The 57,671-nt window shown below is 44.6% G+C and carries 46 protein-coding genes and 1 tRNA gene (1 of these 47 cut by a window edge); 21 read left to right on the top strand and 26 right to left on the bottom strand.

Annotation, left to right across the window (positions count from 1 at the left end; genetic code table 11):
- Nucleotides 1-503, top strand: the 3' portion of a protein-coding gene (locus tag ACN0W5_RS09320; RefSeq protein WP_417453863.1) for a Fe2+-dependent dioxygenase. It extends 169 nt beyond the left edge of the window; only the last 503 of its 672 coding nucleotides appear in the window; its start codon lies beyond the left edge, outside the window; the stop codon is at nt 501-503.
- A gap of 79 nt (nt 504-582) precedes the next feature.
- Here the strand turns inward: ACN0W5_RS09320 and ACN0W5_RS09325 are convergent, their stop codons facing one another.
- The 3 genes from ACN0W5_RS09325 to ACN0W5_RS09335 all read right to left on the bottom strand — a co-directional run bounded on the left by ACN0W5_RS09325 (nt 583) and on the right by ACN0W5_RS09335 (nt 1,969).
- Nucleotides 583-822 carry a YdcH family protein gene (locus ACN0W5_RS09325; protein ID WP_299376066.1) on the bottom strand — a complete coding sequence of 80 codons (240 nt, stop codon included), beginning with the start codon at nt 820-822 and terminating at the stop codon, nt 583-585.
- Between the two features lie 137 nt (nt 823-959).
- The gene (locus tag ACN0W5_RS09330) at nt 960-1,442 is read right to left on the bottom strand and encodes a PAS domain-containing protein (protein ID WP_417453864.1); all 483 of its coding nucleotides are present in this window, start codon (nt 1,440-1,442) and stop codon (nt 960-962) included.
- A 62-nt stretch (nt 1,443-1,504) separates the two neighbouring features.
- Nucleotides 1,505-1,969 carry a DUF2269 family protein gene (locus ACN0W5_RS09335; RefSeq protein ID WP_417453865.1) on the bottom strand — a complete coding sequence of 155 codons (465 nt, stop codon included), beginning with the start codon at nt 1,967-1,969 and terminating at the stop codon, nt 1,505-1,507.
- Between the two features lie 154 nt (nt 1,970-2,123).
- Between ACN0W5_RS09335 and ACN0W5_RS09340 the strand changes: the two genes are divergently transcribed.
- The 3 genes from ACN0W5_RS09340 to ACN0W5_RS09350 are packed head-to-tail and all read left to right on the top strand — an operon-like array spanning nt 2,124 to nt 4,314.
- The gene (locus ACN0W5_RS09340) at nt 2,124-2,750 is read left to right on the top strand and encodes a DUF4166 domain-containing protein (RefSeq protein ID WP_417453866.1); all 627 of its coding nucleotides are present in this window, start codon (nt 2,124-2,126) and stop codon (nt 2,748-2,750) included.
- A complete protein-coding gene (locus ACN0W5_RS09345; protein WP_417453867.1) occupies nt 2,738-3,856 on the top strand; it encodes a saccharopine dehydrogenase NADP-binding domain-containing protein in 1,119 nt (372 codons plus the stop codon). Before ACN0W5_RS09340 ends, ACN0W5_RS09345 begins: the two co-directional genes overlap by 13 nt.
- 5 nt (nt 3,857-3,861) lie before the next feature.
- Nucleotides 3,862-4,314, top strand: a complete 453-nt coding sequence (locus tag ACN0W5_RS09350) for a GNAT family N-acetyltransferase (protein ID WP_417453868.1) — start codon at nt 3,862-3,864, stop codon at nt 4,312-4,314.
- Here the strand turns inward: ACN0W5_RS09350 and ACN0W5_RS09355 are convergent.
- The gene (locus tag ACN0W5_RS09355; protein WP_417453869.1) at nt 4,311-5,222 is read right to left on the bottom strand and encodes a LysR family transcriptional regulator; all 912 of its coding nucleotides are present in this window, start codon (nt 5,220-5,222) and stop codon (nt 4,311-4,313) included. The genes ACN0W5_RS09350 and ACN0W5_RS09355 overlap by 4 nt on opposite strands.
- Nucleotides 5,223-5,335: 113 nt before the next feature.
- Here ACN0W5_RS09355 and ACN0W5_RS09360 point away from each other — a divergent pair, with 113 nt between their 5' ends.
- From ACN0W5_RS09360 to ACN0W5_RS09375, 4 genes are read left to right on the top strand one after another with little or no spacing between them, the layout of a single operon-like run.
- A complete protein-coding gene (locus ACN0W5_RS09360; protein WP_417453870.1) occupies nt 5,336-5,737 on the top strand; it encodes a hypothetical protein in 402 nt (133 codons plus the stop codon).
- A gap of 2 nt (nt 5,738-5,739) precedes the next feature.
- A complete protein-coding gene (locus tag ACN0W5_RS09365) occupies nt 5,740-6,843 on the top strand; it encodes an alkene reductase (RefSeq protein WP_417453871.1) in 1,104 nt (367 codons plus the stop codon).
- A complete protein-coding gene (locus ACN0W5_RS09370) occupies nt 6,840-7,238 on the top strand; it encodes a cupin domain-containing protein (protein WP_417453872.1) in 399 nt (132 codons plus the stop codon). The genes ACN0W5_RS09365 and ACN0W5_RS09370 overlap by 4 nt, the downstream gene beginning before the upstream one ends.
- Before the next feature lie 19 nt (nt 7,239-7,257).
- Nucleotides 7,258-8,268 carry a zinc-binding alcohol dehydrogenase family protein gene (locus ACN0W5_RS09375; RefSeq protein ID WP_417453873.1) on the top strand — a complete coding sequence of 337 codons (1,011 nt, stop codon included), beginning with the start codon at nt 7,258-7,260 and terminating at the stop codon, nt 8,266-8,268.
- Between the two features lie 123 nt (nt 8,269-8,391).
- Here ACN0W5_RS09375 and ACN0W5_RS09380 read toward each other — a convergent pair whose 3' ends face one another.
- On the bottom strand, nt 8,392-8,625 hold the full coding sequence (locus ACN0W5_RS09380; RefSeq protein WP_417453874.1) for a helix-turn-helix transcriptional regulator: 234 nt from the start codon (nt 8,623-8,625) through the stop codon (nt 8,392-8,394).
- Between the two features lies 1 nt (nt 8,626).
- Nucleotides 8,627-9,076 (bottom strand): hypothetical protein, encoded by a 450-nt coding sequence (locus ACN0W5_RS09385; protein WP_417453875.1) that lies wholly within the window; start codon nt 9,074-9,076, stop codon nt 8,627-8,629.
- A 209-nt stretch (nt 9,077-9,285) separates the two neighbouring features.
- Between ACN0W5_RS09385 and ACN0W5_RS09390 the strand changes: the two genes are divergently transcribed.
- The 3 genes from ACN0W5_RS09390 to ACN0W5_RS09400 all read left to right on the top strand — a co-directional run bounded on the left by ACN0W5_RS09390 (nt 9,286) and on the right by ACN0W5_RS09400 (nt 11,212).
- On the top strand, nt 9,286-9,939 hold the full coding sequence (locus ACN0W5_RS09390; protein ID WP_417453876.1) for a class I SAM-dependent methyltransferase: 654 nt from the start codon (nt 9,286-9,288) through the stop codon (nt 9,937-9,939).
- Between the two features lie 122 nt (nt 9,940-10,061).
- Nucleotides 10,062-10,703 carry a class I SAM-dependent methyltransferase gene (locus ACN0W5_RS09395; protein WP_417453877.1) on the top strand — a complete coding sequence of 214 codons (642 nt, stop codon included), beginning with the start codon at nt 10,062-10,064 and terminating at the stop codon, nt 10,701-10,703.
- Nucleotides 10,704-10,798: 95 nt separating this feature from the next.
- Complete coding sequence (locus tag ACN0W5_RS09400; protein WP_417453878.1) at nt 10,799-11,212, top strand: hypothetical protein; 414 nt, start codon at nt 10,799-10,801, stop codon at nt 11,210-11,212.
- Between the two features lie 406 nt (nt 11,213-11,618).
- Here ACN0W5_RS09400 and ACN0W5_RS09405 read toward each other — a convergent pair whose 3' ends face one another.
- The 8 genes from ACN0W5_RS09405 to ACN0W5_RS09440 all read right to left on the bottom strand — a co-directional run bounded on the left by ACN0W5_RS09405 (nt 11,619) and on the right by ACN0W5_RS09440 (nt 29,177).
- On the bottom strand, nt 11,619-12,947 hold the full coding sequence (locus ACN0W5_RS09405; RefSeq protein WP_417453879.1) for an HlyD family type I secretion periplasmic adaptor subunit: 1,329 nt from the start codon (nt 12,945-12,947) through the stop codon (nt 11,619-11,621).
- A complete protein-coding gene (locus ACN0W5_RS09410) occupies nt 12,948-14,750 on the bottom strand; it encodes a type I secretion system permease/ATPase (protein WP_417453880.1) in 1,803 nt (600 codons plus the stop codon). It lies immediately after the preceding gene.
- 6 nt (nt 14,751-14,756) lie between these two features.
- Nucleotides 14,757-24,476 carry a calcium-binding protein gene (locus ACN0W5_RS09415; RefSeq protein ID WP_417453881.1) on the bottom strand — a complete coding sequence of 3,240 codons (9,720 nt, stop codon included), beginning with the start codon at nt 24,474-24,476 and terminating at the stop codon, nt 14,757-14,759.
- An 11-nt stretch (nt 24,477-24,487) separates the two neighbouring features.
- Nucleotides 24,488-25,765 carry a hypothetical protein gene (locus ACN0W5_RS09420; RefSeq protein ID WP_417453882.1) on the bottom strand — a complete coding sequence of 426 codons (1,278 nt, stop codon included), beginning with the start codon at nt 25,763-25,765 and terminating at the stop codon, nt 24,488-24,490.
- 137 nt (nt 25,766-25,902) lie between these two features.
- Nucleotides 25,903-26,502: a hypothetical protein gene (locus tag ACN0W5_RS09425; RefSeq protein WP_417453883.1), complete on the bottom strand. Its 600-nt coding sequence runs from the start codon at nt 26,500-26,502 to the stop codon at nt 25,903-25,905.
- Nucleotides 26,503-26,614: 112 nt separating this feature from the next.
- Complete coding sequence (locus ACN0W5_RS09430) at nt 26,615-27,169, bottom strand: toxin-activating lysine-acyltransferase (RefSeq protein WP_417453884.1); 555 nt, start codon at nt 27,167-27,169, stop codon at nt 26,615-26,617.
- A 613-nt stretch (nt 27,170-27,782) separates the two neighbouring features.
- Nucleotides 27,783-27,917: a hypothetical protein gene (locus ACN0W5_RS09435; protein WP_417453885.1), complete on the bottom strand. Its 135-nt coding sequence runs from the start codon at nt 27,915-27,917 to the stop codon at nt 27,783-27,785.
- Between the two features lie 444 nt (nt 27,918-28,361).
- A complete protein-coding gene (locus ACN0W5_RS09440) occupies nt 28,362-29,177 on the bottom strand; it encodes a hypothetical protein (RefSeq protein WP_417453886.1) in 816 nt (271 codons plus the stop codon).
- A 763-nt stretch (nt 29,178-29,940) separates the two neighbouring features.
- On the opposite strand from ACN0W5_RS09440, the gene ACN0W5_RS09445 reads away from it, so the two are divergent.
- The 3 genes from ACN0W5_RS09445 to ACN0W5_RS09455 are packed head-to-tail and all read left to right on the top strand — an operon-like array spanning nt 29,941 to nt 35,722.
- The gene (locus ACN0W5_RS09445) at nt 29,941-34,809 is read left to right on the top strand and encodes a DEAD/DEAH box helicase (protein WP_417453887.1); all 4,869 of its coding nucleotides are present in this window, start codon (nt 29,941-29,943) and stop codon (nt 34,807-34,809) included.
- A complete protein-coding gene (locus ACN0W5_RS09450; protein ID WP_417453888.1) occupies nt 34,806-35,327 on the top strand; it encodes a hypothetical protein in 522 nt (173 codons plus the stop codon). The genes ACN0W5_RS09445 and ACN0W5_RS09450 overlap by 4 nt, the downstream gene beginning before the upstream one ends.
- 8 nt (nt 35,328-35,335) lie before the next feature.
- Complete coding sequence (locus ACN0W5_RS09455) at nt 35,336-35,722, top strand: hypothetical protein (protein WP_417453889.1); 387 nt, start codon at nt 35,336-35,338, stop codon at nt 35,720-35,722.
- Between the two features lie 108 nt (nt 35,723-35,830).
- On the opposite strand, the gene ACN0W5_RS09460 is transcribed toward ACN0W5_RS09455, so the two are convergent.
- From ACN0W5_RS09460 to ACN0W5_RS09505, 10 genes are all read right to left on the bottom strand, one after another.
- Entirely contained in the window at nt 35,831-36,487 is a 657-nt protein-coding gene (locus tag ACN0W5_RS09460; protein ID WP_417453890.1) for a recombinase family protein, read from the bottom strand.
- Between the two features lie 147 nt (nt 36,488-36,634).
- Nucleotides 36,635-37,732, bottom strand: a complete 1,098-nt coding sequence (locus ACN0W5_RS09465; RefSeq protein WP_417453891.1) for a hypothetical protein — start codon at nt 37,730-37,732, stop codon at nt 36,635-36,637.
- A 315-nt stretch (nt 37,733-38,047) separates the two neighbouring features.
- Nucleotides 38,048-39,064 (bottom strand): hypothetical protein, encoded by a 1,017-nt coding sequence (locus ACN0W5_RS09470; protein WP_417453892.1) that lies wholly within the window; start codon nt 39,062-39,064, stop codon nt 38,048-38,050.
- A 177-nt stretch (nt 39,065-39,241) separates the two neighbouring features.
- The gene (locus tag ACN0W5_RS09475) at nt 39,242-40,942 is read right to left on the bottom strand and encodes a DUF6538 domain-containing protein (RefSeq protein WP_417453893.1); all 1,701 of its coding nucleotides are present in this window, start codon (nt 40,940-40,942) and stop codon (nt 39,242-39,244) included.
- A gap of 100 nt (nt 40,943-41,042) precedes the next feature.
- A tRNA-Ile gene (locus tag ACN0W5_RS09480) sits at nt 41,043-41,119 on the bottom strand.
- Between the two features lie 184 nt (nt 41,120-41,303).
- The gene (locus ACN0W5_RS09485) at nt 41,304-42,218 is read right to left on the bottom strand and encodes an MBL fold metallo-hydrolase (RefSeq protein ID WP_417453894.1); all 915 of its coding nucleotides are present in this window, start codon (nt 42,216-42,218) and stop codon (nt 41,304-41,306) included.
- Between the two features lie 167 nt (nt 42,219-42,385).
- A complete protein-coding gene (locus ACN0W5_RS09490; RefSeq protein ID WP_417453895.1) occupies nt 42,386-42,868 on the bottom strand; it encodes an ASCH domain-containing protein in 483 nt (160 codons plus the stop codon).
- A 32-nt stretch (nt 42,869-42,900) separates the two neighbouring features.
- Nucleotides 42,901-44,919 (bottom strand): RNA polymerase sigma factor RpoD, encoded by a 2,019-nt coding sequence (rpoD, locus tag ACN0W5_RS09495; RefSeq protein ID WP_417453896.1) that lies wholly within the window; start codon nt 44,917-44,919, stop codon nt 42,901-42,903.
- A gap of 76 nt (nt 44,920-44,995) precedes the next feature.
- Nucleotides 44,996-46,984 (bottom strand): DNA primase, encoded by a 1,989-nt coding sequence (dnaG, locus tag ACN0W5_RS09500; RefSeq protein ID WP_417453897.1) that lies wholly within the window; start codon nt 46,982-46,984, stop codon nt 44,996-44,998.
- Between the two features lie 128 nt (nt 46,985-47,112).
- The gene (locus ACN0W5_RS09505; protein WP_417454032.1) at nt 47,113-47,565 is read right to left on the bottom strand and encodes a GatB/YqeY domain-containing protein; all 453 of its coding nucleotides are present in this window, start codon (nt 47,563-47,565) and stop codon (nt 47,113-47,115) included.
- Nucleotides 47,566-47,777: 212 nt separating this feature from the next.
- Here ACN0W5_RS09505 and carA point away from each other — a divergent pair, with 212 nt between their 5' ends.
- The 4 genes from carA (at nt 47,778) to ACN0W5_RS09525 (ending at nt 53,556) form a co-directional block, all read left to right on the top strand.
- Complete coding sequence (gene carA / locus ACN0W5_RS09510; RefSeq protein ID WP_299380914.1) at nt 47,778-48,983, top strand: glutamine-hydrolyzing carbamoyl-phosphate synthase small subunit; 1,206 nt, start codon at nt 47,778-47,780, stop codon at nt 48,981-48,983.
- Between the two features lie 114 nt (nt 48,984-49,097).
- Nucleotides 49,098-52,358: a carbamoyl-phosphate synthase large subunit gene (gene carB, locus ACN0W5_RS09515; RefSeq protein ID WP_417453898.1), complete on the top strand. Its 3,261-nt coding sequence runs from the start codon at nt 49,098-49,100 to the stop codon at nt 52,356-52,358.
- A 78-nt stretch (nt 52,359-52,436) separates the two neighbouring features.
- Nucleotides 52,437-52,913: a transcription elongation factor GreA gene (gene greA, locus ACN0W5_RS09520; protein ID WP_299380907.1), complete on the top strand. Its 477-nt coding sequence runs from the start codon at nt 52,437-52,439 to the stop codon at nt 52,911-52,913.
- Between the two features lie 79 nt (nt 52,914-52,992).
- The gene (locus tag ACN0W5_RS09525) at nt 52,993-53,556 is read left to right on the top strand and encodes a histidine phosphatase family protein (RefSeq protein ID WP_417453899.1); all 564 of its coding nucleotides are present in this window, start codon (nt 52,993-52,995) and stop codon (nt 53,554-53,556) included.
- Nucleotides 53,557-53,563: 7 nt separating this feature from the next.
- On the opposite strand, the gene ACN0W5_RS09530 is transcribed toward ACN0W5_RS09525, so the two are convergent.
- Nucleotides 53,564-54,214 carry a lysozyme inhibitor LprI family protein gene (locus ACN0W5_RS09530; RefSeq protein WP_417453900.1) on the bottom strand — a complete coding sequence of 217 codons (651 nt, stop codon included), beginning with the start codon at nt 54,212-54,214 and terminating at the stop codon, nt 53,564-53,566.
- 25 nt (nt 54,215-54,239) lie between these two features.
- Nucleotides 54,240-56,339, bottom strand: a complete 2,100-nt coding sequence (locus ACN0W5_RS09535) for a S9 family peptidase (protein ID WP_417453901.1) — start codon at nt 56,337-56,339, stop codon at nt 54,240-54,242.
- A gap of 125 nt (nt 56,340-56,464) precedes the next feature.
- On the opposite strand from ACN0W5_RS09535, the gene ACN0W5_RS09540 reads away from it, so the two are divergent.
- The 3 genes from ACN0W5_RS09540 to ACN0W5_RS09550 all read left to right on the top strand — a co-directional run bounded on the left by ACN0W5_RS09540 (nt 56,465) and on the right by ACN0W5_RS09550 (nt 57,654).
- Nucleotides 56,465-56,641, top strand: coding sequence for a DUF4169 family protein (locus tag ACN0W5_RS09540; RefSeq protein WP_417453902.1), 177 nt, complete (start codon nt 56,465-56,467; stop codon nt 56,639-56,641).
- 203 nt (nt 56,642-56,844) lie between these two features.
- A complete protein-coding gene (locus ACN0W5_RS09545; protein WP_417453903.1) occupies nt 56,845-57,267 on the top strand; it encodes a MerR family transcriptional regulator in 423 nt (140 codons plus the stop codon).
- A gap of 3 nt (nt 57,268-57,270) precedes the next feature.
- A complete protein-coding gene (locus ACN0W5_RS09550) occupies nt 57,271-57,654 on the top strand; it encodes a carboxymuconolactone decarboxylase family protein (protein ID WP_417453904.1) in 384 nt (127 codons plus the stop codon).
- Nucleotides 57,655-57,671 lie beyond the last annotated feature (17 nt).

The following is a 57,671-nucleotide window of genomic DNA, read 5'->3' on the forward strand; positions in this document are numbered from 1 at the left end:
CAGCCATTCTAACCAATGCACTACAACGTAATACCATTTTTGCCCGGGCAACACTTCTACGGCGAATGCGTCCTCTTCTGTTCAGTCGCTATGAGCCTGGTATGGAATATGGCAACCATGTTGACGATGCTATTATGGGTTCTGACAGGGGATTTCGCACTGATATATCTTTTACAGTTTTCCTGAATGATCCAGGTAGTTACGAAGGCGGAGAACTGGTGCTGGACAGCTCTGTCGGTGAACAAAAATTCAAGCTGCCTGCTGGTTCAGCAGTCGTATACCCTTCGACCACATTGCACAGGGTTTCACCCGTTACCAAAGGCGTCAGACAAGTTGCCGTCAGCTGGGTGCAAAGTCTGGTCAGGTCCGCAGACAAACGCGAAATAATCTATGATATCGACCAAACCCGGCGAACGCTTTTTGAGCAAAACGGGAAAAGTAGAGAATTTGACCTCTTGACTAAAACCCACGCCAACTTGTTACGGCTTTGGTCTGAACCATAAATAGCGTATTTACCCCACATAAAAAAAGGCTGCCCGCAAAAGGCAGCCAAAGTTTGTCTTGGGGAATTTAACAAGTAAATTAAACAGCTAATAGCGAGTAGATCGTATCCTTAAGCGCCAAACGTTCCTTTTTGATCTCATGAATGTGATCATCACTTAACGTCTCAACCTCACTTTCGTGCCGATGGATCATCTTGTTAATTCGGTGATAATCCTCAGCAAGTTTCGCAAAATGCGCATCAGACTGCTTCTTGGTGTGAATGCGGTCTTTAAGCTCTGGAAATTCCTCTGCGAGTTCATGCGGTGTGTGCTGTGACATTCCCACTCCCTTGTTGCTTTCATCTACAGGCATGACAATATAACGAATGAGATATTCAGGCTTTGACGTAGGTCAAATGACGATATTTTTCTGTTTCTTTGGGGCTTTATATTTCAAAGGAAAAGGACAGTTAAAATTTAACCAAAATCGTCTTCATCTGGCGCCCTAAGGGCAATTCCACCAAGCAACATATCCACCTCATCTCCATCGCGAGACAAAGGAAGAACGAGACTTTCAACATCCTTGATACCAGGTAAATCACCGACATAAGGCAAAATCGTCCGAACCGGTTCTCTTTCTTGGATCACCCGCTCGTATAAAGAGAACATTCGGCTCGGTGGATTTTGAGTAGGAATTTCACTGATCCGCTTGCCTGTGTAGCTCCCCATAGTGATTTCGTCGATCAAGGTTCCGACAAGGCGATATTCAAAATCAAGTGGATTTCTATGAACATCAATCAATTCGCAATATGGCAATAGTGATGGAATCGCCAACGGATCCACATCAGTTCGGGCAGGTAGCTCTTTAATCCTTGGCAACGATTTCCAGTAATCAAATAACTTAATTAAGTGAGGTGCTTCTATACTTAAGCTGTTATCTAAGTCCGGTGTGTTTGACACTTAATTCCTTTCCTTCGAATAAAAAGCAGCCCCTTATCTTCAGAAGTATAGCACATCCTTGTTTAATTTGGTTTGAAAACCATCAAATAGAAAACAATTACAATCATAGGGAATGCCAAAGACCCCAGAAAAATCCACCAGCGGTCAAATACCCAATATTTCGCAGATACATCTGTGTTGGCATCCAATGCTAGCTTGATCAAATTACGCATCCGAATTTGGATATATACAACCGGAAGCCAGCAAAAACCCGCGCACAAATAAAGAATAATACCCCATAAAACCCAAGCATTACTCAGATCATAGCCCGTGGTAACAAGAAGTCCAATTCCAGAAAGAAGCTGTATAATCACAGAAGGCGTTGTAAACAGCCAATCGGCAACAACGACATGACGCACAGCAAAATACATCGCCGATAAATTTTTGCTACGGTTAGCCATAAACATATAAAATGCACTGCCAATCCCTGTACCAAAGAGGATTGTCGAGCTTAAGATATGTATCCATTTCAGGAGTTCATAATCCATTCGTTTATTGACCTTATCTCGCCACAACTCTCAACATCAATGCGCATAAGCATTTGAAGTATTAGTTTGTTTTTGACTTGTCCAGCAAACAAAATCCAGCCTAAAGTAATTTAACTTTCAATTCCCTTTCCAACACCATAGTTCGGAGTAAGATGTGCCTGCCGGTGACCCTATATTTAAATCTGTCTTCGGCAAAGATTGGGACAATCTTCCGCCCGTGATGAAAAAACATTACGCCGTACGATCAAATAGTCATGATCGTGTTGTGGTCAAAGGAAGACTGGATATAAAAATATCACCAATGGTTAGCCTTATGGCACGGATCAGCGGCATGCTTCTCGCCTACTCTGGCAAAAATATCCCCGTTACCGTTGTTTTTAGAAGTGATCATAAAGGCAGTTCTTCAACATCTAATACACCCTTTTATTTTGATCGCACCTTTCACTTTCCAGACCGTGGCGATATTACCTTTCGCTCGCGTATGGAGCAGATTGAAAACAACATTTTGGTAGAATTCATGCGCTTTGGCATTGGTTGGAAACTCGCGTATGAGTGGGATGGCAAAAAGGTTATCCTGCGCCACAAAGGCTATGTCTGGCAGATCTTTGGGAAATTACTTCCCCTGCCGTTCTCATGGATAATGGGCAAAGGCTATGCCGAAGAAACCCCACTTTCTGATGACACTTTCTCTATGTGGACCCATGCCAAACACTCCCTCTTCGGCCCAACCTTTGGGTATGCAGGTGATTTTAAAGTCACGGAAGTCAAATGCCCCAAATAAAGGTACCTCCCAAAGCACAGCGAACAGTTCTTATACTTGGCGGGTATGGTAACTTTGGCAAGCGCATTGCCTCGGCCCTAACCCGAGACAACATCCCGGTTATTATCGCGGGCAGAAATGCAGAAAAAGCCAACGACTTTGCAAGTCAGCTTCCGCCAAAACTAACACAAACAGCATGCTTTGATGTAAATAAGGGTCTAGCCGCTGAATTGAATCGCCTTAATCCAACTGTTGTCATCAATACCTGTGGCCCCTTCCAGAACAGTAACTATGATGTTGCTGAAACCTGTATCGAGGCGTCTGTTCCCTACATTGATCTTGCTGATGGGCGGGATTTTGTTGTGGGCATCAAAGCCTTGGATGACAAAGCTAAATCAGCTGAAATTCCAGTTATTTCAGGCGCTTCAACCGTCCCCGGATTGTCATCTGCCGTACTGGATAGACACAAAGATCTCTTTTCTGAAATTGATCAGATGATTTATGGCATTTCCCCCGGACAAGGAGCCGAGCGTGGTCTGGCCACAACACAGGGAATACTCAGTTATCTGGGCAAGAAGCTTTCCCCTACGCAGGGATCATCAGCTTCACGTTATGGATGGCAGGATATTTATCGCCAGGAATTTCCTTTGCTCGGAAAACGCTGGATGGCGAATTGTGACATTCCCGATCTCGATCTTTTGCCTTCCCGCTATAACATCAAGTCTCTGCAGTTTTCTGCCGGCATGGAACTTAGCTTGATACACCTTGGCTTATGGGGCCTATCGTGGTTTATCCGTTGGGGCCTGCCTCTAGAACTTGAAAAACATGCTAGCTCTTTGCTCAAGCTCAGTAACTGGTTCAACATCTTTGGCACCAGTGACGGTGGCATGCACATCATCCTCAATGGTAAAGATAACAACGGTCAAGTGCTGACAAAAAAATGGTTCATTATCGGGCTGGACGGCGACGGGCCACAAATCCCAACAATTCCGGCCATTATCCTTGCGAAAAAGATTATTCGTGATGAAAATGTCCCATCTGGTGCCATGCCCTGTGTTGGCTTGGTTAACCTGAACGAATACCTAAAAGAATTAGCGCCCTTTCATATCCGTATCTTTGAAGATTAAGCTTGATGAACCTTGTACCTGCCCGCCGCAAAGACCTCCCAATTTTACCTTCGATTGCTCTAAGGTCAAAAAGCCATTGGGACTACCCTCAGGATTTCTTAGATAAATGTAAGATCTTTTTCGAAGAAGAGTTCACAGAAGAATACCTGAAAGAATCCCACACATTTCTTATCAAGCAAGACGAGGAAGTCATTGGTATGGGCAGCCTGCGATGGAAAGAAGTCCCGATGATTGATAATTTCTGGCTGTTACCAGAGAATATCGGGAAAGGTTATGGCAAACAGGCTTTTGGTCTTCTTTTGACAGAGGCCCGAAACCTTGGTTGGCCGAACCTTACTGCAATTGCAGATATCTATGCCGAAGGTTTTTACAAAGCTATGGGGGCCAAACGGGTAGGCGAAGTCCCTTCGGAAGTACAGGACAAAATGCTGCCCAAAATGTTTCTTGATCTCAGTTAACCGACAGCCGGTAATGTTACCTGATTATGTGTGAACCAATGCGCGAGATGGTCGATTAAAAGGCGAACACGGCGGGGTTGAGTTGCGCCGTCGGGGTAAACAATCTGAAGTCCTGCCGGAACAGCTGCAAACTCCTCCAAAACAGGCACCAAAGTACCTGATTTGAGGTCATCCTGAATATCCCAGATAGATTTCAACGCGAGCCCGTGTCCGGCACGACACCAGATTCTGACCAAATGGCCATCGTTCACCGTACGATTACCACGGACAAAATACTTCTTTTCCCGCCCCTCCACGAAAAAGCGCCATGCGTGATCAACCTGATTGCCAAATCTCATTAAGATACAGTTGTGATGGATCAAATCTTCCGGATGGCCGGGAGTACCATTCTCTTTCAGATAATCAGGCGATGCACAAACAACGCGCCTGTTATCCCCCAGCTTTTTGATACGGAGTGAACTGTCAGCTAAAACCCCAAGGCGTATCGCAAAATCAAGTCCTTGCCCTACAACATCAACATATCCATCGGTCAGAGTCAGGTTAATACTGATTTCAGGATGCTGTTCCATAAAGCTGTCCAGCAAAGGAACAATCCGGTTATATCCCAGATCAATCGGGGCACTGATATGGATCGTTCCCGAAATCTTTTCCACGCCAAGCTTGATGCGGGATTGAACCTCGTCAGCTTCGGCCAATATCCGTCGGGCACCAGATACCAGTTCACGCCCCTCGTCCGTTAGACTGATTGAGCGTGTCGTTCGGGTCAGAAGGCTTGCCCCATAGTAAGCTTCCAGCGCAGCAAGGCGTTCTGAAACACTTGCCGGAGACAGGCCAAGTTCACGCCCGGCAGCCGCCATCCCGCCCTTTTCCACAATACGCAAAAACAGCGTCAGATTATCCAGATCCATAATGTCGGGACCTTTGCATTGTTCGGAATTTCCAAAATATCATTTCGAATTTTGCGCAATTATCAGACGACATAGCAAGTGCTATTTGATAATCACGAAAGGAAAAGTCCCTTATGCAACTTGATCATGTAACCATACGTACCCGGAATCTTGCGGTCACACGTGACTTCTTTCTCAGTGTTTTTGATTTGGAAGAGCGTGAACGTCCCCAGACCATTAAACGCATTCCCGGTCACTGGCTCTATTCAAATGATCGCCCAATCGTTCATCTGATCGGGTCCCAAGGTCACGGTATCGACTGTGCTGCAGAAGCTTTTGATCATGTTGCCTTCCGATTACACGGCTACCAAGAATTCAGGGAGAAACTTCGCAAGCTAGGTATCCGTTACAGCTGTATGGATCTTCCTGAAATTGAAGAACGACGGCTTTTCTTTCGCACGCCCTGTGGCCCCCTTCTAGAAGCAGTATTCGCCGTTTCTGCCCACGACTCTATTGATGACGAACAAGGAATATAAACATGACCAGCGCTCTCTTCCAGCCGCTCTCTCTTGGCCCGGCAATTCTGCCAAACCGAATTGCCATGTCGCCCATGACCCGTGCCCGGACAACACAACCCGGCAACATTCCCAACGCACGCATGGCGGAATATTACGCACAAAGAGCATCCGCAGGATTGATTATCAGTGAAGCGACCCAGATTTCTCAACAGGGTCAGGGGTATTCCTTCACCCCCGGTATTTTCTCTGATGACCATATAGATGGCTGGAAACTTGTGACCAATGCCGTTCACAAAAAAGATGGACGTATATTCCTGCAGCTATGGCACGTCGGACGTATGAGCCACGAAAGCTTTCATGCCGACGGTAAGCCAGTCGCCCCTTCGGCCTTATCTCCTGATGCTCAGGTCTGGGTTGTTGATCCGGCAACTGGCGAGGGCAGCATGGTTGATTGCCCGATCCCCCGTGCACTGGGAAAACACGAGATCAAAGCCATCGTCAACGACTTCCGGCAAGCAGCAGCCAACGCAATTTCTGCGGGTTTCGACGGCGTTGAAATTCACGGTGCCAATGGCTATTTGATTGACCAATTCCTACGCCGCTCATCAAACCAACGTAGCGATGAATATGGTGGTCCACAGGAAAATCGCATTCGCTTTCTGGTCGAAGTCGCCGAAGCTATCGCGGATGAAATAGGCGCAGACCGGACAGGCATCCGCTTGTCCCCCTACATCACCCAGCGCAATATGGCTGACGACGAAATCATTGATGTCATTCTGAAATCCGCCCAAGAACTGAATCGTATCGGCCTAACCTATATCCATCTGTCCGAAGCAGATTGGGATGATGCACCACAGGTACCAGATCGGTTCCGCCACCAGTTGCGCGCGCTCTATGCCGGTAAGATTATCGTTGCTGGAAAATACACCAAAGAGCGCGGCGAACAGATTATTTCTGATGGATTGGCAGATATCATCGCTTATGGCCGTCCCTTCATTGCCAATCCGGATTTGCCGCATCGTTTTGCCAACAACCTCCCTCTCGCGGACTTTGACGGCGGCACACTCTTTGGCGGCACAGAAAAAGGCTATAGCGATTACCCCGCTTGGAAAGAGGCATCATGACCTTATCCCCAGAAGAAACTCTGGCGGGTTGGCAAAATGGTAACATCGGTACCGAACGCGTTCTCACCACCGATGATATGACAGTTTGGCATCTACAGTTAGATCCCGGGGTCACCATTGCGCCACATCGCCACGATCGTCCTTATTTCTGGACGGTTTTGACCGATGGCAAAGGCTTATCCCGTTTTGATGATGGTCGGGAAGTTGCCATTACCTACAAAGCCGGAGATACCCAGTATTTTCCTAACCTCACAGCTGAAACCGGATTTGTGCACGATCTGACCAATAACGGAGACACGCCACTGGTTTTTGTCACTGTCGAGTTTCATTCAGCATTTGATACCAACCTAAATCTCAATACGACCGTACCCCACAGTACGATCAAGAACACCTAACTTACAAAGGAAACGCAAAATGAAAGCTGTTGCTTTAACCCATTACCTCCCCATTGAAGATCCCAATTCATTCTTTGATACGGAACTTGAAAAACCAACACCAACGGGCAAGGATATCCTTGTTGCGGTCAAGGCTGTCGCCGTTAATCCGGTTGATACCAAAGTCCGCGCCCCCAAGGACACAGTCGAAGAAACCCCGCGTGTCATTGGCTATGACGCCAGTGGTGTCGTTGAATCCGTAGGAGATGACGTCAGTCTGTTCAAGGTCGGTGACGAGGTTTATTACGCCGGAGATATCACCAGATCAGGCACCAATGCTGAATTTCAACTGGTTGATGAACGCATTGTCGGGCACAAACCTAAATCTCTGTCTCATGCCCAAGCTGCCGCCCTGCCCCTAACCACGATCACTGCCTACGAAGCGTTCTTTGATCGCCTTTCACTTGATCCCAACGGCGCAAACAAAGACGAGAGCATTCTCATCATTGGTGCCGGGGGTGGTGTTGGTTCCATCGGTATCCAGCTTGCCAAGCGTGCAGGTCTGAAAGTGATCGCAACAGCCTCTCGCCCGGAAACCACATCGTGGGTCAAGGAACTTGGGGCTGATCACGTCGTTAATCACCGTGAAGATATGGTTCAACAGGTTCGCGCCCTTGGTATGGAACACGTAGATTACATTGCCATCTTCAACGATATGCGACATTGGGAAACTGCCGTAGAGCTAATTCGTCCCCAAGGCGGTATTGTCACTATTGATGATACAGACCAGCCTATGCCAATGGCCGGCATGAAAATGAAGGCTGCCAGCCTGCACTGGGAGTTTATGTTCGCCCGTGCCATGCATAATACACCTGATATGATCGAGCAACACAAACTGCTAAACCATGTTGCCAAAGAGATTGACGCCGGGCATATCCGGACAACCGTTTCTGATATCCTCTCCCCCATTAATGCCGAGAACATCAAGAAAAGCCATGCCTTGATCGAGGCTGGTAATGTGAAGGGAAAAATTGTGCTGGAAGGCTTCTAGATCACAATAACACTCAGTTTGACCTGCCTTTTACGGCTCGCTCTCAAAAGGGTGAGCCGTCTTTTTTACGCCACACAAAGAGCTCGTTTTCACGAATGAATGAATAGCGCTCTTGAGATTACTCTACTCACCGACCTCATAGGAAAAAACATCCCCCAGTGAACAACCAAACACATGGGCGATCTGAAACGCCAGCTCTAGCGACGGAGAGTATTTCGCTTTTTCAATTGCCACAATCGTCTGTCGAGAGACCCCGGTTTTTTCAGCTAACTGCTTTTGCGTCATTTCATCGTGGTCAAAACGTAATCTGCGGATGTTATTGGTAATCTGCCCTTTAATCATTTCCCTTTTGACCATATCAAATGCCACCGCGATAGAGGAACAGCTTGACCACATCACCAATGACATTGGCAATAAACATGAAAAAAATAATCAACAGGAAAACCAGAGCAGGCGCAAGAACGTCCAGCGCCAACACCCCCATAGACACCATAAAACCAAAACTGAAAACCAACAAAATGATTTGCATGGACTTGAGGTCAAACAATTTGTCCCGCTCGTCATTCATCATCGGCTCATAGTCCTTGGTGATGATCGAATGAATAATGGTAAAGAGGATATGCACGACAATGCTAACCACAATACCGCCACCCACAAGAATAAAGAAGCTCTTCCCAATCAAGCGATAACCATCCGGCCCGTCCATTGCCCCGTCCTGATAGAGGCCGAACATATAGAAGCCAAATATCCCAAACATAATCAACGTGGTTATCAGGGAAACACCCACTTTTCTTTCCTGTAGAGACATTGCCACTTTCTTCCTGTCATTTGGTTTAACGATTACTGCATTTTGATGTCTTATATACACGACACAGTATCAAATAAATTATACTCAGAGTCAAATATATTTGACTCATCTTAAAAAGATGATCACAGTACAAACATCCTCCCATTAAGGCGTTGCATTAAAGCGCAGTGGTTAAATACGTGATTAACAGAGCAACCAGAGAAACAGGCATGACGACACCAGAAAAAACATCATTACCAGAAGTATCCTCCGCGAAATTTTGGAACAAAATGGCCAATCGCTATTCAAAATCTCCCGTCTCCAATCAGGCCGCCTATGAAAAGAAGCTAGAGATTACGCAAAGTTACTTCACCCCAGACATGGATGTTCTGGAACTTGGCTGTGGCACAGGCACAACAGCCCTTATTCATGCACCCTTTGTAAAACATATCCGAGCTGTTGATATCTCGGAAAAGATGCTGGAAATCGCAAGAGATAAAGCCGCGAAACAAAACGTCACAAACATTACCTTTGATCAGGCAGCCATTGATACTTTCACTGCCACGGACCAATCCTATGACATCATCATGACCCACAGCGTGCTTCACCTGCTCGACGACAAAGAAGCCACCATTGCCAACATCCATAAAATGCTCAAACCCGGCGGCTATTTCATCAGCAGCACCGTTTGTCTAACTGGTGTCATGAAACTCCTGCAACTGATCGCGCCCATCGGCAGACTTTTAGGCTTTATGCCATTGGTAAAATTCTTCTCAGCCAAACATCTGGAAAAATGCATCGCCAATGCAGGCTTTGAAATCATCAGTTCATGGGAACCAGAGAAAAGTCATTCGGTGTTTATTGTGGCCAAGAAGGTAATCTAATTCATGGCAATAAAATTAGTAGCTTAAATGAAAAGCTCTCAAGGTAGATTGTAAATACTATACGCATATAGAACAACGACATGCCCACTAATTACTGGTTTGATACGTGAAAGTGAAAAACAATGCACCAATCAGAAAAATTTTGGGATAAAGCTTCGAAAAACTACGACAAAACAGAAGAGCGCTTTGAACATATTCACCGTAAAACAAGTGAAAAGACCGAGAAATATCTAAATGCTACGGACATTGTATTAGATTACGGATGTGGCACTGGTACAAACTCTTGCGAATTTGCCAAGCAGGTCAAAGAAATTCACGCTATTGATATATCCTCAAAAATGATTGAAATCGCGAAGAATAAAGGCGTTTCAAACAAGGTAGAGAATGTAAACTTCTTAAAAACGACTATATTTGACGAAAAGTATAAAAAAGAGTCATTTGATGTCGTACTGGCTTTCAATATGCTTCATACCGTCCCCAATCCTCAGGATATTGTGAGTAGAATACATAAGCTGTTAAAACCTGAGGGATTATTCATTTCTGCCACCCCTTGTCTGCAGGAAAAAATGTCCTTTTTGGTTCGCATACAGATCTACCTCTTTCGTATCTTGTCTAAAATTGGAATAGTTCCGATAACGATAAGAAGATTAAAAAGTTCGGAATTGGACAATCTAATTGGAAATGGAAATTTTCAGACAATTGAAACTGAAAATATATACAAGGGAGCAACGAGTTATTTTGTTGCTGCAAAGAAAGTGAGTTAAGCCTCTAAAAAATAGAGCCACCACACGAATTTTGAAATTATCCGATCAAGAGAGCCTTTAAAAGCTAATCAATGTTTATAATAGCGAAAACAGAAATGACGGAATTTATCAAACTTAGCCAGAAGTGGAATGCAGAACCGAACGCCCCAAACCCACATATAGAATTAAAAAAGTCTATCTTGGAACTTCATTTTTTTCTCAACCCATATCAATTCGAAGTTTACAATGAAGGTGACAGAGGTTGTTTGCAATTTTCGGATTATTCACGCTTCCGTTTTACAGACATTAACGATGAAGCATGGTACAAAGGAGAATGTCGTTTTAGCACGTTAGCGCCGAGCTGGGGAGAGTTTTACCTTGTACAAGGAGACTTTAAAGAACAGCAAGAAACGACACCATGGCAATATCATGTTCAACACGATGCCAGTTTAAATAATTTCTTATTTTATTTCCGAGATTGCGCATTTGAATGTAGTGCTAAAAACTGGTCGTTCAAACTGGTTAGTTGAACAGCATCCTATTAAGAATAGCGATAAAAGGAAGAAATTGGTGGGCCCGGCAGGATAATAACCAACTAGCAACCACCTCCCATAATATCAATGACTTAAAAGAAACTTTTCGTATAGAAACGTACCATGTTTGTGTCCCACAAAACAATTGAAATTCGAAATGACACGAGTGAATTATATTATGCCACAAAAAGCAAAATCACCAACTTTCCGCATCATTTCAATAGTACTTGCAGTTAATTGCAAATGGTTAGGTGTAGCGGCTTGCATTTATCCGATAATTTGTGCCCGAATTAATTGCGACAATAATTCGTCTTCAGCTCAGATTAAATGAAAATGAGCTCACACTATTTGCAACTGAGCTTGCAAATATAATTCTCGGCTCACTATATCTGAGAATATAGATTCACTCTTCCCGAAAAGCTCTTTCCAACTGATCCGTCAGTGGTTTTACCAGATAACTAAGAGCAGATCTTTCGCCGGTTTGGATATAAACCTCAGCGGGCATGCCCGGTACCAGCTTGGCTGAGTTCAGTCGGGCCATTTCTTCTTCGGGGATTTCGATAATGCCCTGATAGTAAGGTATGCCACTTTGTGGGTCCTGTAATCGGTCCGGAGAGACTTTCAGAACATAGCCATTGAGTTCCGGTGTGACTTTCTGGTTAAAGGCCGGGAACTTCACCACCGCCGGTTGGCCGCTATAGACCTGATCTACGTTTTGAGGATCAACCTGTGCTTCGACCGTCAGGCGCTCATCAAAGGGCACGATCTGCATCAGAGGTTCTGCAGGCGAAACCACACCACCTACAGTAAAGATACTGGAGCCATGAATGATACCATCAACCGGGGCCTTGATCTCTACACGGGCCAACTGCTCCTGATAGGCTATTTTCTGTTCTTCCAATTCTGATATAGAAGAATTGGTTTCTTTGAGTTCGGTTAAAGCGCGTTCACGGTAATCCTGTTCGACCTGCAGGATTTGTAACTCGGCTTCCCCGATCTGGTTTTCTGCCCGGGCAATATTTGCAACCAGTTCGGATATTTCCCCCTCCAGCTTAGCCGCTTCCCGCTCCAGTGCCAGCAGTCGCGGGAGTGTTGCATGGCCCTTTTCATAGAGCTTGCGTAGGCCCGTAAGCTCTTGGGCGATAAAATCAACCTGCTGTTTCTTGGATTTGCGTAAGCCCCTGAGACCCGAGATCTCATTACCGGATTGCGTGATGCGTTTTCTCAGCTGGCTGACCTGGCCTTTGCGCGTACTTTCCCTAGCCTGAAATAAGTTGATGTGATCCCTGTGGATCTGCCACTCTTCAGCGTCTTTGGACAGAGCTTTAAATTGAGGGGAGACCTCGACGGTCTCTTTGCTATCCCGTTCGGCAATCAGTCGCTCTCGTTGTGCATAGGCTTCATAGAGACGGTTCTCGGTAATGACAAAGTTGGTCTGGACCATGGTCTCATCCAGACGCACCAGTACATCACCCGCTTTGACGCTATCACCGTCTTTGACAAGGATTTCACCAACCAGTCCCCCATCCAGATGCTGAATGGTTTTGGGCTTACCCTCTACAATCACAACGCCCGTGGCAATCACGGCGCCAGAGATCGAGGCCATGACAGACCAACCGCCGAGCCCAATAACAAGGGTCGCCACCGTCAACAAACCGGTCAGGACATAGCGACTTGATCCCGCCCACAGCTTTTCCGACCAAAGCTCTTGTGTGTCTTGCTGTCGGATCATCTAGCTGGCCGTCCCCAGCGGTGTTGCTTGTTCGGCCTGTGAAGGATTTTCTTGAACAGACGATTGTCTGTTTGGTACCTGCTGGGTCACTTCCTTGAGAACCTGTTCTTTGGGCCCAAAGGCCGTTTGCTGACCATCATTGAGCATCAAGAGCATATCCACTGCTGCAATGGCAGAGGGACGATGCGCCATAACAATAACGGTCTTACCCCGTTCGCGTATGCCCTTGATCGCTTCAGTCAAAGAGGCATCACCTTCGGAATCAAGGTTTGAATTGGGCTCATCCAGAATAACCAGTGCGGGGTCGAGATAGAGGGCACGGGCCAGTGCTATGCGTTGTTTCTGTCCGCCGGATAAGCCAGCACCATCAGTGCCGATTTCGGTCTCATAGCCATTGGCCAGCCGCAGAATCATCTCGTGCACCCCGGCGCGTTGCGCGGCTTCAATAACATCGGCATCCTGTGCCTCTGGATTAAAGCGGGCAATATTCTCTTTGATGGTCCCGCTGAAGAGCTCCACCTGTTGTGGCAGATAACCAATATGCTTGCCGAGGGCGGTTCGTTTCCATTGATCCAGTGTTGCCCCGTCCAAACGCACCGTTCCCTGCATGGGTAACCAGGCCCCGATTAAAAGACGGGCAAGGGTGGATTTGCCCGAGGCAGAAGTTCCAATTACCCCCAGCCCTTGTCCGGGTTCCAGGGTAAAGTTCACGCCCTTAAGCGCAGGCTTTAATCCACCGGGCGGTGTCACAAAGACCTTTTCCACAGAGAGCTTTCCCTGTGGATCGGGAAGATCGGTTTTATCCTTTTCCTTGGGAATGGAATTCAACAGGGCTTTCAGGCGTTGATAGGCCTGTCTGGCTGTAATCACACCCTTCCACTGCGCCAATGTCTGATCAACAGGGGCTAGAGCTCGACCAGTGAGAATAGAGGCCGCAATCATCACGCCCGGCGTAATCAACTGTTCAACAGCCAAGGCAGCCCCAACAGCGAGAATGATGGATTGCAGAAACATTCGAAAGGTTTTGGACGTTGCTGTCAGAGTTCCAGCACGATCACTGGCGGTAATGTTATTTTTGATGCCTTCCTGATGGCTTTGCTGCCAACGCTTCTGAACGTTTTCTCCCATACCCATGGCAAGGACAGTTTCAGCATTACGATGACTTTGATCAGCATAGGCCCCGGCCGCAGCCGCATGAGCAGCACCTCGTTTTAGGTGATTGCGGGTTGAGAGTTCATTGGTCAGGGCCAGAACAAAGACAATCAAGGCCCCAACCACAGCCACCAGACCAAGGGTCCAGTGCAACAAAAAGACGAGCGCAAGATAGAAAGGTACCCATGGCAAATCAAACAGAGCAACCGGCGCATTGCCAGAGAGGAACTGTCGCAGAGTTGCCAGATCAGCAAGGGGATTGGTCTTTTTACTATCGCTTTTAAGCAGGCCCTGTAACAGCCAGATATTAAAGATCCGTTCTGTCAGGACACTATCAAGTTTGAGGCCGATACGAACCAATACTTTGGACCTGATAATCTCGAGAATACCCATAAAGCCAAAGAGCCCGGCGATCAGAACGGTCAAGGCAATGAGGGTGGGAATGGACCGACTGGTCAGAACCCGGTCATAGACTTGCAGCATAAAGAGCGGCCCGGTCAGCATTAGCATGTTAATCACAAAGCTGAACAGGCCAATAGAGATCAGAGCCTTGCGGCAATAGCCCAAAGCCTGTTTGATCTCGTTATCGGAACTCTCAGGGTTTGACTGCTGCGCGGAGGGCACAGCAGTCTTGGGCGTATTATCTAACATCAGTGATTACACAAACTGGAAGTCATCAGCATGAAGGGCCGTTTTCTGGACATCTTTCAGAGTGATGGAATTGTCATCATCAATATTGATGACAGTATCATCCCCAACTTGTTCCGCCAGTTGTAGAACGGCATCAAAGGTTGAGATATTCAGCCCTTCGATACGGATAGAATCTTCTGAGCCTGCACCCGAGACAAAATCAGTGATCGTGTCGTGGCCCAAGCCAGATTTGAAAACAAAAGTATCGTTGCCAGCGAGACCTGTGAAAACGTTTGCCTGATTATTTCCAATAATTGTGTTGTCACCAGTACTACCGATAACACTTTCTATACTGGTAAGACTTTCCACAGTACCATTTACAAAGCTTGCTTGGCCTGCTTCAAGATCAATGGTCCCGGCAATATCTGTATAAGCATAATCAACAGTGTCAACTCCTTCGCCACCATCAAAGCTATCTATACCAGCACCGCCATCGAGAATATCATTACCAGCACCGCCTTTAAGGGTATCGTTCCCAGCAAAACCTCGTATAACATTATCTTGTGCATCACCGATTATTGTATTGTTACCTCTTGTGCCGTTAATATTTTCAACTGATGTGAAGTTCTCGACAGATCCATGCGCGAAAGTGGCTGTTCCTGCTCCAATGTCAATGACTGCGGCAGCGTTCGTGTAGGTAAAATCAACAGTATCGATACCTTCTCCACCATCAAAATTATCCAGCCCGAAACCACCATTCATGAAATCATTACCTGCTCCACCAATTATAGTATCTTCCCCATCGCCTCCATCAATAATGTCGTCTCCAGCTCCACCATCAAGAACATCATTTCCAGATCCTCCAACGATATGATCGTCACCAAAATTGTATATCTGAATGCCAGTCAGAACATCCGCCATTGTCCATACGGTTCCATCATCAAAAACAATTTGTTCGACAGTGTCCCCTCGATCACCATTGAGGGTATGTCGAATAGTAAGTAAGTCCGTTGACCCATTGAAGGTAAGGACAAGGGTACTCATACTACTTGCTAGACGCCAAGCCGTGACTTCATCTGGTGTGTAGCCATGAATTAAGACACGGTCATTATCGAGATACCCATTATCTTCAATGACATCCTGGCCATCACCCTTGTTAAACACATAGGTATCCGACCCATCATTGCCGTGAAGAATGTCATTACCCAGACCACCTTCAAGCGTATCATCACCAGCAAAACCAACGACCGTGTCATTACCATCGGTCTGCTGTTGTTCAATAAGCGTTGCGCGAGCATAGGTCATTCCCCACAAAGTACCATCATCAAAGATAATTTGCTCGATGGTATCAGAACGGCTGAAACTCAGGGTATTCACAAGGGTTATTTTATCTGATGTTCCTGCAAAAGTGATGACAAGATTGGCGCCATCTTGGGCAAGGATTGCTTCCTGAGGCATATAGCCGTGAATGAGAACCTTGTCCGTATCATGATACCCATTATCTTCGATAATATCCTGTCCATCACCTTTGTTAAACACATAGGCATCAGAACCATCATTGCCATTAAGAATATCATTACCTCGACCACCGCGTAGGGTATTATCACCATCATCTCCCTGTACGTGATCATTGCCAGCGTTCGCATTTTTTTCCGCAATGATGGCTTCGACATCAGCTACTGTCCAAACAGTTCCATCATCAAAAACGAACTCTTCAATTGTATCTGAGCTACTGGCATTAAGAGCATTTTTAATAATGATCTGATCGTCACTGCCAACAAACGTTATTTTCAAATCCGGAGAGAGCGTCGAAGCATTTTCTACAATAACTTCTGCCGGTGTAACACCGTGAATAATCAACCGATCAAGAGTGCCATCGCCATTGTCGTCGATGATATCCTGACCGTCACCTGTAGAGAAAACATAAGTATCTGCGCCAGAACCACCACGTAATGTGTCATTCCCTTCAGCACCAATCAAAGTATCGGCACCAGCTTCACCGTTTATGGTGTCATCCCCAGCACCCGCGTTCAATTCTTCGCTACGAGAAGATCCTGTCAGTGTGTCATTCCCAACTGTCCCTTGATAAGAAGCAAGGGCGAGTATTTGATCCCGATCAAGTTCTGTCCCATCTGCAAACACAAACTTTTCCATCCCTCGGGCAGTGTTTATAAAGTGGTCAACAATGGTCAGTGTTTCACCTGACGATTTAATCGTTAAAACCAAATTATTTAACGCAGGGAGAACTCGGCTGAATTCAAGGTCATTCAGGTTAACATCGGTTAACTGAATAATATCTGTATCGACATCGCTATATTTTCCGATTTCTGCAATCGTATCATTACCGCGTCCAAGGCCCCATATATAAGTGTCACTTCCATCATCACCATCCAACAAATCATCCCCAGTACCGCCATCTAGGGTGTCATGGCCCTCTTTGGCGCGAATAACATCATCCCCTGCACCACCAATGAAAGTCTCACTCCATGTTGTACCAGACAATGTATCGTTGCCATCAGTACCTCTGTAGACAGAATTCGCACGAATATATGTACGATCCCAAGTCGTGCCATCATCAAAGACAAAACTATCAACGCCATAAATGTAGAATTGATCATCAATGGTTAGGCTTTCACCTGTAACAGAGTTTTCAACGAGAAGATCATTACCTTTGCGGTATAGCTTAATATCTGTAGGTAGAGTATTTTTTAATAGAACCGTGTTGGCTCCACTGGAAACATTGTCGTCGATAACATCGTTCCCCCGGCCAGTCCCCCAGACATAAGTATCGCTGCCTGATCCACCATCCATAAAATCATCACCAGCACCGCCGTCGAGAAGATCATCACCTTGGAAACCATTGAGAATATCGTTTCCAAGGCCCCCTTCCAGAGTATCATTCCCACCAAATCCTATGAGAGAATCATCACGATCTGTCCCTGTTTGCATCGCTTGGTGAATAGCAGCAAGATCCCATGATGTACCATCATGGAAGTGAATTTCTTCGATTTTATAATAATCTGTAATGAAAAAATCCTGGATCAGGACTGAATCCCCCTGATCTCCATACTCCACACGCAAATCTCTTAATAGCGACCCTTCTCGGAAGAATTTGAGGCTTTCAGGTGTAATTCCTTCACCAAAGATAATTTTATCATGATCGGATGAGAAAACACTGGATTGAAAGTCATGAATAATGTCCTGCCCATCACCAAGATTAAATATATAGCTATCGCCACCGTTTCCACCTTTTAAGATATCATTCCCTTGGCCACCTTCAATAACATCATCCCAAAAGTATCCGGAAATACTATCATCACCATCAGTACCGGACAGGAGCTTAAGGCGAACCTCATATTCACTCCATACCGTTCCATCAGAAAATACGAACTCTTCAACTTGGTGATAATTTCCACCAAGATTTCCATACGCAAACTGATTTATAACTTTCAGAGTATCATCAGAATCTGCAATCCTGATGATAAGATTATACCCCTCCCTCGTGAGAATCAGATCTGAAGGAGAGATACCTTCTTTAAAGCTAATTTTATCTGGTTGGTCGGCAAAAATACTCGTTTGTTCATCAAAAATAACATCTTGCCCATATCCACGACCAAAGATGTAAGTGTCGCCCCCATCTCCGCCTTTGAGTGTGTCATTACCCAAACCACCATCAATAGTATCCGCACCGAAGAAACCTGTTATGGTATCGTCACCATCAGTACCATTAAGTAGTTTCAGACGAACATCAGACCAACTCCAAACAACATCATTACTAAATCTGAACTCTTCGATCTGATATAAAGTTCCTCCAAGATTACCTGAGAAAAACTGGTTAATAACCCGCAAACTGTCACCTGTATCAGACACTGTAAGGATCAGATCATTACCTTCACGTGTTACAAGAAGATCTTCAGGAAGGATATCATCTTTAAATTGAACGACATCTGGCTGATCCGCAAAAATACTCGTTTGTGCATCGTAAATAACATCTTGGCCATAACCACGGCCAAAGACATAAGTATCACCACCATCCGCACCTTTAAGGGTGTCATTCCCGAGGCCGCCATCAAGTACATCAGCCCCAAAGAAACCTGTTATTGTGTCATCCCCATCAGTTCCCTCAAGCAACTTAAGTCGAACATCAGACCAGCTCCAGACAACATCATTACTGAATTTGAATTCTTCAACCTGATATAACGTTCCACCAAGGTTTCCGGTGAAGAATTGATTGATAATGGTCAGAGTCTCACCCGTATCAGCAATCGTCAGTATCAGATTGTGATTATCTCGAGAGAGAAGAATATCTTCAGGGAGGATACCCTCCCCAAACTGAACAATATCTGGCGCGTCAGAGAAAACGCTTGTTTGCTCATCATAGATGGTATCGTGGTCGTATCCCCGATCAAAAATATAGGTATCCCCGGCATTACGACCTTTCAAAGTATCATTGCCAGCCCTCCCATCCAGAATGTCATAAGCGAAGAACCCTTCCAGAACGTCATCACCATCAGTACCTTCAAGTAAGATCTGTTGAATATCTGTTGGTGTAATGATGGTCCCGTCATCAAAATGAAACTCTTCAATCTGTCGATAAGCATGCCCCAGATTATTATAGAAGAACTGATTTTCAATCGTCAGCGTATCTGTGCTGTCTTTGATTTTAATCGTAAGCTTCGTATCATCCCGGATGAATTCAAGATCGTCAAAGGCAATCCCGGGGCCAAACTTGACAACATCTTTATCGTCAAAAAGTAAGTTGGTGGAGTGGTCGTGAATGATATCCTGTCCATAACCCCGATTGAAGATATAGGTATCACTATCTAATCCACCTTCAAGGCGGTCATTACCCAAGCCACCATCCATAACGTCGGCAATGTCATAACCATAGATAACATCGTCGCCATCTGTTTTGGCCTCTGCCAACAGACGATGAATAAGTTCAGTAGCGTTAAAGTTTGCAGTAGGGTCTGCATCAAATTCAAAATACTCAATGCGATTGAACCAATGAATGCCAAAAACCCCTGTGTGGCTAGCAGCAAATTGCCCACGGATCGTCATAGTTGATCCATCAGACAAAGTAATCAGCAAATCGTCACTACTACCAATTCTTTGATACTGTACTGTCGCGGGATCAACATCTGCTTTGAATTTCAACGTATCTGTCAGGCCAGACAGAATATTGTCCAGTTTTTCATGGATGACATCATTTCCATACCCCATACCAAAGATATAGGTGTCGTTTTCATTTCCTCCACTTAGGAAATCATCCCCAGCTCCACCATCAAGGACATCTTCGTAATCAAAGCCAAAGACTCGATCATCACCATCCGTTTTTGCCTGCTTAACAACATTTTTTAGAACATCATCCCAGCGCAAAAAGCTGCTGTCCTCAAAGATAAAGCTCTCAATTCTTTGGAACCAATGCTTACCAAAAGGCCCGGAATAAGTCGCCGTTCCAAAGGCTTTTAGAGTTACTGTTTCTCCGGTATCATTGATCGTAAAGACAATATCATCTGTCCCCTCCACACGAGAGAGGGACAAGTCCTCTTCTTTGATCCCAGGACCAAAAACAAAAACATCTGGATCATCTTCTAAGAGATAGGTCTGTTGTTCATGAACAATATCATGACCATATCCCCGTCCGAAGACATAGATATCACTTCCGTCGCCGCCACTTAAATAGTCATTACCCGCACCACCATCCAAATAATCGCGATCCCACGTACCCGTTATCGTTTGATCTTCATCTGTCGGGTTGGAAACAGCCGCTGCAATATCAAAAGCTGTCCAAACAATTCCATTCGCAAAAATAATTTCATTTATACCCCGGTCAGGGTTGGTGTTTCCCCCACCGATAAGGGTTCGCTTCTCACCTATGAAGTTTTCAACAACCCGAATTTCATGCTCAGTACCCGTAACCTTGATATATAAATCAATCCCTTCGCGCCGAAACTCCAGATCCTCTGGGTTATAATGAGCAAATCTAATAACATCCAAAGAATTTGTTCTTAGAGGTGTCTCGTAATCATCAATAGTGTCTTTTCCAAAATTACGGCCGACAACATAAACGTCGTGATACCCACCACCTTCTAGAGTTTGATCACCCGCACCAAGATAAAAAATATCATGTCCAGAGGTGCCCTCTACAGTACCATCGCCAACAAAAATATTTGCTTCGGGAATACCAAGCAGAACAGCAGCGTCTTTTAACCCGATATCCAGACCAACATTCTCATAAGCAGCAACAATATTTGTGAACAGATAAGAGTAAGTTGCATAGAGATCAGAATTCACACCTCGATCAAAAGTTAAAAGCACGACATCCAGAATATCCTGCCAACTTGAAAGCCAAGCAGTTTCAGCATCCGTACCATCTGGGGCGCCAGCAAAAATGGCCTCGAACATAGGAACAAGATGCTTGTCAGAATTTGTCCGGAAAACATCGTCTTCAACAACATAGTCCAAGCCATTGAAATAAGGTTCTAACGGACCTTGCATCGCAAGTCGTACAACCATTTCGTCTAGTCGATCGATTTGAAATTCCAAAAGGTCTTCTACTGCATTGATTCCAGCTTGATCACCCGGTTGGACGGCTTCAATCGGAATATTATCCCCGACCAAACGTTCAAGGAAACTGATACTCCCTCCGGTGACAACTTCCCACCCCCCCATATCATCCGGACGGGAGCCTAGAACCTGTACAAGCGTTGGGAACTCAATCACAACACCAAGTTCGTCTTCTATATCTTCACCACTTGCCAATACCCAATATACATCACCACTGCTGCTCGTTTGCTTGATGGCGAAATCTTTTATAGAAGCCCCATCAAGAGTACGTTCAACAAAAACATGAAAATCAGGATTTGTGCCAACAGATGGATCATTTACATAAGGGGGTGCAGCCGCCCATGCCTCAAGGAATGGTAATGCACGTTCACGTAACACATTGAGGTCTGGAACCGTTAAAGTGGGGAGCACTTGCTCTAGTTTTGATTGTAAATCCCCAGAAGTATCAAGTGTCATAGCAACATGAAGGTCAACCAGCGTGCCATGACCTTTAAGGTTTGCCAGATGCGTTATTGATGGATCTATCGTAGAATCACCGAGCCACTTGGAATTATAATTATCAATACGAAACTTCACATCAGCCAAGGAACCGACAGAACCATCCGTACGGGTAAAACTCCCGGTTTCTGCAACGGTATTACCTGCATTTTGTGATCCATCCGCAGTTGCCGAGAGATCAATTGATTCAACACCTACATCTTGAAGAGTAAAGGACTCTCCATCATCCAGTTTTCCATTTTGATTAAGATCGCGCCAAACTCTTAGTTCATCGAAAACGTCATCATCTTTATCAATGATACCGTCATTATTTGAATCATAATCCGCAAGCTCATCAAAACCGGACGTCGTTGGTGATCCGAAAAGTTCACTGATATCATCAATTTCTCCATTGGCATTTTTATCCAAGGCAAGCAGGCCATCATCAGGGCGTACCCATCCTGTCTGTTCAGAGAAACCATCACCATCCATATCAAAGAAGGGCGAGCTTGTTGTTCGGGCAGTAAGTTCCAGACCATCACCATCAAGGTCAAGAATCAGCGGGTCGACACCACCGTATAGCGCGGTTCCCGTCAGGGCCTTCATAATGTGGCCTAAGCCTATCTCAAAAATTCCCCAGATACCTGCACCGGGGCCACCTTTTCCAGAAAATAATCTATGGAAATCAATATCATATTCAAAAGTATAAATTCCAGCGGTTCGTTCACTCGCAGCAACATCTGGTCCGGTTTTGGCATTCGCGACATATGTTTCACCGTACCCGAATACTTTTTTGAGTATCGAGTTTTGAATGACGAGTTCACCGTCTTCATTATAGGCATAACGGAAAAATAGCAGCCCAGTCGCCCAAGGACTTTCAGATTCCATTTGCCGGTAACCACCATGCAAATTAAACAAACCAAATGCAGAAATCCGGTCTTCAGCAGTAGCATCGGTGATCAGCGTTGTATCAGAAAAGAAGAATGTATCTGCGCCTTCGCCCCCGGTCATCTCACCGGCAAATGACGTGTTCCATAAAACATCATCACCTGCCCCACCAAAAAGAAGAGCACCATCCCCGCCGAGAGCAAAAATAACGTCATCACCCGCGCCGCCATCGAGCTCTAACCGGGTTTGCCCATCAATATATTCCGCACCAAAGGCAACAATAATATCATTCCCTGCTCCCCCATCGACTTCCCCATAACCAGTATGGACAATGTAATCATCACCACCTTCGCCTTCGATAACCGCGTTATCAGACCCAAACATAATCTGACTATCATCATCACCAATTGCCGCTGCATCACCATCTGCAATTCTGATTTCCGGGACATCAATAGATAGATCGGGAAGGTGCTTTCCAACCACTTGATCAAAAACTTCAAGCACCGTTTCAACATGGGTCAAGAATTCCCATTCGGGAAACTCTTCCTTATAGGCCGTTACAACCCCTTTTAAATCTTGAAGGGCAAAGGCTACCCCTAATGTAATAACCGCGGCTCCCCCAATCGGGCCAAAAAGGAATGTTGCAGCAACAGCGGCTCCAGCATACGCGATGTTGTTAACCATAAAACCAACAAAAGCATTTGCGACATCTTCACCAGTAATTCTTGATTCAAGTTCAGACCAGATTTGTTCAAATGGTTTCTCTTCTAATTCATCAACAGCCTGTTTCGCCAATAACACAGCAATAAGACCAATCATTGCGGCATCAAATGCATTCACTTTCCCATCGACATCATCTAAAAAGCGAGTAAGAGTTTTCCCTATTTTTCCTGAACCCATCCTGTCCAAATCAAATGATTCTGCATTAATGACATTGTCTCTGCTATCCAGCAGATCAAGTTTTATACGTTGTCCTGCAACAGCAGCAGTCAATTCTTTGAAAATTTTAGAATTCTTATCGGCATCATCACCGCTAAGATAGTCCTTTAGGACAAACTCTCTTTCAATATTGTATTTTTCTTTCAATTCAGCAGGGGCATCTTTTAACAAGCCAATCGTATCTTTAAATGCCCCTTGAGTTGCATAAAAGGCTTTTAAGGGGTCCTGCTTGTATAATGAATCAAGTTTTTCGATTGGAATACCATTTACGGATTCAACCTTTGAATTTTTTAGTAGGGTTGGCAACTCATCGGTAAGGAAAATTGTGTCCCAGGGGTCAAGAGGGTCACCAAGTAAGACAAATACTTTTCCTTCTGCTGCATTCGCATATTTTACAGATGCTTCTCTCCAGCGCTCAGTTAAAGCTTCACCACTTAATTTTTTTAATTCTGTTTCTTGATCTCCAGTTAAAGGGCCGATATCTTTTTCGTGATCGTCAATTAGGCTTTGAATTTTTCCGTCAATTATTTCTTGAATTTCACCATGGTCTCTATCCATGACATAACCAGGTCCGGTAGTGGCAATTGCTTTGAAAGGCGCATCATCTGTTGCAACCCCCTTGACAGGTTCGCCTTCTTCGTTGCTCTCTAGTCCTGACCAGAAACTACTTATTGGACCGACTGATTTTTTGTACTCAGGATCTTCTCTACCTTCCCAGTCCCAGTCGACATGACCTGCCCATAACAATGTACGGTCTTTACCCGCAGAAAAATCTGCAGTCGAAATTAGTTCATCCCACTCCAGAAGCTCTGAACCAATCATCGCTTCAATTGCATCGAGAAGATTAGCATCTATTCCTTGTACATTTGCCACGTGTAGGATCCTTAAATAAATATAACAGTGTTAAGAGCTTGGGTAAGGGATTTGGGCTGTTCTATGTATCTGGAATAATAATAAGCGTATTCATACCAGATACCTGCGATGAAATGGCCTTTCATAGATACCCACATAACTTTGGGTAAAGCAAAGCCATCAACCCATTCTTCGTGTCGTAAATCTGTGCCTTCCCAACATAAAAAGGCATCTCTGATTTTAGGATCTGTTCGGCGCCACATTTCTAACGCAGGGTTGTTACCAGCTATGCCCGGTATTTTGGGCTCACTCCAATATTCATTCGGCCATTCCGGATGACGGGTTTGATGAAACTTAATATTACTTATGGTCCATTTTGGGATAGGCACTACTTGAGGCCTTGCTGTATGAACAGGTGCCGTAATATCCTTGTCAGCATAAAAAAAAGTAAAGTGCCGGGGGACACGATCAGTATCGACCCTTGTTGGGCCTCTCTTCAACGCAAGAACAGATGATCTATCTGCACTCTCCATATAGATTGTCTGGCCATGGATACCTGTTATCTGCGTATCAGAGAGATGTATGTATGTATGATCACCAGAAACAATGTCACCAGCTTTGTCTCTTATTGGGACCTTTGTCTTATTCCCTGGGAATAAAGAATTAAGCCAAAAGCTTGAGTAAAGAGTCTCGTCATACTCTCCCTCTTCAGGTTTTTTACCAACATCATTATGAAAAATCCATTTTGGTGGACTTTTTTCATCGAGGGGAAACAACCACTGTTTCTGCGGATTTGTGTCATCAAACCCGTCATAGCTCTCGTAAAAATGATCTCTTATTGGAAAATATGTACGTTCTAAATGTGCCGACCATGAACTGTTAAACCATCCCCCGGTTAGGATAAATCTATTGGGCAACTGTCCGGCACCGGTATTTTGGGGCCAGAACCTCAGGGCATCACAGACACAGTCATCAATTCTACGCCAGAGACCATAAGATTGAGAGGGATTATTTGAGAGTTGTTCTTGGTTCCAAAGTTGAGCCGAATGTATATAATCCAGTTGCCAACCTAGCCCCCGCTCTGTGTCAGTGTTTCGATTAAAATCTTTATAATATTCTATTTCCCCAACTTCGACGAGGACAGGACACCCGAGACCATCGTGTTCATAATCAAACCGTAACCACTCGCCCTCTGCTGGAACAAATTCGCCTGCCATCCGGTCAACAAAGCGTACCCGTTCTCCGGTTGTTTTGTTGACCAAGGCTTCGTTCTCAGGGTCAAAAGCCCACCAGCCAATAATATCAATCATTTACAACACCCTGCTTTTGAGTTCACATTTACACAAATTCTAAATTTAAGGTTGTATATTTTAATGCTGAAAACTCTCAGATAAACCATCAGTCGAAAAATATCTCTAGACTTAGATAGCGGTTAGAAAAACTCGCATCAAACAGGCTTTGTCAAGGGAATCATATGGGACACACCGATCATTACTTCGAGTACCAGTGTAGCGGCCACCTCGGTATCAAGTGCCTCTTTGCTCTTGGCTAACAAAAACCCGATAACAAACCCCATTGCCATTGCTTTACCTGTTCGATCCAGGCCGTGGCGTTCAGCGATATCATTTATCTGCAAACGATAGTTTGGGCAGGCATTTGGTGACCATTCATGCGGATAATGTTCTTGTGAAATTGACAAGGGAGGAAACGGGCTACCGCCAACAGCAGCGGCGACCCTTTTGGCAACATCCGCTGGATCAGGTAAATTCGCTTCAACTTTTTGGTTATGCAGCACAATACGAATTAAGGTCCAGATCGTTTTATCAGAAGATGTTGGCGCGTCATAAATTAGTTGCGCAGCCTTCTCACTCATCACCCAACCTTTGTCAGGGATATCATCTTCAGCCGCCAAAAGCGCGCTCTCCCCGGCAAGGGCCGCAGCAGCCCCCAATATTGTTTCAGTATGCACCCCACTTGAACTGCTATATCCCTGCATCAACAGTTTCAATATTTCCGCTCCGGCAGCGGACTCTGCAGCACTAGACATCTAAATCAAACCCCATTTACTTATTTGCACTCACAAAAGAACGTGTTGGTACAAATTTTATCAAACTATCCTGTGATAAATATTACAGAATTCCTGTATATAATCTTTTATATCAAGAGGTCGTTCCTGGGAACGCTTTCCACTTTTCATCCTTGAAAACAGTAGTCTTCAGGTTTTCAACGATACGACCTTTTGTTTCTTCCGGTGCAATAACCGCAAGCAACCAAGGAATATCACCACTGGCCCAGTCTTGTGGAGCCAGACGAAAAACAGGAAAACCAGCTTCTTTCTGTGCGCTTAGCTTATTATCAACATCATCAGAAACATGCGCCCAAAGAGCAACGCCAATAGGCACCGTTTCACCATCCAGCTCTTTTTTCTTGCCACGAATCATTTGATATTGTTTTGAGAATATCGCCGGAATGACCAACCACTCCAGATCAAACAAGCTACAATGCCGATAGTAAGGCGACCGCATCATAACAGCCACAATTTCACCAAAAACCTGGCTTGGGTCCTGATCAGAAGAAGTTTTGGCCCTTGTTTCGTTTACAGCATCAAGATGACTTGATGGTTGCGTAGGCTCTGCATTTAGCGTAGTAGCGCTTTCGTTGAGATCATCAGGGCCTGAATCCTGTCGGGTCTCTGATAAATTTCTTTCCGGCATGATACCCCCTCAGCCGTATATTATAATTTAGTTTGGCAACTAATAAAAAACACCGTGCCACAACCTATAATTACATTGCAAGTAATTCTTAATCATGAAATTTAAAATATAAAAAAACCTCATAAATACTTAAAATAAATATTAAATAACCATAAAATACCCTTGATAAAAAATGCATAAATCAAAGAAATTAACACCCCCAAAAGGGGCAACCATCCCTTACACTGTTCAGTGTAGTCGATGACAAAAGCTCAGTGTAGTCGATGACAAAAGCGGCGTTTGTACTGCGTTTATGGAGAAAACGCGGAAGCAACATTACTCTTCTTATATAATGCTATGGCTAAAAAGATCATACGCCGTTCCGGGGAATACCAAGAAAAGCACAGAATGGATTACTTAAACCCTTTGCATCTGCTGATGTAATTTTTTTCCAGAAATAACCTTTCAAGATAGCTATCCCTGGAATTAGATGCCATTCTCCAATCAGTTGAAGTAAGAGGGAAAATTTCAGAACAACTTGGAAAACCCCTAACAGAACTATCTCCAGAAGATAGGAACTTTATATGTGATCTGCTAAACGAGGCTCTGGATAAGAAAATAATCCGGAGAACAATTAAAGATCATCTTCATGTCGATCATCCCCAGTAAGATAAAGAGCCAATTCTAGCAGTCCACCTTTCAATGGCTCATCTCTTATTATCCGTCGCTTAATGTGACTGCACCGCGCACTTAGACTTTGATCGTGCATGGCTTTATTCCTTTCCGTTACTCCAACTAAAGAGGGGTCAATAGATTTGTCAAAGTCACAATTTGTGAGTTGTAACTGGTCTAGGTGACACGAAACTCAAAAAAAGGAATAATATTTCAATTATCACCCCTCTATTCTACTCCATTCAGTTAGCGTTAACGCCAAAACTCCACACCTATGGCACGCACTTTATCGATAGTTTTCATCATATTAACGAGGAAATATTTTTAATGGGGTTACTAATGAAAAAGTAATTACTCGCAGTTGCTATTTTTGCGTTACCGAGAGCTTCGGCCTTTGCAAGCTGCTCAAAATATATTGGTTCTGGAACTTGCACCAAAGACTCAAACGGCAGCAGGTCAGTCACAAACCAAATTTAAACGGAGGCTAAACACCAATTGTGCTAAATTTGTGCTTAGCCGTGACCTGCCCCGTCTCCCAGACTTAGGGTTTTTTGATGTTGTTATCCTCAGAACTTTGATATCCTTCAACAACATCGAAGAAGCCAAGCAACTCACTATACCTTATCTTTCTATCCACTTTTACACCTGACTGGGTATTAATTCGGTATTCCCAAAACTTCACTTGAGGGTTCTTTGTGTGGTATTGGTCAAGGGCTTTAAAATTCTCTCGAGTAAGGTTGAAGACAAAATGCTCAGTATGGGAGCAACTATATACTGAACAATCAACATCAGAACCAATTCGGTCGCCACTGACATACTGGATTTCGTCCGAGTAGAAATTTGCCCCAACAGGGAATAACCACTTGTCAGATTTGGTTATGGTGTAGACTTGATAGCTTATTAGTACCTCACTATCCTTCTTACCTTTATGAGCTCGTAAAAATACTTTTCCCTCAAGTCCCTCATCTGGATCACAATTTGAGCTATCGAACTCCACTACAACGGACAGGTGATCGTCAACTATTTTTGTACAACGACCGATTTCTTCTCGAGTCCAGTTACCCAACCTATATTCGCCATCCTGAGTACTATTGGGTAACACCCATCCACGATCTTCAAGGCAGTTCAAAAAAACTGTATTCGTTGCGCTACCTCCAATATTACCAAAAATAATTGATTTGCCATATTTGCGAGCCTTGGCTTTACATTCTGCGGCGGCTACTTGACGATCCATATCCACATTTTGCCCTGCCTTTGGGATTAAATTACGCTCAAGGTAATCATAGTTACCTACTGTGGCCTGACAACCGGCTAAGAATATGGCCATTGAGGCTGTAATATTAATTTTAATACTCACGCGAATACTCCCTATAGTTTTTCTATGGCCTATGAAAAGTGATCTGTAAAAATTAGAAATCATTAACGGTACATTATGGTCGAGACCATTGGCCTCGCAGCCCATTAAGATGACAGAGAAGGCCGTTGATATGTTTTGTGGGTAAAGGAAAAGGAGAGGATGTTTACGACTTGTGTGGCCCACTTAAAGCGTAAATAACCGACTATTTCTTCGTCGTAGAGACGTTTGGGGACATCAGTCAGTTTAAAAATGCCGCAGTCGATGATCTTAGATTTTTGTTTAATGGTAGAATCTGTGTAATCAGGTATTGCGATTACAGCTATTCCAACAGCAAATAATATTCGCCTAAACATTAACCCCCTCCGTGAAATACACGCAATCAGTGCGCCCACTGTTGCTTGGTATTCCTAGACCTTGGTGATCGGGGAGTTAGTAAACCGTCTATAGGCGGTCCTTGTGCCTTTAGTCCGAGAACCTGTTGTATAGCAACAAGCTCCCCGACCCTAAGAGAATCAAGGATGTTGGTGCTATTAATGGTTAACACCAACCACTATAGAAGGGGTTACTACGCCCCAGAACCATGCGTCTTGGTTCCGCCGACTACGATAAAGAGGTTTGTGGAAAGTTAAAAGTAAAATATGACACACCTTAAAGTAGAAGGTGTTGTGCAATAATATTCATAACTTCATGTGTTTTTTTAGTTGGCTTTCAAAGGGACTCATCTATTGTATTCGAAAATTTAAATGAATATGGCAGGGATAGTATGTCGGATTTACAAAAGCTTTTAACGAAGTATCGTGAAGCTGCACAAGGTGAGCGCGAAAAAGGCACTTATTTTGAAAATTTGATACAGGATTATCTGACTAACGATCCTACATGGGCATCCCAATTTGATAAAGTCTGGACCTTTGCTGATTGGGCCAAAGAGCATGAGCTAAATGCAAATGATACAGGTATCGACCTTGTTGCGCGCCAATCTATTGATGGAACCTTCTGTGCTATTCAATGTAAATTCTATGCAGAAGACAAAATCATACAGAAGGGTGATATTGACAGCTTCTTTAGTGCTTCATCTACATCACACTTTACCCGCCGTCTTTTCGTAGACAGTACCCGCAAGGAGTGGGGCAAAAATGCGTTAGCGACGATGGATGATCAAGCTATTGAAACCACTCGTGTCAGATTAGATGATCTTGAAAGAAGCCCCATTGATTGGAGTATCTATGCTGTAAACCGCGAAATTAAGCTCGCTGCAAAGAAAGAATTGCGTCCCCACCAAGCCAAAGCTCTAGAAAAAGTAGAAGAAGGCTTTAAAACGGCAAAACGTGGCAAGCTGATTATGGCCTGTGGAACAGGTAAGACTTTTACTAGCTTAAAGATCGCAGAGAACCAGTTTGGCAAGGGTAAACGTATTCTTTATCTCGTGCCATCCTTGGCGTTAATGAGTCAGACAGTTGGCGAATGGTCTATCGATACCCAAACTCCTTTGCTTTCATTCGCCGCTTGTTCTGATGTGCAAGTTGGCAAACGCAAGGCAAGTGATGATATTGCCCAAGTAAATGTTCATGATCTCGCCTACCCCGCGACTACAGACGCAAAGAAACTTGCCGAAAAAATTGAAAGCCAACATAGCGACGAACGCATGACCGTGGTTTTCTCTACCTACCAATCCATTAGTGTGATTTCGGCAGCACAATTTAAATATGGTATGGAGGAATTTGACCTCATTGTCTGTGATGAAGCTCACCGTACAACAGGCGTTACTCTAGAGGGGGAAGATGAATCCAATTTTGTCAAAGTTCACAACCAAGAGCATATAAAAGGCAAAAAACGTCTTTATATGACCGCGACACCACGTATCTATAGTGATGCTGTGCAAACCAAAGCCAATGAATTTTCCGCAGAGCTTTGCTCTATGGATGATCCTGCATATTTTGGTGAAACCTTCCACGAGATCAGCTTTTCATGGGCCGTGCAAAATAACCTTCTGACTGATTACAAAGTTATTGTATTGGCAGTAGATGAAGGTGTTATCAGCAGCAGTGTTCAGCGTCGGTTAACAGACGAAGACTCCCAATTACTCTTAGATGATGCAGCAAAAATCATTGGTTGTTATCGTGCCTTGGCAAAGCACGGCTTGAAAGAAGATTTGATCAATGATGCAGATCCTATGCGACGTGCCGTAGCATTTTGCAAAGACATCAAATCATCCAAGCTTGTAAAAACCGAATTTAAACAAGTTGTTGATGAATATCTGGAGAGTGTGGGTGAAGAGAGTGGCGAAATGCTATCTTGTGAGATTGATCATGTAGATGGCACTTATAAGTCTAAAGAACGTCAAGCTCTTCTTGGTTGGTTGAGTGGTGGAGACAACCCACATCATTGTCGTATATTAAGTAATGCTCGTTGCTTATCCGAAGGTGTGGATGTTCCCAGCCTTGATGCCATTTTGTTCATGCATCCCCGCAAAAGCCAAGTAGATGTGGTGCAATCTGTTGGGCGTGTGATGCGCCGTGCACCGGGGAAGAACATGGGTTATGTTATCTTGCCTGTTGGTGTTCCTGCCAATATGAGTGCAGATGAAGCCCTCAATAATAATGATAAATATAAAGTTGTTTGGCAGATATTAAACGCTCTTCGTGCCCATGATGATCGCTTTGATAGCCATATTAACAAAGCTGGTCTTGGCGTCGATGTTTCTGATCATATCGAAGTTGTTGCGGTCACAAATACATTACCCGAAAAAACCAAAGCTGAAAGCACAGGTGCGAATTTAGGCAGTGGCAGCAGCGGTGATGGTCAAGATCGTGAAGGTGACAACACTCTATCTACCCCAACCCAAGAAAGCTTCATCTTTGATGAGTTCTCCAAAGCCATCATGGCGCGGATCGTTAAGAAATGTGGTACTAGGGATTATTGGGAAGATTGGGCCACTGACATTGCCAAAATAGCTCAAACTCATGTCACTCGCATCAAGTCGGTGGTCACTATTGAAGGCAGTAAAGAACAAGAAATATTCCAAAGCTTCCTAAAAGAAATACAAGACGACATTAACAGCAGCGTTTCGGAAGATGATGCCATAGAAATGCTGGCCCAACATATCATCACCAAACCTGTTTTTGATGCCCTATTTGAAGGCTACAGCTTCACAGAGAAAAACTCCGTGTCCGTTGCCCTACAAAAAATTTTAGATGAATTGGAAGATCAAAACCTGGACAAAGAAAGCGAAAGCCTACAGAAATTTTATAATTCTGTAAGAATGCGGGCAGAAGGCATCGACAGCGCGTCCGCGAAACAAAAAATAGTAGTGGAACTTTACGATAAATTTTTCCGAAACGCTTTCCCAAAAATGACGCAAAAGCTGGGAATTGTTTATACCCCTGTGGAAGTCGTGGATTTCATCATCCATTCCATCAATGATATCTTGCTAGATGAGTTCGGACAGACCCTTGGCAGCAAGGGGGTTCACATTCTTGATCCCTTCACTGGCACAGGCACCTTCATCACCAGATTATTACAATCTGGCCTTATAAAACCGGAGGAGCTGGAACATAAATATCAAAACGAAATTCATGCAAATGAAATCGTTTTACTGGCTTATTACATTGCCGCCATCAATATAGAACAGGTCTATCATGAACTCCGCACTGAACAAGGGCATGAAGATTACGAACGCTATCGTAAGATCACCCTTTGCGACACCTTCCGTTTGGATGAAAAAGACCTGATTAAGGATACGCTGGAAGAAAACAGTGAAAATCGTAAATTCCTACGGGACCTAGATGTGCGAGTCATCATGAGCAACCCACCTTACTCAGCAGGACAAACATCTGCTAATGATAACGCTGAGAATGTATCCTACCCTTTAGTAGATGAGCGCATTGCAGAAACCTATGTAGCAAATTCCAGTGCAACACTAAAAAATGCCCTCTATGACAGTTATATCCGTGCGATCCGTTGGGGTAGCGATAAGATTGGAGAAAGCGGCATTATGGGATATGTCAGCAACGCTGGTTGGGTTGAAGGTAATGCCACCGATGGCCTCCGTAAATGTTTAAGTGAAGAACATAGCAATCTTTATGTATTCCATCTACGGGGGAACCAACGCACACAAGGGGAGCAATCGCGAAGAGAAGGTGGCAAGATATTTGGTTCTGGTAGCCGCTCTCCAATCGCCATTACCCTATTCGTTAAAAATCCGAATGCTAAAAAACAGGGACAAATCCATTACCATGATATTGGCGACTATTTAACTCAACAAGAAAAGCTGGATATTATCAAGACGTTTAAATCCGTTAACGGTATAACAGAGCGTGATGGCTGGAAAACCATAACGCCTGACAAGCATCATGATTGGCTTAATCAGCGCGACGACAGCTTTGATAATCATATAGAGCTGGGTAACAATAAAAAACAAACTGCACGCACTGTTTTCAAAAAATATTACAACGGATTAAAAACTGGGCGTGATGCTTGGTGTTACAATCAATCTCGGAAAGAGCTAGAGAATAATGTCTCTTCGATGATCGTTTTTTATAACAATGAGGTTGAGAAATATAAAACCGTTTCACAACGTGATGATGCCTTGAAAGCCGCGAGTGTTGACGACACGAAAATAAGTTGGAATAGGTCTTTAAAAAATGATTTTAAAAAGCAGAAAAAGCATACGTTTGATTCGAAATATGTGAAACGTGGAATGTATAGACCCTTTTTGAGAAGCTGGTCGTATACACATAAACCGCTGAATGATCTAACTTCAATCATGTATGATGCCAACCCACATCGAGATTGTCTGAACCGTTTTATTTCTATGTCTGGGATTGGATCGAATAAAGGTTTCTCAGTCTTTATGTCAAATGATACTCCAGATGTTCAATTATTATTTAACGGTCAATGTTTCCCATTAAAACTCTATGATAAAGTAGAAGAAAGCGAAGGGTTATTTTCGGGGCAACAAACCGAAGTTGAATATGAAGAGAAGGACAGCATCACAGATGACGGGTTAGCTCATTTCACCAGCTTCTATCCGGGTGAAGAAATCAGCAAGGATGACCTGTTCTATTATATCTATGGCTTGTTACATAGCGAAGATTACCGTACTCGCTTTGCCGATAATCTTTCCAAACAATTACCCCGCATCCCACGCGTGAAAACAGCAGAAGATTTCTGGGCTTTTTCAAAAGCCGGACGGGCCTTGGGTGATTTGCATGTGAATTATGAAACAGTAGAGCCTTATCCTGTCAATTATGCGGATGGTGGTTTGCTTCATGGTGAATTCACAGCAGAAGATTATCGCGTGGTAAAAATGAAATTTGGCAAAGGCAAGACTGCCAAAGAAAAAGACAAAACCACAGTCATCTACAATAAAAAAATCACCATGACAGGTATTCCGTTGGAAGCTTATGACTATATCGTCAACGGTAAATCCGCCCTTGAATGGGTCATGGAACGCCAAGTGGTCAAAACCGATAAAGCCAGCGGTATCGTCAACGACGCTAATGATTACGCCATAGAAACCATGGGCGATCCAGCCTACCCTTTAAAACTCTTCCAACGGGTCATCACTGTTTCCCTCGAAACTATAAAGATTGTTAATGGCTTACCAAAGTTGGATATTGAGGTGGTAGAATGAAAACCAAAATAATCGTGGCCGCATTGAGTTTTATCATTATAACAGTTGTTGTGTACATTTTTTGGGATTTTTTGAAAAAGCATCCCGAAGTTTATCTAAGTGGTATTGGTGTCTTCGGAATTGGGGTGATTTCAAATATTTTTTCATTCTTATTTACAAAAGACGCTTATGACTATGCTTTACAAGCTAAAAAGGCTTTTTTGACAGCCAAAGGCCAAGCTTTAGTTCCATACATTGACCGGGCTCTCAATGAGTTACGCAGTGATAATAAACAAAAAACTGAAACTATTTATGGAAAAGTAGATGACTGTCTGTCAGATTTCTTAGCTAATTCCCCTAACGCACATGAGGTTTATCCACTTGTTCAAGAGCTGCAAAAAAAAGTAGGCACTGTATTAAGCCATTGTAAAATCGAGATTCCTCGCAAAAAAGAAATTGAAGATATAAGTGATTTAAAACATGGGATAAAAGCAGAAATGCAAGAGGTATCATCCATATTAAAAAATGCTAAAATATAGGTAAGAAAATGAATATTGATGACGAAATTGAAAAGCTAAAATTTCAAGTTGAAATGTTGGGCCAAGCGGTAGATTTTGAAAAGTTCCCTATTACAAGTTTGGTTTTTGAATTTGGGTGGAATAAAGATCAACTTGATGCTGTTTATAATTGTTTTGAAGAAGCTGAGAATCTTCTTGATGATGATTCTGATAGTTTTAATCATGCTTGGTTTGAACAACTCTTCCATAAAAGTGTTGGTGTTGGTTATCAGGGCTTAAAAGCCATAGTTTTATCTTTTTACCGTGAACAACGTTATATGAACGTATGTGTCGCCTACGTTAAATCTATGGGCGAGAGGGTTTCGGTTGAGTACCATAGAATCCAGCAAGATATCGCAGCACAGGAAGAAAAATAGACGAAAGCTAGCGTCTGAAATAAAGTGTAGAAGTTCGGACTTTATCTGACAGTTGTCCGTTTTACTGAAATGGCCTGCTAGTTAAGATTTACACAGTTATAAATTATTTCAAATAGCCATAATAGTTAGAAGTTTATGAGTGGTTGATATATACCATTTTTTTCCTTCGCGGCTTGGAATGCCTCTTTGGTTTAACTTTATCGTAATATCTCGGATGGAGGTATAGCCTTCTGCTTTAATTCCATTGATGATGCTACTCATATTCTCTGCGAAGGTATGAGCGTCTGACTTGTTTTTTTGTGCGAGAACTTTTCCATTTTTACCAAGTTCTGTACCGCGAGCTTTGGCAGCAGCAAGGGCCGCTTTAGTACGTTGACTAATTCTCCTACCTTCTTCTTCCGCCATAGCTGCATAAACGTGCAGGATAAAGCGATCAGCAGTAGGCATATCAACAGCTATGAAATCCACATTGCTTTCCATCAAGCCGGATATGAAATGTACATTACGGGCGAGGCGATCTAATTTCGCGATAACCAGCTTTGCTTTCATCCGCTTGGCTTGAATGATTGCTTCAGCTAACTTGGGTCGCGATTTCTTCTTACCGCTTTCCACCTCGGTGTAATCCCCAACAATCTGCCACCCTTTCGATTGTGTGAATTCTTCTACCGCCTTTTGTTGGGCCTCTAGCCCCAAACCGGATTTCCCCTGCTTGTCAGTAGAAACTCGATAATAGGCGATGCAGTTAATTGCAATGTCCTCAGTCATGATCAAATACCCGATAAATTTGCAATCAACTGCAAATGAATTGCTGTGGTGATTTCATTCTGTATATGGGTAAAGGGTGGTTTATGTATGAACATTGTCTAAAACTCCTATATTTAAACAGAAAATTGCAATTAACTGCAAAAATACTTAGCTTCTCCCTCCGATTAGCTCCATCCGTACTTCGTTTAATAACGGTATTGATTGGTTCATCAATTCTAAGCCTTCTAAGGCCATTTTAGGATTGATCCCGCCCCCTAAAGTATCACCCAAACGACGTAATTCCTGGCCTGTCCTCCAACACAGGCGATTAATTAGTAAGCCACTTTCTACTCGGAAAGTGATCTTTCCAACTGTTCTGGACCACGCATGCTTTGGGATATCACAACTCAACAGGAAGGCACGCATTTCTGGAGATCGTCGTATAAATTCACGAAAGCAAGAGTTTCCGTCTCTTGTATGTAAATCAAAAACATAAGAGGGGATTTCATTTACAAAACAAATTGGGGGGAGCTCATCGTCTTTTACGTATTGTTCCTGCTTGTAACTGGCTTCATAGAGTACAGGGAAAAAAGCAGGTAAAACTTCACCAGTTTTTTTTGCTCCAATTCGAGCGATTTCAACATTGGTTGGGGACAGCCCATGATCAATCATGCAATCAAATAATGCAGTTGGATCGCCAGTAACCTCTGGAATATTTTCACCAACCACTCTATTAGAACCAAAACTCATCCAGACGGCTAACGCTTTTAAATCAATTCGATCTGTTTCGAAGATTAAATTCAGGCGTTCTTGAAAGGACAGTTCAGCAATTCTCCAACGGTGATCCTCTAGTTCTGGATCATACATAAGCTGGTCAACGAGATCATCCGGGCTTCTATCTTTGCTGCTTTCACACATTCGGCTTATCAAGTGGGTGGCGACTTTCCAGTCTCCCCCCAATTCGGCACGAAATTTTTTTGCATCCACACAAAGAGACACATGCCCTAACAAGGTAGGATCTGCGATAGTAATATCTTCAAACGCAGTTACTCCCAACCTCCTCCACAATGCGGTAGGATTGATTTTAAGGAGTGCTGACGCCGCTCTAAGGGCTACAGCACAATCACCCCGCCTAATAGCCTTCTGCATTGCTGACATGGCATTATATGGATTTGTGCTATAGGGAGTGAAAGGGAAGCTTGCTTTATCTTGTTCTACTAAGCTGCGTAGATCGTTTTTCAAGCCATCAAGAATAAGTTGGTACATCTAGTCCTCCATAAAGTTCAGGAAGACTTATGTCCCGTTACGTACGTTACCTTTTGTCTACTTTATAACAATAAAAAAGCGAACTATATTAAAAAGTTAAATTTACAGAATAAGAACCAACGAAACTTAATACCATCTTCATCTACCGGAAATAAAAGAGAGGCCTCGGGATCATCTTAAAATGGATAGATATGATTACCTGCTTACCTGAAATAGACCGTGTCATCAGATATCATTTACGTGTACATCAAGCAATTTTCTACAATAGAGGTACAAAACAAATTTTGTATAGAATTTGCAATTAACTGCAAAGCTTTACTCTTCAGTAATCACACCAGAAGAATACAGGTAAGTATTCCACATTTCCCATAATTTTTCTGGCCGCCACGTATTAGATTTTGCGGTGTCTATAGCCTCACTACACTTTGCTCGAACATCTTCAGGTAATAATGCTAAAGAAGCATCGATGCCTATTATACGACAACTGTTTAGGAAAAGCTCCCAAACCCAGCTCTCTATTCCATCAGGCACTTTAGAGGGGTTAATAATCGAGAATTTTTTGAATGGATTTTGAATAGTCGGTAACTTGGAAAACTTCCCTCCGTCATGAGTATACTCTACTCGAGTAAGGTGTGTACCATTGTATAGAGGCCGTTTTTCACAATCCGTCAATTGCTGTAACTTATTATACACTTTTTTAGTACTGCTTTTCTTTGAGGGCTTGTCCAAGTAAATAGTTTCAACTTCCCCGGTTAAACCAAAAAAATTTACTGTCTTACCTTTGCCTTGCCCACTAAGAATGAGATTATTCGTAGATACATTTATCATATCCACAGCAATGTCCATTCGAGTTACACGCCCTTCATCAAGAAGGTGCTTATACGTATAATTTCCGACAGTCAGTTCCATTTTTAACATTTCTTTGAAACGCCCCATACCATCAGCTTTTAATTTATCGGGGTTCATTTCGAAACGCATATAATTTTCTTTGATATTTTTGGGATCTGCTTGAATTAACACCGCTTCACTTGTTACTCGATCCAACCATTGCATTGCATATTTATATCTAGAACCTTTAGTATAAACACTCTTAAAACCAACCTCTTTTTTTGGAAGGTCCATAATTTGCTCATTAATAGCTTTGCGATCATCCTCCCCATTTATAGGCAGGGTTATCGAGATCTTATCTATAATTGGGTATAGTACATTAATGTATTTCCCATCATCCTGCTTATAACCATAGGCCCTTGCACTTAATTGCAATGAATATTTTTCGGCCTTGTTAGATAGGGAATTTGGATTATCGCCAAAAAAATAAAAATTAACAGGCATAATCTTTTACTATTATATACATAGCATAGCTGGCCCTTAATGTAAAGAAAAATGAGGACATAAATAGCGCGAACTTTCGAAAAAAACGTAATGAAATAAGTAAGATACCTTAGAGCATTTAATGAGAAGAACTCTAGTTTATAGATCACACCTCAGCATAAAATTATACTTATCATCTTATTTTATATATAGATGTGATAAATCCAAATCAGGGTAATTAACCTTCTCAATCCACTTCCTTAGATGGTCTGGCCATTCATGCTCACCATAATTATCACTAACCGTTTTCTTCTTATCCCAAGCCCCAAGAGCTTGAAGTACCCAATCGGGTGCATCCGCATGTCGTAAAGCATTTCTAAAGTTATGGCGAAAACTATAAAATGACTGCCTATCTTTACCCGTGATGGTATTTTTCAAGAAACTATCCGAGAACCAATCCGAAAGATCCTTACTATAATAACCTCTTTTATCTACATTTAACTCAGGAAACAAACGAGTTTCCCCCTTATTTATCAAGTCTTCTACATATTCCAAAAATCCAAATTTTATTAACTCTGGATGGACAGGTGGTGTTCTAGTACTAGTAATCGTTTTGAGTTTTTTCCCATCCTTACCTGCTGTAATAGAAAAATAATATGTTCCCGCTTTGGTTCGCTTCACATCAGTTAGTAATAGTGAACAAAATTCATTTGGCCGCAAGCCACTAAACAAGAAAATCAATGGTCCCCAGTATCTAGCCTTTTTGATAACTTTCGTGCCCGGCTTAGAGAACCCCATAAAATCATCCTTGCATCCCGTATAAATGGGGGCTGTAAATATTTGTTGTAGCTGCTCTGATGTAAAAGATTTACGTTTTTCACTGTCAGGTATTTTCTCGGCTAAGGGCATAAGATCTAAAGATGGGTCTGTGAGTAGTAATGATTTCTTCACCGCAAGCTTAATGATATTTTTAAAAGTACGAAAATATGCAGTTTGAGTATCATACGCCATAGTTGGCTTCCCCTGATCCTCAGCCAAAGATATCGCATCATCAAGAGGCATATCTCCGTAAATTTTTGTTTTATTTTTAGGGATACAATTCATTTTATCCCGAAACACTATACACACATCATGATTTATTGAAGACACAAGTGTTTCAGGACTAATTATCTGCAGTATTAACTTTATCTCACTAGCAATTTTCTCTGGCGCTCTATCAGATTTTCCTTTGGATATTTTTGAGTATTCTTGTTTGTATTCTTCCGTAAGTTCACCAAAAGTAACTGGTAATGCAACAGGCTTCTCTGGGTCAAATAAATGATCGAAATGACTATTTGTATAATCATTATCAAGCATTGCCTGATATCTGCGATGCAATTCAATCAAACCGCGCTGAATTAATGAAGAAAACTGAGAATAACTATAATTTTCTTCCATTATTTCAGTTTTACTGGAACCGAGAAGCTTTTTTGCTATCAAGCCAATACTTTGGTCCTTTCGTGGATCTTCGAATGACTTAAGGATAGTTAAGCTAGAAACATTTTCTTTACGTAGTTCGTCAAGGAGATCATCATCTGGCTTTGTAGTTTCGAAATCCTTCTTCCACTCATCCCCTCTTCTTTTAATATACTCCTGCACTAATGCAGTAGCTAACTCAGAAGAAAGTGTTGAATATGTTTTTTTAAAACTTGAACTTTCTCGAAATTTGTTAAAGGCCGCATCCCAATATAGAGCCCGTTCATTACGTCTCTTTTTTGCTTCAATATAATTTGTGGTTTTGAGACTCTCTTTTATTTCTTTTTTGCCCTCTAATATATCCATAGCAAAAAGATCAGAGGGAACCCTGCGACGAAAGTAATACACACTCCCGCGTTTGAACAATTCTGGAATTTTCGGCACGTTTTCCATCCCTTATGTGTACCATACCTGTGTACCAACAAACAAGATTAAGTCACTGAGGAATAAAGGATATAAGGATATAAATACTTTAAGAGTAAAATGGTGGGCCCGGCAGGACTTGAACCTGCGACATCTCCGTTATGAGCGGAGGGTTCTAACCAACTGAACTACAGGCCCACTTGAGCGCCTAATGTTGCTCAGGCGCTCGGAATCTTCAAGTGTTAAATGTTCGATTCTGTAACAGAATTATAAAAATTTTCGACTTGATTAATTTACCCGCCAAATATTGAGCTAATAACAGGTGATAAATATCACGCTTTGCATCATAGACACCTATAAACAAAATGGTACACGCCGTGTATCAGGCGTAGGAAAGTCGTGCGGCACAGTAAGAGACTGATTTACTAACGGGATCAACCCGCATCAGGTCTTCGCCAACTAAAACGGGGCCGTCGAATGACTTCTGAACTTCGGCAAGCAGGTCATCGCGGTTGCTGTTTGGTGGAACGATATGGGTCAAGAGCAGACAGCCAACGCCAGCTTCACTAGCCACCTTTCCGACTTCATCTGATAGTGTGTGATAGCCAGCAACGGCCGCGATAGTCTCAGCGGAACGTACGCCTTCAACCACATGCATTTCCCGATGGACAAAGACTTCATGCACCAAGAGATCAACGCCTTTAGCTGCCTTAATCAGGGCCGGGCAATAGGTAGTATCGCCAGACAGGGCGATCTTGGTTGCCCCCCTTCCCTTACCCGCTCCACTTTCTTTCGGTGCAGCAAAGACAAAGCCAAAAGCGGGATCAATAGGTTGATGATCCACAGCGACAACATCAACGGTGACTTCCCCGAATTGGAGGCGTTCGCCCGCTTTGATTTCGGTAATATCCAACTCCAGCGCCGCCGTTGATGGGCGTTTTTCGTGCTTAATGCGCAGGTCCAGTTCTTCTTTCCAGACTGCCATCAGACCCTCAACAAACTTGCGCGTTCCCGTGGGGCCATAGATCCGTTGTGGTGTTGTCCGGCCCTGATGCCAGGCAGAGACGATAACTTGATAGATATCAATCACATGATCAGAATGCAGGTGCGTGAGCAAAATGGCATCCAGCTTGGCCCCGGACGATCCTGTGCCAACAAGACGTTGCGTCACGCCGGAACCACAATCAATCAGGATTTCGGTGGTTCCATCGGCACTGGTATGGCGAATCAGTTGTCCTGCCCCATAGCGTTCCGTATGTACCGCCGGACAGCCCGTCCCCAAAAGTGTGATATCCATCTTTACCTCTCTATTGTTCGCCCCGTTATTACCGGCTTTTCATCCCGTTTGAATACAGGCTTTGCCGTGTACTTCTGTAACGCTGTTCTATGATTTAGTTACATGGGCTTAGTTACATGACGGAGAACTTTGTGCAAAACAAGTATCAAATGAAACGACTATAGTCGTTATTTTACCGGATAGATCAACTTGAAACGTTCCAGCACCAATAGGGTATCTTTGCTGAAACTGTTCCCTGTTGCCTCTGCACGGCGAGTGAAAAACTCCTGATGTGCACACTGCCATTCCGCAAAGGTTCCCTCACCTTCTGCCAGTGCAAATTCCTCTGAAACATCACAGAACGCAGCCAGAGATACAGACGTCATTTGAATCAAACAACGAGGCATTCCTGCAAAATCAGTCAGGATGTGATAACTCCCCTGCTTGGGTGGGTCTTCGTTATCGTACTCATAGTCAAACAGCGCGCCACAGGTCGCTGTTTTCTTTCCTTCGAAAACCAAGGCTAACAGATCATCTGCCAACTCTGCACTATCGCCAAAGAACCACGATGAAAAAGAGGCGCTCCGGTCTTCTGTTGGGATATAGTCCCAACAGCTTTTCCAGAACGCCTCTCGTTTTTCATCTGATCCCCGAAGTGGATTTTCAGCCATCATCAGATCCCAGTAATATCTTTACGCCTTTATCAGGTATCCAGGAAACTACGCAGTTTGCGCGAGCGACTTGGATGCTTGAGCTTACGCAGTGCTTTCGCTTCGATCTGACGAATACGCTCACGTGTTACCGAGAACTGCTGCCCTACTTCTTCCAGCGTATGGTCGGTGTTCATACCGATACCAAAACGCATACGAAGCACACGCTCTTCACGCGGGGTCAAGCTAGCGAGAACTCGGGTTGTGGTTTCGCGTAGGTTCGACTGAATCGCAGAATCAAGTGGAATAACAGCGTTTTTATCTTCGATGAAATCACCTAGATGACTGTCTTCCTCGTCCCCGATTGGGGTTTCAAGCGAAATAGGCTCTTTGGCAATTTTCAGAACCTTGCGCACTTTTTCAAGTGGCATGCCCAGACGTTCTGCCAATTCTTCCGGCTGTGGCTCGCGGCCAATTTCATGAAGCATCTGACGACTGGTACGAACCAGCTTATTGATGGTTTCAATCATATGAACCGGAATACGGATTGTCCGGGCCTGATCCGCGATAGAGCGGGTAATAGCCTGACGGATCCACCACGTCGCATAGGTCGAGAACTTGTAACCGCGACGGTATTCAAACTTGTCCACCGCCTTCATCAAACCAATATTACCTTCCTGAATAAGATCCAGGAATTGAAGGCCACGGTTCGTGTACTTCTTGGCAATAGAGATCACAAGACGCAGGTTGGCTTCGACCATTTCGGTCTTCGCACGGCTGGCTTCTTTTTCACTGGTCTGCACGACTTTAACAGTCTTGCGGAATTCAGGAATTGGCAAACCAACATCATCGGCAACCTTGGAAATGCTACCTCGAATTTTGGTGATATCCTCCGCATAACGGTCTGCGAATTTATCCCAGCCCTTGCCTTTGTAACTTTTAATTTCTTCGAGCCAGTTCGGGTGAAGCTCACTACCGAAATAGGTATCGAGGAATTCCTGACGCGCCACACCAGACTTTTCAGCCAGACGCAGAAGCTTACCTTCTTGAGACATCAGGTTTTTGTTTAAGCCGTAAAGCTGATCCATAAGCTGTTCAAGACGGTTAGAGTTAAAGTGAACTCCTTCCATAAGCTCGATCATTTCCTGCTTCATCTTGCCGTATTTTTTCTCTACAGCATCCGGGACCTTGTCACCGGCAAGCAAGGATGTCAGGCGTTTTTCCTGAACTTTACTCAGCTTCTGTTGATGTCCTGCAATGTTTTCGAGCATTTCGAGAACCTGTGGCAGCAAAGCTTCTTCCATGGCAGCAAGAGACATGTTGTTCTCTTCGCCGTCATCGTCGTCGTCATCGCCACTTTCAGCAGACGCTTCCTCACCTTCAGCAGGTGCTGGCTTGTCTTCATCATCGTCGTCAGCAACTTTTTCACCAGGCTGGCTGACGATTTCATCTTCGACATCTGTCTTTTCGCCTGCGCCGGATTCTTCAAACGCAATATCATCGTCGTTTGGCCCGCCGCCATAAGTAGCGTCTAGATCAATAATATCTCTGAGCAGAAGATCGCCTTGGATCAGGCCTTCGCGCCAGTGAAGCAATGACCGAATTGTCAGCGGGCTTTCGCAAATACCGCCGATCATTTTATCTCGGCCAGCTTCGATACGCTTCGCAATCGCGATCTCGCCTTCGCGAGACAGCAATTCAACTGTGCCCATTTCACGCAGATACATGCGGACAGGATCATCGGTACGTCCGGCGTCCTCTTCCTTTACGTTACCGACAACAACTTCATCGGGTTTCGCTTCTTCGTCTACGGCGTCGTCTGATTCTTCGTTTTCGACGACATTAATACCCATCTCGGAAAGAAGGGCCATAATGTCTTCGATCTGCTCGGATGACATCTCATCAGATGGCAAAACCTTGTTGAGTTCGTCATAAGTGACGTAGCCAACTTCTTTTGCCTTCGCGATCATCTTTTTGACAGTCGCGGATGTAATATCCATTAGAGGTCCGTCGGAAGTTTCTTCCCGATTTTCCGTGCTTTTTTCAGCGGTTTCGGTCGCCTTGGTCGCCATATAACCTTGTACCCCAAATAGCAATTTAGCACGCTAGCCGATTCTATTAATTAGCCAACGTGCTCTCTCGTAACGCTTAGTGACTGTCTTCATAGGCATCCGGGTCATAACTATCCAAATCAATAGCTATACCGGATGTCTCTTGCCGGAGTTGCTTGTGCGCCTCTAGCTGAGTCAATCCCGTTTCGTCCATATTCGCCGCAAATTCGCGGCTGTGAACACCTTTTTCCTGTTCTGCCTGTTTCTCGCGGAACATAGCCGCTATATGCGTCACACCGTGCTCAGCTGCATAGCTGTCCGTTGCCGGTCGCGCAAATTTTCCGTGATCCATAACAGCAGGACTCAAGAGTTCATCCATTAGTCGAGAATATCCCTTATCGCAGAGTTGGCATTTAAGTGCCTCTCTGTCAAGATCTGGGTCTCGAACAATAACATCCACGAGTTCTTGTAACACCCTGTTATATGCTTCGCTTGGAAGCCTCAAACTCGCCAGATCCTCTAGCTGTTTGGACAAAACGTTCGGGTGATTGATCAACGTCGCCAGTAAAACCTGTTCCTGTCGCTGCGCTAATTTTCTCGCGGGTAAATTCGGTCGGGGGATACGCGGGTCCAATTCAAACGAATCCTTCTTCCCCCACTGGCCCTTGCGATTCTGCTTGCGTCCGGCCTGTTTTTTATAGGGCTTGTTATACCCTTGGTAGTTATTTCCGCCATAACCGCCGCCCCCTTGATTAAAGCCCTGATTATACCCCTGGACCGCAGGCTGCGCGGAACTTTTATTCGTTACACCTGTCAGCTCATCAAATCGCCGGAACATTTCTTTTTGATATTCGAACTTCAGGTCCTTATCGGTGATCACACTGAACTGCCTGCGCAGCTCGGCTTTTAAGGCGGCGCGCCGTTCAGGTGTTTCAATATCTACACCCATGGTGGTTTTTCGCCACAGCATTTCTGACAGCGGCTTTGCGGTACGTAGAACTTCCCGCATCTGTGCGGGGCCTTGTGTCTGGATAAGGCTGTCCGGGTCCTCCCCTTCGGGTAAGGTCGCAAAGCTGAGGGATTTTCCCGGCTGGATAATGGGCAAAGCACGCTCCACAACCCGGTTCGCCGCTCGAATACCGGCAGTATCACCATCGAGACACAACACAGGTTCCGGCACCATGCGCCAAAGTTCCTGTATCTGATCTTCGGTTACCGCCGTTCCCAAGGGCGCAACTGCTGATGGGAAACCAGCTTGCGACAGGGCAATAACATCCATGTACCCCTCGGTCACAATAACCTCGCCCAAATCATGAGCGGCTTGCCGTGCGCTTGCCAGATTGTAAAGGATCTTGCCTTTATGAAAAAGAATCGTATCCGGTGAGTTCAGATATTTGGCTTTGCTGTCCCCCAAGGCACGCCCACCAAAAGCAATGATCCTTCCCCGGCGGTCTGTAATCGGAAACATCAGGCGGTGAATGAAGTAATCCCAATATTCATTTCCATCAGTACGTCGATCTTCATCACTGTGTTTGATCACACCGACATCAACCAACTGTTCGTCATCAATCCCGCGCGCGTTCATTGCCTTGCGGATCAAGCCGCGTTGATTGGGGGAATAACCAAGGCGGAAACGACTGACGGTTTCCGGCCTTAAACCGCGACGATTAACATAATCACGTGCTTCTTTACCTGCATCACCTGCCAGTTGCTCTTCGAACCACTTGGCGACTTCTTCCATCACATCGTAAAGACTGGCACGCTTTTTCGATCTCTCAGCCTCTTCCTTCGTGGCTTTCGGCACCTGCAAACCAGCCTGTTCAGCAAGGCGTTCAACAGATTCCGGAAAAGAAAGGCCCTCTGTCTCGGTAACAAAGGTAATGACGTCCCCATGAGCACCACAGCCGAAGCAATGATAAAAACCTTTATCATCATTTACCGTAAATGAGGGACTTTTTTCATTATGGAACGGGCAGAGACCACTGAATTCCCGACCGCGTTTGGTAAGTTTTACCTTACGCCCGACCACACCGGAAACCGGCACACGTGCGCGCAGTTCGTCTAAAAACTCAGGCGTGAATGACATTGAAGGGCGTGTTCCCAAACCAACATGTACCTTGATCTGAAAGATAGCTTATCACAGCAGTGAAAAAGAAAACAGAACCCATAGGCATCCCATGAGTTCTGTTTACATATAATCAGCTTTTGGCAGATTTAAACCAGTTTGGTTTTTACAACACCGCTGGCTTTGCCAAAATCCATTTTTCCCGCATACTTAGATTTAAGCGCGCCCATGACTTTTCCCATATCTTTAATGGAATCCGCCCCAAGCTCAGCAATAAGATTTTCGACAATCTTTTCTATTTCTTCAGAAGACATCTGCTTCGGAAGAAATTTTTCGATAATCTCAATCTCACTCTGTTCGCGCTCTGCGAGTTCTGTACGACCAGCTTTCTCGTACATTTCGATCGAATCTCTTCTTTGGCGAATCATTTTCTGGAGCATTTCCAGAACCGCTTCCTCGCCGATAGGATCACTCCCCTCGCCACGCGCCGCGATATCGCGGTCTTTTAAAGCAGCTAAAATAAGCCTAAGCGTTGATATCGCTTGCTTATCTTTGTTGCGCATAGCTTCTTTGAGAGCATCATTCAAGCTGTTACGTAGCATCATTTGCCCCGAACAAGTTTAGAAAGGACCAGAACCTACTCTAAAAAGAAAGAAATGGCAAAGTTTTAAAAACTTTATAAGCCATTGTTATTAAACAATATTTTCTTTCGTGTTTTTCTTGACCTAAAAGCCACTTATGCTTATACAAAGGCCTCAGCTATTAAATCGCTGACGATCACGTCTGCCTAAAGGACGCCTCATCCATGAGTATTATGACATCAAAAGAAACCTCCGTCTCCCAGACAGGGGTTGTTGATTCTGCCTGCAAACAACCTGCGGGAGCAACCGCGGTCCTCGTTCTTGCCAACGGGCAAGTCTTTTGGGGAAGAGGGTTGGGCGCAGAAGGTGAAGCCGTTGCAGAAGTTTGCTTCAACACCTCTATGACCGGGTATCAGGAAATCCTGACCGACCCTTCGTATGCTGGACAGATCATTACCTTTACCTTCCCGCATATCGGGAATGTTGGAACTAATGACGAAGACATCGAAACAATTACACCGTCTTCACGCGGCGCCATTCTCCGAATGGATATCACGCAGCCTTCTAACTGGCGCGCGACCCGTGATCTTGATGCGTGGCTAAAATCTCACAACCTCAGTGCGATCACAGGTGTTGATACCCGTGTCCTGACCCGTCTTATCCGTGACAATGGCGCGCCGAACGGCTGCATAGCCTATCACGCTGATGGCAAATTTGATCTGGAAGCATTGCGCAAGAAAGCCGCTGACTTCCCCGGCCTAAACGGTATGGATCTCGCCAAAGAAGTTACCTGTGCTCAGACAGCAAACTGGAATGAAAAGCGCTGGACTCTTGAAGAGGGCTACCAGAACGAAGACAATCCCGAGTTTCATGTTGTCGCTGTAGACTTTGGTGCCAAACGTAATATCCTGCGCTCTCTCAGCTCCCAAGGCTGCCGCGTAACCGTTGTTCCAGCAGATGCTACTGCAGATGAAATTCTAGCTCATAAGCCAGATGGCGTCTTCCTATCCAATGGACCGGGCGACCCTGCGGCAACAGGTGTATACGCCATTCCAATGGTAAAGGCACTTCTTGACCAGAAAGACTTGCCAATCTTTGGTATCTGTCTTGGTCACCAGATCCTTGCACTTGCCCTTGGCGCTGACACCAAGAAAATGCATCTTGGCCACCGTGGCGCAAACCATCCGGTCAAAGATTTCACAACGAACAAGGTCGAAATCACCAGTCAGAACCATGGTTTTATGGTGGACAAAGACAGCCTGCCGGAAAATGTTGAAGAGACACATATCTCGCTTTTCGACAATACCAACCAAGGTATTCGTCTGAAAGATCGCCCGGTGTTCTCTGTGCAATACCACCCAGAGGCTTCGCCCGGACCACAGGATAGTCAATACCTGTTCAAGCGGTTCCGCGACCTTATGGCTGAGCGCCGAAAATAATTTGCAATGGCGGCGCTTTCAACAGCAGCCGCCATTGTTTTAACAAGACAGCTGAACAGCTCAAAGCCCAGCACAAGGCAAGAGCAAACAGACAAAAAATGAGTAAAGCAGACCATGCCTAAAAGAACAGACATCAAATCCATTATGATCATCGGCGCGGGGCCGATCATTATCGGTCAGGCTTGTGAGTTTGACTATTCCGGTGCTCAGGCCTGTAAAGCGCTACGCGAAGAAGGTTACCGGGTTATTCTGGTAAACTCGAACCCGGCGACGATTATGACTGATCCAGGTCTTGCCGACGCCACCTATATCGAGCCGATCACACCGGAAATTGTTGAAAAGATCATCGAGAAAGAAAAACCCGATGCGCTTTTACCAACGATGGGCGGTCAAACAGCCTTGAATACAAGTCTTGCACTTGAACGTTCAGGTGTTTTGCACAAACACGGCGTTGAAATGATCGGCGCAAAAGCTGATGTCATTGAAAAAGCTGAAGATCGCTTGCTGTTCAGAACGGCCATGGAAAAAATTGGCCTGAAATCTCCACGCTCCAGCGTTGTTCATTCATACGAAGAAGCTCTGGAAGCTCTGGAAACAGTTGGCATTCCCGCAATTATCCGCCCGTCTTTCACCCTAGGTGGTACAGGCGGCGGCATTGCATACAACCCTGAAGAGTTCGAAGAAATTGTCAAAAGCGGTCTGAAAGCCTCTCCAACCAGCGAAGTTCTCGTTGAACAATCTGTCCTAGGATGGAAAGAGTACGAAATGGAAGTTGTCCGCGACAATGCTGACAACTGCATTATTATTTGTTCCATCGAAAACATTGATCCCATGGGCATCCACACGGGCGATTCCGTTACTGTGGCCCCGGCCCTGACGCTGACAGATAAAGAATACCAAATCCTCAGAGATGCCTCTATCAACTGTCTACGCGAAATTGGTGTTGAAACAGGTGGCTCAAACGTACAGTTCGGCCTTAATCCTGAAAACGGCGAGCTCGTGGTTATTGAAATGAACCCACGTGTATCACGTTCTTCCGCTCTGGCATCCAAAGCAACGGGCTTCCCGATTGCCAAGATCGCGGCAAAGCTGGCTATTGGTTATACATTGGATGAGCTTAAAAACGATATCACCAAAGTTACCCCGGCATCATTTGAGCCTACGATTGACTATGTCGTCACCAAGATCCCGCGCTTTACCTTTGAAAAGTTCCCGGGTGCAGAAGATTACCTGACCACAGCGATGAAATCTGTGGGTGAAGCAATGTCCATCGGACGCTGCTTTGCTGAATCAGTTCAAAAAGCGCTACGGTCCATGGAAACTGGCCTAACCGGATTTAACGAAGTTGATATCCCAGGCGCCGTCGATGCAAACGGCAATGTTGATAAAGACACGGTTCGCTCTTTCTTATCTAAACCAACAAAAGACAGAATGCTGACCATTGCGCAGGCACTGCGTCATGGCTTGACTGTAGAAGAGATCTTTGACGTCACAAAATTTGACCCATGGTTTGTGCGCCAGATCGAAGACATTGTCCTGATGGAAAATGATATTCGTGAAAACGGCCTGCCAAAAGATCGTCAATCCTTCTTGAACCTCAAGAAAATGGGCTTTGCCGACGCACGTCTTGCAGAACTGACCAATCAGGAAGAAGCAAACGTCACCAAGCACCGTCACAGCCTGAACGTCACCCCGGTCTTCAAGCGGATTGATACATGTGCGGGTGAGTTCCCATCCACAACGCCTTACATGTACTCTTGCTACGAAGGCGACGGTGTTAACCCCGCGGAATGTGAATCCGATCCAACCGATCGTGAAAAAATCATGATCCTTGGTGGCGGCCCCAACCGTATTGGTCAAGGTATCGAATTTGATTATTGCTGCGTCCACGCGGCCTATGCTCTTAGTGATGCAGGTTACGAGACCATTATGGTCAACTGCAACCCGGAAACAGTGTCCACCGATTACGATACTTCGGACCGTCTCTATTTCGAACCTCTTACAGGTGAAGACGTTATCGAAATCGCTCGCAAGGAGCAAAGCAACGGCACCCTCAAGGGTGTGATTGTACAGTTTGGTGGCCAGACGCCTCTGAAGTTGTCTCAGGCTCTCGAAGATGCGGGTATTCCGATCCTCGGTACATCTCCAGATGCCATCGACCTTGCAGAAGATCGCGAGCGTTTCCAGAAACTGTTACAAAGCCTTGACCTGCGCCAACCAATCAATGGTACAGCAACAACCAGAGAAGAAGCTTTTGCTGTTGCTGAACGTATTGGTTTCCCCGTTGTTATCCGTCCGTCCTATGTTCTTGGTGGTCGTGCAATGGAAATTATTCACGAAACCAGCCAATTGGAACGCTACATCAACACAGCTGTAAAGGTATCAGGTAAAAACCCTGTCCTTCTTGACGGCTATCTACAAGATGCAATCGAAGTTGATGTTGATGCGATCTGTGATGGCAAAGATGTCTTTGTTGCCGGGATTATGGAACACATCGAGGAAGCGGGTATTCACTCTGGTGACTCAGCCTGTTCTCTACCACCTTACAGTCTGTCCGAAAGTATTATTGCCGAGATTAACAAGCAAGCTCATAAACTTGCCCTCGCCCTTAATGTTGTTGGCCTGATGAATGTTCAATTCGCAGTCAAAGACGATGTTGTTTACATTCTCGAAGTAAACCCGCGTGCCAGCCGGACAGTACCATTTGTTGCCAAAGCAACCGGAAATGCCGTTGCCAAAATTGCTTCCCGTGTTATGGCAGGCGAAAAACTTACTGATATTGATTTGATCACTGAACGCGGCGAACATATCGCCATCAAGGAAGCTGTCTTCCCCTTCAACCGTTTCCCCGGTGTTGATGTCATGCTTGGCCCTGAAATGCGGTCAACAGGCGAAGTTATGGGATTGGATACATCCTTTGGCCGCGCGTTCCTCAAAGCGCAAATGGCCGTTGGCATTGATCTTCCTGATGAAGGAACCGTCTTTATCTCTGTAAAAGACCATGACAAGAAAGTTATAGAAGGCCTCGCCAAAGATCTTTTGGATATGGGTTACAAAATTGTCGCAACCAGCGGTACAGCAACCCACCTACAAGATAAAGGTTTGGAAATAGAGCGTGCCCTGAAAGTTCGCGAAGGTCGCCCGAACATCGCCGACCATATTAAATCCGGCAAAGTTGACTTGATCATCAATACAACCGAAGGTGCCAAGGCAATTGCGGACAGTTTTGATATCCGTCGTGGCGCCCTTGATAGCTCGGTTCCATACTTCACAACGGCCAATGGTGCACGCGCCATGGTAGAGGCTTTAAAAGCAAAAAGAGAAGGCCTACTTGAAGTCGAGCCACTTCAGGCTTACTTTAAAACTTCGTTCTAATTTAAGTGGCTCCCGATTCTGCCCTAAAACGGTGGTGGAATCGGGAGTAACTGTTTGTAAATACGCCTGGAAAAGCGAATGAGTGAAAAGTTTCCTATGACCAAGGAGGGCCTTGTCCGCCTTGAAGAAGAGCTTCGTAACCTGAAAGTTGTCGAACGTCCGGCAGTGATTCGCGCGATTGCCGAAGCACGCGAACACGGCGATTTATCAGAAAACGCCGAGTACCACGCCGCTCGTGAAAAGCAGAGCTTTATCGAGGGTCGTGTTCTTGAGCTTGAAGCGAGAATTTCCCGTGCAGAGGTTATTGACGTTGCCACAATGAGCGGTTCAACCGTGAAGTTTGGTGCCACAATAACCATTGCCGACGAAGATACTGACGAAGAATCGACCTATCAGCTGGTTGGCGATCTGGAAGCAGATGTAAAAGCTGGCCGTATTGCCATTACGTCGCCTATGGCGCGCGCAATGATTGGCAAAGAAGAAGGCGATTCCATCGAAGTCAGAACACCTGCGGGTGAAAAGGGCTATGAAATCGTCAAGATTGAATATGTTTAAGCTATAATTTTTTGGCTAATTGCTACCCGGTATTTCATTGGAATACCGGGTATTTTTTTACCTTAAATGGAATCACTCTATGCTGCTTCACAAAGAATTTTATTACATCCGGCATGGCCAAACCGATTGGAACGCCAAAGGTTTGATGCAGGGTTTTACCGATATTCCCCTGAACGAGACCGGACGAAAACAGGCTTACGAGGCAGCAGAAGCGATTAAAGGCACAGAGATTAAAACCATCTGCGCCAGCCCCCTTGGGCGGGCTTTGGAAACAGCCAAGATCCTTAACGAAGTTCTCAATTGCGAACTCATCATTCTAGATGATCTTAAAGAAGCCTGCTTTGGAGATCACGAAGGTTTAGTTGACGATGGATGGTTCGAAGCTTGGAAAGACGGTGAATTCACCCCAGAAGGCGCAGAAACAAGACTTGAATTTATTGAACGCGCAACAAAAGCCGTCAACAAAGCGATAGATCGCCCCGGCCCGGTTTTAGTCGCAGCCCACGGCGGTCTCTACGGAGCGATCAAACATTATTTTGATTTACCCGATTATGAGCCACTACCAAATTGCGCCCTGTGCCACCACACCCCACCGAATACAGGAAATTCCCTTTGGCATCGACAATTTGTGAACTCCGTGTAGAAGTAGCTTATTCAAAGAACCGAACAGTTTGATAAAAGAATGACCGAGCAAGCTCACGTCTTAGAGAAGCACTATGAATTCTCATGATAGTTCCGCCTTGCTCTTGCCCATAGGTATAAAAGCTATCCATCAAACTTGTTTCATACGCCAGCCACTTCTTTCTTGCCTCAGAAAGCTGTGTATACACTGTTTCTGAGGCACTTTGCGAAAGCTCATCAAACAGATACTCACTCTCTCCGTTCCAGCGTTCAGCGCTTTGATGAAAACACCCTGCAATGTCTAAAGTTGTCATAGCGGTCTCGAGACAAGCTTTCTCTAGCAGCTCAATCGGATTATCTTCTGGAGCAAAGACAACTTTGAAAAAAGTGCCCTCTGCCATCCGATGAATTCCGGCCCCCTTCTTTGCATCTAAGACCCGCTCAAACTTTTCACCTACGGTCCATTTCTCAATTTGTTCAAAAGAGACAAATAGATAATAGAAGGCGGCCTCAATTTCCTTGTTTTCCTTAGTTTGGAAATACACATAACCAGGGTCATGGAACTCTTTATAAACAAGTTCTCCAACAACCAAAGCTTCGGGTTTCTCTTCCGCCTTTACACCCGAAATCGCAAAAAGGAGAGAGAAAATTGTCAAGAAACACCAATACTTTACTCTCATATCCGCCTCCCCCTTTGCATATCACCTAAATTTCAAACACCTTGATCAAAAACGCATCCATCAGGGCCACTTCTTTCAAACGCTCAAAACGGCCAGAAGCACCACCGTGGCCGGCGGACATATTGGTTTTGAAAATCAGATGATTACTGTCTGTTTTAAGTTCACGCAAACACGCAACCCACTTAGCCGGTTCCCAATAGGTGACACGCGGATCAGTTAGCCCGGCTGTGACCAGCATGTTTGGATAATCTTGTGCCGTCACATTATCCACGGGTGAATAGGATTTAATATAATCGTATGCCTCTTTACCCGCGATAGGGTTGCCCCATTCCGGCCATTCCGGCGGCGTCAGCGGCAGGGTTTCATCACACATGGTTGTCAGCACGTCCACAAAGGGAACATCAGCCACAATCGCCTTGAAGAGATCAGGCCGCATATTAGAGATAACGCCCATTAACATACCACCAGCGCTGCCACCATGTGCCGCAATCTGTCCCGCGGCGGTATAGCCCTCGGCAATTAGATGCTCTGCTGCAGCAATAAAATCGATGAAGGTGTTTTTCTTTTTGTCCATTTTACCATCGAGATACCAACCATAGCCCTTATCTGTTCCGCCGCGAATATGGGCGATAGCATAGACAAAGCCACGATCGACAAGTGAGAAGCTGTTGCGCATAAAACCTGCAGGGATTGCATTCCCATAGGAACCATAGCCATAGAGCAACAAAGGCGCTTTGCCATCCAGCACCGTATCATTTCTGTGAATCAATGAAATCGGCACCAGTGCACCATCGTGCGACGGTGCTAATAACCTGCGAACCACATAGTCATCCGGATTATGTCCGCTCGGAATTTCATCTTCCTTGCGCAATGTCCGTTCCCGACTTTCCATATCGTAATCGAACACACGCGCGGGTGTTGATGGTGATGAATAGCTAAAACGCAGTGTCTTGGTATCGAACTCATATCCGCCGGACATGCCAAGGCTATAAGCCTCTTCATCAAAAGCAATTTCGTGTTCATTGTTATCAGAAAAATGCGTCACGATAATTTTTGGCAGACCTTCGACACGCTCTAACCTTGCCATGAAATCTTTGAACACAAGCAAGCTCAAGATCAAAGCACCGGGCTTATGTCTGACCAGGTCTTTCCAGTTTTCTCGTCCTGCTTTGTCCAAAGACGTTTCACAGATTTTAAAATCTACAGCCTTATCGGCGTTAGTCAGAATGAGAAGACGCCCTTCATGATCACTAACTTCATACTCAATGCCCGGTTCACGTACAGAAACAACAACGGGCTTTGAAGCCGGTTTTTGTGCTGGAATTAAATGAACTTCGGATGTTTGGTGATCATGCGCTAGTATCTGAATAAACTTGCCGGACTCACTTTTCCCGATGCCAACAAAGAAGCCGGGATCACTTTCTTCATAAACAAGTACATCAAGGTTTTCATCATCACCCAGATAGTGCCGTAGCACTTTTGACGGACGATGGTTGTCATCTAATACGGTATAAAACAGCGTTTGATTATCTGCTGCCCACACCACAGAACCGGATGTGCTGTCGATCACATCGTCCAGTTCTGATCCGGTTGTGAGATCCTTGATTCTCAACGTGTAATATTCAGAGCCTTTTTCATCGACACTATAGGCGACATAGCGATGGTTTGGACTGTGTGAACAGCTCGCGATCTGGAAAAAATCTTTGCCTTCGGCCTTTTCATTACCATCAAGAAGAACAACTTCGTCACCTTGGCCGTCTGTTGGTTTGCGACAAAAAATGGGGTGCTGCTGCCCTTCTTCATACCGCACATAATAAAGCCAAGGGCCATCCGGCGATGGCACTGAAGAATCATCTTCCTTAATACGCCCTTTTAACTCTTCGAACAGTAATTTTTGCTGCTCTTCCGTATCTGCCATCACAGCTTTGCAGTATCCGTTTTCCTGTTCGAGGTAATCGCGAATGTCCGGCGCGAGCTTATCCGGTTGTCGCATAACTTCCTGCCAGTTATCTGCCCGTAACCATGAATAAGGATCTTCACGTCGGTCACCATGTAGTTCATGCACGTACGGTTTTTGCTGCGCTTTTGGGGCAAAATCATTTTCAGATACTGGACTGCGGGTCATCATGGCTCCATCTGGTCTTAAAAAGTTCTGGTACAGAAGCATTAAATGGTTACATCATATTAGGAAACAAGAAATGACAGGAAATTGCATCTGGCAACACATCATGCAGAAGGCAACAAAATTTTATGAGTAACGTTATCAATCTAAGGCAAGCGCGTAAGAACAAAGCGCGTAAAGAAAAGGCCACCAAGGCTGATGATAACCGTGTTGAGTTCGGCCGGACAAAGACAGAAAAAGAAATTTCCAAAGTCGAAAAGAAACGTCAGACAAAAATTATCGACGACCATAAGCTAGATTCATAAGTCATTCCCTCCCCTAGTTATAAAAAGCAGCGTCAGCGCCTGACGCTTTTAAATATATTTCATAAAAACACTCTTGACCTAGAGTGCACTCCAGCACTTACCATTTGATTTGTTCTCCCCAAAGCAAAGGAGCACTCGGGATGCTCTAAAAGAGCTGTCGGTACAGAACACCTCTACACACGGCAAAACAACTTAGGAAAATTATGTATATCGGTGAGCTTTCAGCCCAGAGTGGTCTTTCCATAGATACGCTTCGTTACTACGAGAAAATCGGCCTGATCCCGGACCCGACAAGAAATCAAGGGGGGCGCCGTGTTTATCAGGAATCAATTAAAGATTGGATTACCTTCCTAAAGAAACTTCGCGCCACCGGAATGGGAGTAAAAGACATGGCCCGATACGCTGCTTTGCGTGAAATGGGTCCGAAAACAGCAAACCAAAGACGCCAGATGCTCGAAGACAGACGGGATATTGTCACAGCAAAGATCGAAGAACTCTCAGATTGTCTGAATTTATTAAATTACAAAGTTGATCTGTATGAAAAAATGGAACGCGACGGTCTGGAAACAAGCTCTCCACTGGAAGCGAAAGTTCAAACCAAAGGCTTATTGAAAAAGGAAGATTAAATAATGGATAAATCCGCATTACAAAAAGGGCGTGATTATGCAGCAGAAAATCTCGCCCCAAACTTAGAAGAAATTTTAGGCGAACGATACGATGAAATGGTCCCGGGCATGTCAGAAAGCCTGATCGAATGGGCCTATGGACGCCATTATTCTCGTGAAGGCCTCGACGCAAAAACTCGACAACTTTGCACCGTAGCCGCCTTGACCGTACTCGGCGGGCATACAGCACCCCAGCTAAAAATCAATATCGAGCACGCGCTTAAAAGCGGCGCGAGTAAAAAAGAAATCGCAGAAGCAATCTGGCAAATGGCAGTATACGGCGGATTACCTGCGGCCATTAATGGATTAAATTCGGCCAAAGAAGTCTTTGACGCCCAGAAAACTTAACCCACGAACTTAATCCA

The sequence above is a fragment of the Kiloniella sp. genome (genome assembly GCF_048270245.1).
In the GTDB taxonomy this organism is placed as follows: domain Bacteria; phylum Pseudomonadota; class Alphaproteobacteria; order Kiloniellales; family Kiloniellaceae; genus Kiloniella.

What these genes read in the sequence shown, in the direction of transcription:
- ACN0W5_RS09325 (WP_299376066.1), bottom strand. Translation starts at nt 822, where the DNA reads ATGTCACAGCACACACCGCATGAACTCGCAGAGGAATTTCCAGAGCTT.
- ACN0W5_RS09335 (WP_417453865.1), bottom strand. Translation starts at nt 1,969, where the DNA reads ATGGATTATGAACTCCTGAAATGGATACATATCTTAAGCTCGACAATC.
- ACN0W5_RS09345 (WP_417453867.1), top strand. Translation starts at nt 2,738, where the DNA reads ATGCCCCAAATAAAGGTACCTCCCAAAGCACAGCGAACAGTTCTTATA.
- ACN0W5_RS09350 (WP_417453868.1), top strand. Translation starts at nt 3,862, where the DNA reads ATGAACCTTGTACCTGCCCGCCGCAAAGACCTCCCAATTTTACCTTCG.
- ACN0W5_RS09355 (WP_417453869.1), bottom strand. Translation starts at nt 5,222, where the DNA reads ATGGATCTGGATAATCTGACGCTGTTTTTGCGTATTGTGGAAAAGGGC.
- ACN0W5_RS09360 (WP_417453870.1), top strand. Translation starts at nt 5,336, where the DNA reads ATGCAACTTGATCATGTAACCATACGTACCCGGAATCTTGCGGTCACA.
- ACN0W5_RS09365 (WP_417453871.1), top strand. Translation starts at nt 5,740, where the DNA reads ATGACCAGCGCTCTCTTCCAGCCGCTCTCTCTTGGCCCGGCAATTCTG.
- ACN0W5_RS09370 (WP_417453872.1), top strand. Translation starts at nt 6,840, where the DNA reads ATGACCTTATCCCCAGAAGAAACTCTGGCGGGTTGGCAAAATGGTAAC.
- ACN0W5_RS09375 (WP_417453873.1), top strand. Translation starts at nt 7,258, where the DNA reads ATGAAAGCTGTTGCTTTAACCCATTACCTCCCCATTGAAGATCCCAAT.
- ACN0W5_RS09380 (WP_417453874.1), bottom strand. Translation starts at nt 8,625, where the DNA reads ATGGTCAAAAGGGAAATGATTAAAGGGCAGATTACCAATAACATCCGC.
- ACN0W5_RS09385 (WP_417453875.1), bottom strand. Translation starts at nt 9,076, where the DNA reads ATGTCTCTACAGGAAAGAAAAGTGGGTGTTTCCCTGATAACCACGTTG.
- ACN0W5_RS09390 (WP_417453876.1), top strand. Translation starts at nt 9,286, where the DNA reads ATGACGACACCAGAAAAAACATCATTACCAGAAGTATCCTCCGCGAAA.
- ACN0W5_RS09395 (WP_417453877.1), top strand. Translation starts at nt 10,062, where the DNA reads ATGCACCAATCAGAAAAATTTTGGGATAAAGCTTCGAAAAACTACGAC.
- ACN0W5_RS09400 (WP_417453878.1), top strand. Translation starts at nt 10,799, where the DNA reads ATGACGGAATTTATCAAACTTAGCCAGAAGTGGAATGCAGAACCGAAC.
- ACN0W5_RS09405 (WP_417453879.1), bottom strand. Translation starts at nt 12,947, where the DNA reads ATGATCCGACAGCAAGACACACAAGAGCTTTGGTCGGAAAAGCTGTGG.
- ACN0W5_RS09410 (WP_417453880.1), bottom strand. Translation starts at nt 14,750, where the DNA reads ATGTTAGATAATACGCCCAAGACTGCTGTGCCCTCCGCGCAGCAGTCA.
- ACN0W5_RS09420 (WP_417453882.1), bottom strand. Translation starts at nt 25,765, where the DNA reads ATGATTGATATTATTGGCTGGTGGGCTTTTGACCCTGAGAACGAAGCC.
- ACN0W5_RS09425 (WP_417453883.1), bottom strand. Translation starts at nt 26,502, where the DNA reads ATGTCTAGTGCTGCAGAGTCCGCTGCCGGAGCGGAAATATTGAAACTG.
- ACN0W5_RS09430 (WP_417453884.1), bottom strand. Translation starts at nt 27,169, where the DNA reads ATGCCGGAAAGAAATTTATCAGAGACCCGACAGGATTCAGGCCCTGAT.
- ACN0W5_RS09435 (WP_417453885.1), bottom strand. Translation starts at nt 27,917, where the DNA reads ATGCACGATCAAAGTCTAAGTGCGCGGTGCAGTCACATTAAGCGACGG.
- ACN0W5_RS09445 (WP_417453887.1), top strand. Translation starts at nt 29,941, where the DNA reads ATGTCGGATTTACAAAAGCTTTTAACGAAGTATCGTGAAGCTGCACAA.
- ACN0W5_RS09450 (WP_417453888.1), top strand. Translation starts at nt 34,806, where the DNA reads ATGAAAACCAAAATAATCGTGGCCGCATTGAGTTTTATCATTATAACA.
- ACN0W5_RS09455 (WP_417453889.1), top strand. Translation starts at nt 35,336, where the DNA reads ATGAATATTGATGACGAAATTGAAAAGCTAAAATTTCAAGTTGAAATG.
- ACN0W5_RS09460 (WP_417453890.1), bottom strand. Translation starts at nt 36,487, where the DNA reads ATGACTGAGGACATTGCAATTAACTGCATCGCCTATTATCGAGTTTCT.
- ACN0W5_RS09465 (WP_417453891.1), bottom strand. Translation starts at nt 37,732, where the DNA reads ATGTACCAACTTATTCTTGATGGCTTGAAAAACGATCTACGCAGCTTA.
- ACN0W5_RS09470 (WP_417453892.1), bottom strand. Translation starts at nt 39,064, where the DNA reads ATGCCTGTTAATTTTTATTTTTTTGGCGATAATCCAAATTCCCTATCT.
- ACN0W5_RS09485 (WP_417453894.1), bottom strand. Translation starts at nt 42,218, where the DNA reads ATGGATATCACACTTTTGGGGACGGGCTGTCCGGCGGTACATACGGAA.
- ACN0W5_RS09490 (WP_417453895.1), bottom strand. Translation starts at nt 42,868, where the DNA reads ATGGCTGAAAATCCACTTCGGGGATCAGATGAAAAACGAGAGGCGTTC.
- rpoD (WP_417453896.1), bottom strand. Translation starts at nt 44,919, where the DNA reads ATGGCGACCAAGGCGACCGAAACCGCTGAAAAAAGCACGGAAAATCGG.
- dnaG (WP_417453897.1), bottom strand. Translation starts at nt 46,984, where the DNA reads ATGTCATTCACGCCTGAGTTTTTAGACGAACTGCGCGCACGTGTGCCG.
- ACN0W5_RS09505 (WP_417454032.1), bottom strand. Translation starts at nt 47,565, where the DNA reads ATGCTACGTAACAGCTTGAATGATGCTCTCAAAGAAGCTATGCGCAAC.
- carA (WP_299380914.1), top strand. Translation starts at nt 47,778, where the DNA reads ATGACATCAAAAGAAACCTCCGTCTCCCAGACAGGGGTTGTTGATTCT.
- carB (WP_417453898.1), top strand. Translation starts at nt 49,098, where the DNA reads ATGCCTAAAAGAACAGACATCAAATCCATTATGATCATCGGCGCGGGG.
- greA (WP_299380907.1), top strand. Translation starts at nt 52,437, where the DNA reads ATGAGTGAAAAGTTTCCTATGACCAAGGAGGGCCTTGTCCGCCTTGAA.
- ACN0W5_RS09525 (WP_417453899.1), top strand. Translation starts at nt 52,993, where the DNA reads ATGCTGCTTCACAAAGAATTTTATTACATCCGGCATGGCCAAACCGAT.
- ACN0W5_RS09530 (WP_417453900.1), bottom strand. Translation starts at nt 54,214, where the DNA reads ATGAGAGTAAAGTATTGGTGTTTCTTGACAATTTTCTCTCTCCTTTTT.
- ACN0W5_RS09535 (WP_417453901.1), bottom strand. Translation starts at nt 56,339, where the DNA reads ATGACCCGCAGTCCAGTATCTGAAAATGATTTTGCCCCAAAAGCGCAG.
- ACN0W5_RS09540 (WP_417453902.1), top strand. Translation starts at nt 56,465, where the DNA reads ATGAGTAACGTTATCAATCTAAGGCAAGCGCGTAAGAACAAAGCGCGT.
- ACN0W5_RS09545 (WP_417453903.1), top strand. Translation starts at nt 56,845, where the DNA reads ATGTATATCGGTGAGCTTTCAGCCCAGAGTGGTCTTTCCATAGATACG.
- ACN0W5_RS09550 (WP_417453904.1), top strand. Translation starts at nt 57,271, where the DNA reads ATGGATAAATCCGCATTACAAAAAGGGCGTGATTATGCAGCAGAAAAT.